This window comes from Micromonospora sp. WMMD710, from assembly GCF_029626045.1.
Lineage (GTDB): Bacteria > Actinomycetota > Actinomycetes > Mycobacteriales > Micromonosporaceae > Micromonospora.
Genome location: NZ_JARUBD010000001.1, coordinates 4,688,568 through 4,746,238 on the forward strand (window position 1 = coordinate 4,688,568; position 57,671 = coordinate 4,746,238).

The following is a 57,671-nucleotide window of genomic DNA, read 5'->3' on the forward strand; positions in this document are numbered from 1 at the left end:
CCCGGCGGACAAGTTCCACAGCCGGGGATAGACCTCCGGGGCGGCGGTCTCACACTCCGGATCGATGAGCGGCCCGAAGTCCTCGTCGCCCAACTGGTCGGACTCGCCGGTCATGGTCATGTCCGTTACCTCGATGTCGTTGTTGTTGTCCACGGTCTACCTCACGACGCTCACTTGTAGTTCCGTTCCAACAACTTTCCGACGGTAGCCGTCCGGGGGCCGGGGCGATTCCCAGAACTACCGACCGCCCGGTCAGCAGTTCCGCCCGCCATCCACCAAGCGCGGGCGTCCGCCGCCATAACGGTGGGGAAACAGGATGAGGCCCCTCGGCGGGGCGAGGATCGCCAGCGCGATCGTCAGGGGCGGTAGCAAATGTTGTGCTGCTGCCGGGTTGTCGCCGGCGACCCACCGATAATCGCCCCCAGGCGGTCTCATCCTGCGGCACCCGCAGGTGCGTCAGGTGCTTGCTGCCCGCCACGAGTAAGAGAGACCGGCGCGGCGGTCGGACTCAACCCTTCTCGTCGCCCAAGGCACAGCCCGCTTATCAGGAGCGGAGACGTCTGGACCGACCGCAAACAGATGGATTCGCTAGGGCGGTCAGACCGGCCGCAGTTGGACTCACGTTGGCAGGCGAAGACCTGTGATTTCGCGTGACTGGGCCAGCCACTGTCCGGCCAGCAGGCGCGCCTCTTCCCGGGTTATCCGTGCACTGCGGCGGATCACCTTCGCTAGGCGCCGCACCACGACGTCCTCCCACCGTTCCCGGAAGTCGTCATCGGGCACTTCGATGAGGATCTTCGGCCGGTGTGGGTCGTGCTTGAGACGGTCACCCGGCCGGCCAGGCTGGAGGTAGATAGCGCGGCTATTGAGGGCGTTGTCGACGATGATGCCCTCACGCTCGATGCTGAACATCAGGACCGCTGGGGCTTCGATCGGGCGAACGAACCACAGCGACAGAGAGACTAGGTCCTTATCGCGCTCAGCCTGTCCCCACCGATACGTGACGTCGCCGGGTGGAAGATGGCGGTGCAGGCGGACTAGTTCGTCGAGGTCAGGCCGACTGGTGGTGTCGATGATGACCAACGGCACCATCCGGCCGTCAGCGGCCGGACCCGCAATCGACCCGTCCGTGACGACGGGCACGATGTCAGCGGGATCTACCGCCCGTCTCATCGGCCGCTTGGCCGTCCGAGGCTTGATCATGATCCACCTCCCGCAGGACTGATGCGCTGACTGTCACGGTGATACCTCGACTGTCCTGCAGCACTGCGTCGTAGCGCTGGATACCGGCACCGCGTGGAAAAAGGTCGACGGGTAGCTCGAAGGTCAGCCACCCGGCGACCGCACCGTTGGACGGCAGTCGCACGGGAAGGTCCAGCGCCGCCACGTCGACCGGGAACCCATCTCCGGTAGTCCGATGACCGACCTTGACCGTCATCGCGTAACCGGTCGGCAAGGTGTAAGCAACGTGCATCTCAGCGCCGACGATAGTCGCATCGCGGTCGGTAGGGTTGACTGCGAGGATCTTGATACCGACCCAGCGTGAGGCGCCTGAACGGCGCCACGATGCCGAGTCGGCAAGAGTGACGTCTAGTCGGGCCGCCCGGCGCTCCTCTTGCTGCAGCGATAACGCCAGGGCGCGCCGCGAGGTGTTGCGGTTGGACAGTGTGACCAGCAACGCGAGAAGTGCCACGGCCGCCGACGCCACGGGTACCCACTCTGTCCAGCCCGGATCCGAGGACACGGGCGGCTGTGCCACAACCAAAAGCATGTGGCACAGAATGCCCGGCGGAACACACCAGTGACACCGGGTGAACGGCCTAGGTCACGACAGTGATGGCGTGTGCGGCGCCAGGAGCCGGCGGATTTCACCGCAGCTATTTTGGACCGTCAGCAGCGTAGTGCCGGGAGCTGGGGTCCCCGGCGTCGACATAGTTCATCGCGCCATCGGCACTCTGAGCAGGCTAGACGCCGCACCCGCAAATCTTCAGCAAGCGATCACAGCAGTACCGCCCTGCGATCGGTTGTTGATCTTGAGAAGCAGGAAACTGCAGGTCAGCAGCGTGCGGTTGAAGGATATACACGGTTTAGGAGTCCCCATGTGACTCCGGATGATCTCGATGGGCAGGGTGCAGCGGCCGACGCGGTCGTAGCGTCGGCGGTGGGCGGGGTCGGTCAGGCGGGGATGCTGGCGGGTGTGGTGGGTGTGCCGGGTCGGGTGAAGGTTTTGCCGTCGCGGACGAGGGCCCAGAGGACGTCGACGCGTCGTCTTGCGAGGGCGAGCATTGCTTGGCGGTGGGGTTTGCCTTCGGCGCGTTTTTTCTCGTAGTAGGCGCGGGATGTGGGGCATTCTCTGAGGGCGGTAAACGCGGCCATCCAGAGGATGTGTCGTAGTTTCCGGTGGAAGCGGCGGGGTCCGCGGTGGTTGCCGGAGGTGGTGCCGGAGTCGCGGCTGATGGGTGCCAGGCCGGCGTGGGCGGCGAGTTTCGCGGCGGTGGGGTATGCGGTCATGCCGGCGGTGTGGACGAGGAGTTCGGCGGTGAGCAGGGTGCCCATGCCGGGCAGGCTGGTCACGATCGGTGCGAGTGGGTGTTGGTCGAGGTGTTCGGCGATGAGGTCGTCGACGCTGGCGATGCGTTGCTCGATGGCGAGGATTTCGGTGGCCATCTGCCCGACGACGACCGCGGCGGTGCGGTGTCCGGGTGTGGTGACGGTTTGCTGCCTGGCGGCGGTGACCATGGCGTCGGCGACGTCGGTGGCGTTGCGGACGTGGCCTCGGCGCAGGAGCGCGGTGATTCGGTCGACGCCGGCGTGGCGGATCGCGGCGGGGGTTTGCCAGCACGCGAGGACCATCATGGGGCCTTTCCGGTTTAGGTCAACCGCTCGTTCCAGGGCTGGGCTGATGCCGGTAAGGAGTTCCTGGAGCCGGAAGAGGGTCGCGACGCGTTGACCAACGAGGTCGGCGCGGTAGCCGGTCAGGACGGTCAGTTCGGCGATGAGCCGGTCGGTGGGTTCGAGGACTGGGATGTCGGGGCGCATGCGGATGGTCTGGGCGATGACCAGGGCGTCACGGGCGTCGGTCTTGTTCTCTCCGGCGAACGCTGCCGCCATGTGGAACGCGACGGTGCCGGAGACGTAGCGGACCTGGACCTGGCGCCGCCACAGCAGGGTCAGCAGCAGCGCAGACAGGCCAGTGGTGATGTCCACCGCCCAGCACACCGGCCGACCGACGGCCGACACCTCGGCCATGACGGTCAGCAGCGCGGTCTCGTCGTTGGCCACGCGCTGGGAGTAGACCAGGCGGCCGTCACCGTCGACGGCGGCCACATGATGGTGGGCCTTGCCGATGTCCACACCGATCCACAATTTCGCCACCGGATGCTCCTCTTCAGGGGATGGTTTTGCCTGGGGGTCGCCCTGGTCTGCGGATTCGGATTGCCGGCACCTTCTCAGCTGCAAACTGTGTCGCGAGTCTCCATCAGCGGTCTACCGGATCTACAGACGAACGAAGCAGCGGGTGGCATCTCCTACCGTCAGCCAACGTCTCGGCGAAACCTGTGCGGCCATGCCCACCGCTTCCTGGGCATGAGCTTTCTACCGGCCCGCCAGCTCGTTGCGTTCACCGGTGCGTAGGCGCGGGCGGGGAGCGGTTGGCACATCGTTCGTCAGCCACAATTCCGGCGGACCACACACAGCCATGACCGCTCCCCCGCTGAGCCAGTGTCCTGGCAGGCGTAGCACCGAGAGCGGACTCCGTGTGTGGCTCATTCGTGTCTCAGCCGGATGGGCCCTCGGTGGTCAGCGCGACTGTGGCGCCCTGTTGGTGGTTCGTGCGACCCGGCTGCTGCTACGCCGGCATGCTCCACCGGTTGCCGGGGAATCCGTGGGTGCCCGAGGTACTAACGGGTGGTGCGGCTGCGGTCGTGGATGAGGTTGGCCTGCAGCAGGAGGTCGCGGTCGGCGAGGACATCGGTGGGGCTTGCGCTGCGGGCAATGGTGTGGTCTTCGGCGAAGACGAGGCAGCGGCCGGCGATGGTGTCGAGGCCGTCCAGGTCGTGGGTGGCCAGGACGATGGTCTTGCCGGCGGCACCGAGTTCGACGATCAGGTCGATGAGCCATTGCTGGGTGCGGGGGTCCAGGGCTGCGGTGGGTTCGTCGAAGAGCAACACGTCGGGGTTCATCACCAAAACCGAGGCGATAGCGACCCGTTTCTTCTGCCCGCCGGAGAGTTGGAAGGGTGCCCGGTCGGCGAGATCGGTGATGTCGAGCATGCGCAGCACGTCCTCGACCCTGGTGCGCGTTTCGTCCTCGGAGAGACCCAGTTGCAGGCAGCCGAACGCGACCTCGTCGCGGACGGTCGGGGAGAACACCTGGGTGTCGGAGTTTTGGAACACGAATCCGACGCGGGAGCGGAAGGCGGTGGAGAACTGTTCGTCTTCCAGGACGTCCTCGGTGACCGGGTGGCCGAACGCGGTGAAGGTGCCGGAGTCCGGGAAGATCAGGCCGTCGAGGAGCTTGAGGAGGGTGGATTTGCCGCAGCCGTTTGGGCCGAGCAGGGCGACTCGCTCCCCCGGCCGCACGTCGAGGGAGACCCCGGCCAGGGCCGGGAACCGGTCGAGGTAGGTGTAGCGCAGGTCGCGGCAGGAAAAGACAGCGCCGTCGTGATCGCGGGGACCGGTGCCAGCGTGGAGGTTCGCGGCGGTGGGTTGTTCAGCGGCCAAGGAACACATCTCCTGCATAGATCGTGACGGCGGCGGCGAGCACCAGCGCAGCGGCGATGCCGTCGGCGGCGCGCAGCCGGAAGCCGCTAAGCGTGCGGGCCTCTCCCCGGTAGCCCCTGGCGACCATCGCCTGGTGCACTTCCTCGGAGAGGTGGTGGGCCTTGCCGAACAGGGCGCCGGCGGTAGCGCCGAGGAACCGGCGGGCCTGGCCGTCGTGGCTGGCGACGGTGATCGTGCGGGCCTTTCGGGCCTCGTACATGTCGATGACCGTGGCCAGGAGCAGGAATATGTACCGGTAGGCCATCCCGATGATGAGGATGAAGATCCGGGGTACGCCCAGCGCCCGCAGGCCGGCGAGGAGTCGGGTCCACGGGGTGGTCAGAGTGAGTAGGACGACCAGTGACACCGAGGTCGCGACCCGGGTGATGACCAGCCCGGCGGAGGTGAGGCCCTGGGTGGTGAACCCCTGGGCGGTGCCGTGCCAGTGCCACAGGGGTAGCAGCACGTGGCCGGGGGTGACGATCGACAGGGTGGCGGGCAACACGATGATGCCGGTGAAGATCGGCACGAACAGCCAGACCCGCTTGACGAAGAACCCCACCGGGAGCTTCGAGGCAGCGGCCAGCACCAGGGTGGCCGCGTATGCGGCGACGAGCATCGCGATGTGGTGCACGAGCCCGACCGCCACGAGCAGGATCAGCAGTCCGAGAGTTTTGACCCGGGGGTCGAGGCGTTGCAGCAGCCCGCGCTGGGCGGCGACGTCCTCGCTGAACATGACCTGCCGCAGCAGGCCCGCGCCGCTGGTCAGGGTCTTCTCGACGAAGGATCCCTTGCGGCGTACGCCGACGCAGCCGCATGGGCAGAGACCGACCTCGCCCTGCAACAGCCATGCCGGGGTCTGGCTGGCGGTTGCGGGGTCGACGGTGGCCTTCATGCCCGGGTCGCCTCTTCGGCGTGCAGCTCGTGCCCTGAGGTGCGGCGGCGCAGCAGCAGTTCGATTCCCTTGCCGACGGCGAAGATCAGGGCCGCGGTGACCGCGATACCGACGACTGCCGAGAGGATGTAGCCCAGGTTGGCGTGCTGGCCGTCGGTGAACCCGTACCCGCCGAGCAGGGTGTGGCTCCAGAAGCCGTTGTATTGGGCCAGACCGGCCGGGACGGCGTTGAGGTCGAGTTCGCCGAGGTTCAGGTCGGTCGGGGCGTCTTCGCCGAACGCGCCGCCGGGGGCGAGCAGGCCCAGCGGGGTGAGCAGCACCATGATCGCGATGAAGCCGACCGCGACCCGGGCCGGGGTCAACGCCCGACCGGCGCGCGCTGGGGCGGTGTCACCGGCGGTGCGGGGGATGCCGGGGTGGTTGGCGGCCAGCCGGGTCGGGTCGGTGCGGGCCAGGTAGGCGAACACGCCGCCGGTGAGGATGGCCTCGGCCGCGCCGGCGATCGTCAGGTGGGCCAGCATCATCGCCGGGATGGTCTGCGACAGGTGGTACGGCGAGTACAGCGGGGCGCCGGAGGCGGTGTGGAACAGGTCCGGCTGGATGCCGAACTCGATGGCCGCGGCGAACGCGGCGGCGTTGATCCCGACGTATCCGCCGATGGCGGCGGCGACGGTGCGGCGTCCCGCGTTCAGCGGGGCTCGGCCGGCGATCAGCCGGTACACGCCGTATCCGACGAACGGCAGGATGATCGCCATGTTCACCACGTTGGCCCCGTAGGCCAGCACGCCGCCGTCGCCGAAGAGCAGCGCCTGGAACAGCAGGGCGACCGATACGGCTATCACCGCCGCCCAGGGCCCGAGCGTCAGGGCGATGATCACGCCGCCGACGGCGTGCGCGGTCGTGCCGTCCGGGATCGGGATGTTGAACATCATCACGAGGAAGCTCAGGGCGGACAGAACGGCCAGCAGGGGCACGTTGCGGGTCTTCACCACTCGGGTCACCCGTTTCGCGGCGACCGCCCACGTCGGCACCGCCGCGACGAACGCCGCCGCGCAGGTCTGCGGACTCAGATACCCGTCTGGAATGTGCACTTCCCGCTCCCCCACACCACTGCTGACCTGGACTATCGCTCAGATTACGCAAATGCCAATGCTGTGCAACATCAGATGTGAGCAAGATTCAAATGTTCACCGGAGGGCCGGTGCCCGGCCACCACCGCGCCAACGCCCCGCCCGCAGTCCGGCTCACGGATGGGTCGCACGGTGGGCATCGGGGCTGACGCAGACACGAGTTACCGCCGCCGTCACTGGACCCAAGCCCGGGAACTGACCGGGAACCGCATCGTCGCCGACACCGTCTCACGGGTGCACGGATTGGGTGCATTCTGTCGCCAAGGAGCGATATGCGAGTAATCGTCAATGGGTTCGTCGTCACGATGACCTTGGCCGGACTGACCGCGTGCGCTGGCGCGCCCACGGCTGCTGAGGCACCCTCTGGTGGGCGGGAGGTGCGCCCATCGGCTGCGGTGACCGGCACACCGGCCATGCGCGGCGGGTGGACGTCGTGCGCGGTCGACGCGCCGGTCGGAGACGACGGGCGCCCGCTCGACGCCCTCGCCATGCCCCGCCTGGGCACCGACTTCACCGTCTCGGCCGCAATTCACTGCCAGCGTGAGCCGAAACGGCGCGTTGACGGCGGTGAGGACTTGGTCCTCACCGAGGGCCGGGCCACCGACGTGACAGCGCTCCTTGCCGCACTGCGCCTACCCGACGATACGACCACCGTCGAAGCCTGTACTGCGGACATGCCCTGGGTGCCGAACCTGCTGTTACTCGACGCGCTGGGCCGATGGATCCGACCGGGCCTGCCGGTCGACGACTGCGGCAAGGCACGCCCCGAGGTCGCGGCGGCGGTGCGGGGCCTGCGGCTGACCACTGTCTCGGAGACGGTCGTCCGGGAACTCGTCTCGGCTGGAGCCGCCGCTTCCGGATGCCACCAGGATTGGTCAGACATGGTGGCCACCGAGACCAGGGACCCGAGGTACCGCCCACGGCCGGGCCGGGTGTCGCTTCCGTCCCAGGTGCGGCTGTGCGTGTACCGGGTGCCTGCGCAGCAGCAGGGCGAGCCCCAGCCCGCCGGGACCTTCGAGTACGGACTCCTCCTGCCACCACAGCGACGCGCGGCCATCGAACGGACTCTGGCGGTGCCGCGCCCCGCCAAGCAGTGCGCAGACGCCGCAGACCGGTTCGCCGTGTTGCTCGACGCCACCATCACCGGCGACGCGATCTACGTCGAACTCGACCACTGCCGACGAGCCCTGGCCACACCGCTCTACGGCCCATCGGTCCTGGTCCAGGCCGATACCGCGCTGATCACACTGCTCAAGAGGTAGCCGCCGGTCGTCGACGTTGCGCGCGACGCGAGGACCAGCGTCTGCCGGGACTACCGCCCAGAGATGGGTCAGGCCACGACCAAATCCGCGGCTTCACCCCAGGCAGCCCCGCGGCCAGCCCAGGGTGATTGTGGGCGGTCAATGCGCTAGGCGAGTGTGACGAGGTGAAACGCCGCGACCGTGACGAGGCCGGCGCCGAACAGCGTGATGCCGCTAGCGGCCAGCACGGGAGCCACACGGGTAGCCAGTCGCAGCACGGCGCGCGACTGGGCGCCTCGGGTGACCAGGGAACTACCGGCGACCGCGAGGACACCGACGCCGAAGAGCACGACGGCCATCCCGAGGCCGAAGGTGAGAACGAGCAGCAGCGCGAAGCCGGCGCGGCCGAGGAACAGCCCGGTCGCCAGCACGAGGAACGCGGCCGGCGACGGGGTCAACCCGCCGGAGATGCCGAGTAGAAACAGACCCGGCCGTTTGCCGTGCTCGTGATCGTGATCGTGGTCATGACTGTGCCCATGGGAATGGTCATGACCATGGCTGTGCCCGTGACCATGGCTGTGACCGTGGCCGGCGGCGTGCAGGTGCCGCCGCACCATCCACCCACCGGTGGCCAGGACAATCAGGCCGGCCCCAAGCTGCAGCCAGCTCGTGAGCTCCTGCATCTGGATAACCTTGGACAGGGACAGGAACGTCCACGCCACGCCGATCACCAGCACCGAGAGCGTGTGCATGACGGCCACCGAGCCGCCCAGCCAGGCGGCGTCGCGGATCCGACCACGTGAGCCGGCGAGGTAGGCTGCGGCAAGGCTCTTGCCATGCCCGGGGGCCACGGCGTGCCCCGCGCCGGCGGCGAACGCGAGCACGAACGCCAGCGGCGGCACACCCGGCGAGTGGATGAGATCCTGCAACCGGTCCGACACGGACGCGGAGAAGATGGTGGTCGCGCTCATGCTCCGGCCTTCCGTCGCCGCAGTCGCCTCGCCGCCACCAGCGCTGCGCCCGTGACCAGCAGCGCCCCGCCCGCGAGGGCGGTGATCTGGACGGCGGCGCTGCGGCCGAGGTGGGTGCTGCCCGCGGCGGGCGCGCCGACGAGGGTCCAGTCGTGGGTGTCCTCACCTGAGCCGTACACGGCGCGTTGTCCGCCGGGGCCGGTGGCCATGGCCCGGTAGGCGGGGTTCAGGTCGGTCAGCATCCGCACCGCGACGGTGACCCGCTCGACCGGGCCCGGGCAGGTGTAGTCGATGCTCGCGCCGACCCTGGCCAGAGCTTTCGGCGGCGCGACGGTGCCCGCGCAGGGCTGGGCGCCGTCGGCGACGGTGATCCGCTGGAGCAGATAGGTGGGAAACTGCTTCGACGAGGCGATCACCGCGGGATCGGTGATGCGGTAGTCGACCGCGCCGTCGAGCAGGATTCGGTCGTGCGGCAGCAGGCCGAGGGAGACTCCGAGCACGGTCAGGTCGTCGGGACCGCCGACGCGCCAGCGCACGTGTACGGCCTCGGGCCGCTGGTCATCGGCGGTGACTTCTACGGTCTGCGGATCGCCGAACGGATGCGCCGCCGCCGGGGCCGGGAAGGCCGCGACGGACGCCGTGACGGCGAGTGCCGCCAACGGGAGGGCGGCCACCGCGCTGCGTCGTCGGTGACGACGTCCGTGCAGGGACAAGGGGATGCTCCGGATCTTGCGGTGAGCTGAGGATTCCCCACCGTGCCTGGGTGGAGGAAACACGCAGGTCCAGGCCGGTGTGCGGCACGGAACACCCACATGAACAGCACGTTGATCACACATGTGGGTGCGTCAATGAAGGGCCGACGGCGCCGGGCCGAGGGGTGCCGGCATTCATCGCGGCGGCGGTCGGATGGCCGAGCACCCCTCGCCCCACGAAGCCACCCCGTGTGAGCGCTCGGAGGCGAGGCGTAAGGGCCGCTGCGGGGTGCGGAAGCCTCGGCGTGCAAGGGCGCGTCTGTTCATGATGCGTAAGTCTGGCAATTGCCAAGGAGTGGCAACTATGCCACCGTGATCATCAACGGTTGCGGCTGCGGACGGCACTGTGCCTCCGCGCCCACACTCCACTTCCCAGCTCAGGAGCGTTCTGTGTTCCGGTTGCGTCCGACCTTCCGGCGCCTCGTGGTGACGACCGCGGCGGCCGGGATGCTCGCCCTGGCCGCCTGCTCGGCCCCGGCCACCCCCGACGATGCGGCCGGTGCAGCGACGCTTGTCGTCGCCACCGCCGACGAGCCGGAGGCGCTGAACCCCGTGCTCAACTACGGTGTCGACGGCGCGTCATTGATCTTCGACGGGCTCGTCGCCCGGGACGCCGACAACCGGCTGATCCCGGGCCTGGCCACTGCCCTACCTGCGGTGTCGCCGGACGGCCGCACCGTGACCGCGAAACTCCGCGACGGCGTGCTGTTCCACGACGGCACCGTGCTGAACGCGCAGGACGTCGTGTTCACCTACCAGGCCGTGCTGGATCCGAAGGTGGACTCGACGCTGCGCTCCGATCTGGACATGGTCGAGTCGGTAACCGCTCCCGATCCCGCGACTGTCGTGTTCCGGCTGCGCTACCCGTACGCGCCGTTCCTGCAACGGCTCACCCTCGGCATCGTGCCGGCCAAGCTGCTCACCGGGCAGGACATCAACACCGCCGGGTTCAACCGCAAGCCGATCGGAACCGGCCCGTACACAGTCGAGTCCTGGACGCCGGGCGACCGGCTGGTGCTCACGGCGAACGAGCGCTACTTCGGCGGTCGGCCGACGAACAATCGGGTGGTGGTCGCGTTCGTCGCCGACGACAACGTCCGCGCCCAGCGGATGCGCGCCGGCGAGTTCGACGCGGCCGAGTTGCCGCCGAAGCTCGCCGCCGGCTTCGACCCGGACGCCACGTACCAGGTGCAGCGGGTGCCGACCGCCGACTACCGCGGCGTGATGCTGCCGATGGGTAATCCGGTCCTCGCCGACCCGGCGGTCCGCCGGGCCCTCAACCTGGGCGTTGACCGGTCCGCGATGGTGACCGGCATCCTCGGCGGCGCCGGTGATCCGGCGTACGGTCCGATCCCGCCGACCTCCGAGTTCGCGGAGCCCTCGACCAACGGCACACCGACCGCGGACCCGGCCGCCGCCGCGGCGCTGCTCGACGCGGCCGGCTGGACGCCCGGCCCGGGCGGGGTACGCGCCAAGGACGGCCGGCCGGCTCGGTTCACGCTGATGTACCCGGCGACCGACACGCTCCGCAAGGACCTGGCCCTCGCGGTCACCGCGGACGCGAAGAAGATCGGCATCGAGGTGACCCCGGCGGGGCTGACCTGGGATGCCATCGACCCGCGGATGAAGTCCGACGCCCTGCTCATGGGGTACGGCACGCCGTACGACCCGGACTTCATCTCCTACAAGCTGTTCGGCTCGCAGTTCGCGGGGCAGGGCTACTTCAACCCCGGCTCGTACCGTTCCGCCGCTACCGACCGGGCGCTGCAGGACGGTCGGGATCAGACCGACCCGACCCGCCGCAAGACCGCGTACGCGCAGTTGCAGAAGGAACTCGCCGCCGACGCACCCTGGCTGTTCCTCACTTACCTGCGGCACACCTACGTGCTGAAGTCCTCGGTCCAAGGGGTGGCCCCCCGGGTCGAGGCGCACGAGCACGGGGTGGCGAACAGCCTCTGGTGGAACATCAACACCTGGACCCGCGCGTGATCGGCCGGACATCGTCGCCGCGCCGTCGCTCGGGTCGTCTGGCCGGAGCGGGGGCGGTGGTTCGGCGTCGGCTCCTGGTCGCCCTGCCGGTGCTCGGCGTGACAAGCGTCGGGATGTTCGCCCTCGGCGCGGCGTCGCCGGTCGACCCGGCGAAGCAGTACGCCGGGGCGGCGGCGTTCACCGCCAGCGAGGAGAACCTGGCGCAGATCCGCGCCAACTGGGGTGTCGACGACCCGCTGCCGGTGCAGTACCTGCGCTGGATCAGCAACCTCGTCCAGGGCGACCTGGGCTGGTCGACCAGCCGACACGAGCCGGTCGCCTCGGTGCTCGCCGCCCGGGCCGGCTGGACGCTGCTGCTGATCGGCGTCGCCCTCGCCGTGGTCCTGGTCGCGAGCCTGCTGCTGGGCGCGCTGGCCGCGTACCGCAGGGGTGGGCTTTTCGACCGCGCGTTGCGGGCCTGCGCCTACGCGGTCGAGTCGATGCCGGTCTTCTGGCTGGGCCTGGCCGCGATCGCCGTGTTCGCGCTGGCCCTGGGCTGGCTGCCGGCCGGCGGCCTGACCGACGTCACCGCGACCGGCACCTCCTGGTCTGACGTGGCGCACCACCTGATCCTGCCGGTCGGGGTGCTGGCGGTGTCGCAGGCGCCGTGGTTCGTGCTGTTCGTGCGGGACGCGGTGGCGGACAGCCTGCGCGACGACCATGTGCTCGCGGCGCGGGCCCGTGGTCTGCCCGGGCGGACGGTGCTGTTCGGGCATGCGCTGCGGACCGCGCTGCTGCCGTTCCTCACCCTGATCGGCACGCACCTGCCCGAATTGGTTGGCGGGGCGGTGCTGGTCGAGACCGTTTTCTCGCTGCCGGGCCTCGGCGCCGTCACCGTCGCCGCCGCGCTGGGCAGCGACTTCCCGCTGCTGGCGGCGATCACGCTGGTCACCACCGCGGTGGTGCTGGCCGCGAACCTCGCCGCCGACCTCGCCTACACCGCCGCCGATCCGAGGGTACGACTCGATGGCTGACCTCGCCGCCCGGCCTCGGCTGCTGCGGCCAGTCCGATACCGGCTGCGGCCGGGCCACATCGGCGCCATGACGGCCGGCCTCATCCTGGTCGTCGCCATCGTCGGTTCGCTGCTCGCTCCGTTCGTCTGGCCGCTCGACCAGAGCGCTGTCGCCCTGGATCAGACCCGGCTGGCACCGTCCTTGACCCACCTCGCCGGCACCGACGACCTCGGCCGGGACGTGGCTCAGCGCGCCGTCTACGGGCTGCGGGTCTCGCTGCTCGTCGGCGCCGTCGCCGCCCTGGTCGCCACAGTCCTCGGTGGGCTGGTCGGCGCGATCGCCGGCACGATCGGCGGCCGGGTCGACCGGATCCTGATGCGGATCGTGGACACCATCGCCGCGATGCCGCACCTGCTGCTGGGCATCTTCATTGTCGCCATGCTGCGTCCCAGCCTCGGCGCGGTGATCGCCTCCATCGGGCTCACTCACTGGCTATCCACCGCCCGCATCGTCCGATCCGAACTGCTCAGCCTCCGCACTCGGCCGTTCATCGACGCCGCCATCAACGGCGGAGCGAGCCGGAGCCGGGTCCTGACGCGGCACCTGCTGCCACACGTCCTGCCCCGACTGGCGCTGGCCACCACCCTGATGATCCCGCACGCGGTGTGGCACGAGACCGCCCTGTCGTTCCTCGGCCTCGGCCTGCCACCGCACCTCGCCTCACTCGGCAACATGATCAACGACGGTCAGGGGTCGCTGCTGACCGGCGCCTGGTGGGCCAGCCTGGCACCCGGCGCGGTCATCGTCGTCGTCACCCTCGCCATCGCGGTCCTCGCCTCCCACTGGCGCGACCGCCTCGATCCCCGGATCCGAGCGGAGCTGCACCTGTGACCGCCACCGCGCCCACCACCGCCCCGGCGCTCTCCGCCGCAGCCGGCCGCCGACCGCTGCTCGCCATCGACAGCCTCAGTGTTCAATTTCGGCTGCCCGACGCGAGCGTGCACGCCGTCACCGACCTCAGCCTCACCGTCCGGACCGGCGAACTGCTGGCCGTCGTCGGTGAGTCCGGCTGCGGCAAGTCCGTCCTGGCCCACGCGCTGCTCGGCCTCCTGCCCGGCAACGCCACCATCACCGGCCACGCCGTGCTGCACCACCCCGACACCAAACCGGTCGACCTGGTCACCTGCGGGCAGCGCCACCTGGCCCGCACCGTACGTGGTCGCCGCGTCGGACTCGTACCGCAGAGCCCCGCCACCGCCCTGAACCCGGTCCGCACCGGACGGCGACTGCTCGCCGAAACGCTGCGCGTGCACGGCCGAGACCGCGCGGACGCCGACCGGCTCGCGGTCGACGTCGGGCTCAACCCGGCCGACCTGGACCGCTACCCCCACGAACTCTCCGGCGGCATGGCCCAACGCCTGGTCACCGCCCTCGCCCTGGCACCGGACCCGTCACTGCTGATCGCCGACGAACCGACCACCGGCCTGGACCGACCCCTGGTGGACCACACCCTCGACCTGCTGCGCCGCCGCTGCGACACCGGCGCCGCCGTCGTGCTCATCACCCACGACCTCGCCGCCGCCCGCCGGGTCGCCGACACCGTCGCCGTCATGTACGCCAGCCGCATCGTCGAACACCAAGCGGCTGACCGACTCTTCGCCGCGCCCACCCACCCGTACGGCGCGGCGCTGCTCGACGCCCTCCCGGACCGGGCATTCCGGCCGGTCCCCGGCCACCCGCCGATGCTCACCGCGCTGCCCACCGGCTGCGCCTTCGCGCCCCGCTGCCCCCGCCGCACCGACACCTGCGCCACCCAGCCGCCGCTGGCCCAGACCGGTGACGGCGCGACCGTGGCCTGCCACCACCCGATCCCCGCCGGAGCAAACACGTGACCACCCCGCAGCTGCTCGCCGACGAGGTGACCGTCCGGTACGGCCGCCACGTCGTGCTCGACCGCGTCACCCTGCGCATCGGCCGCGGCGAAACGGTCGGTCTCCGTGGGCCGTCCGGCTGCGGCAAATCCACCCTGGCCCGGGTACTCGCCCTCCTGCACCGCCCCGACCACGGCCAGGTCAGCATCGACGCCACTCCGGTCACCGACGTTCGCTATGCCGTACCGGTCGACCTACGAACCCGCGTCGCCGTCCTCTTCCAGAGCCCCCGCGCCGCCGCCGATCCCCGGCTGAGCCTCACCGACCTGATCGCCGAACCGCTGCGCGCCACCCGCACACCCGAGGCGACAGTCCGCGAGCGGGTGACCGAACTCGCCGACCTCGTCGGCCTCACCCCGGACCTGCGCACCCGACGGCCACACGCCGTGTCCGACGGGCAACTACAACGCGCCTGCCTCGCCCGGGCCCTCGTGCACCGCCCCGACTACCTGCTCTGCGACGAAGCCACCGCGATGCTCGACGCCTCCACCCAAGCCCACGTCGCCGCGATCATCAGCGACTACCAGCGGGCACAGCACGCCGGTGTCCTGGTCATCACCCACGACCAGATCCTGATGGACCGCTGGGCCGACCGGATCGTCGACCTCGACCCCGCCACCGTCCAGGTGGGAGCTTGATCGAGGTTGGGGCACCGGAGCTGCCCCGTTGGCGACATCTGTGGAGCAACTCGAAGTGGGGGATCTGAGTCTCCCGCCGCTGTTGTTTGTCCGGGGGCGCGGCGAGAAGACCCTCCCGATGGGCGATGCGGGAGCTGACCTCGTCCGTCGGGTCCCGCGTGGTCCGCGGGACCCGACAGACCTCAGGCCGGTGGTGTCTGGGCGGTGTCGGCCAGGAGCAGGGACAGCTCCCGGACCAGGTCGTCCATCGTCTGGCCGCTCTGCGCCTTCACCAGGCCGAGCGCGAGATCGGCCAGTAGGTAGAAGCCGAGAGTACGGGCCTGCTCGGAGCTGAACGCCGACATCAGCGCCTCGGCGCCAGCGAGGTCACCGCGGTGTTTGGCCGCGATGACTCCGGCGGCGCGCTGCACGATCTCGGCCGCCTCGGGGGTGTACCCGCTCACGCTGGATCAGATTTTCGGGGTCGCGGCGCGGGCGGCGTCGAAACGGGCGGTGACGTCGGTCCAGTTGACCAGGTTCCACAGCCGATCCACATAGTCCGGACGCACATTGCGGTACTGCAGGTAGTAGGCGTGCTCCCACGCGTCGAAGACCAGGACCGGAGTGGAACCCTGCCCGACGTTGCCGTGGTGGTCGTAGACCTGCTCCACGATCAACCGCTGGCTCAACGGCTCCCACGCCAGCACACCCCACCCGGAGCCCTGCACACCCTTCGTCGCCGCCGACAACTGCCCGGCGAAGCCGTCGAAGGAACCGAAGTGCTCCTCGATCGCCGCCGCCAACTCACCATCGGGACGGTCACCGCCGTCCGGGGACAGGTTGTTCCAGAAGATCGAGTGCAGCACATGCCCGGACAGGTTGAACGCGAACGTCTTCTCCAACCCGACAAGCGTCGCGTAGTCGCCCTTGTCCCGTGCCTCGGCAAGCCGGTCGAGCCCATCGTTGGCGCCCTTGACGTACGCCGCGTGGTGCTTGTCGTGGTGCAACTCCAGGATCTCCCCGGACATGGCGGGTTCGAGTGCCCCGTAGTCGTAGGGCAGGTCGGGCAGGTTGTACACGGCCATCAGGTACGTCCTCTCATTGCTGCCTCAGTCTGGCTGTTGCCATTATCTTGCAACAAGGGCTCGGATGTCGTTAGCGGACGTGATTGATCACAGAAGCATCGGATCGGGTGGTGGCGCACCTGGGCACCGTGCGGGTCCACGAACGAGTCCGGGCGAACGCGCTGCGGATCGACCTGACGACGGTGCACCTCGCCCGCACCCATACCCAGCGGGGCCGACCTCAGCGCCCGTCTTCTGTCCTGGGAGTGCACCAATCACGGTCGCCGGGTGACTAGCGTCAGCCGGCGCCCGTGAGGCGCGCATTCCGGTAGAGCGCGATGCCGTGGCCGGTCCCGCACCTCTGCCAGCCGACGGCGTCGTAGAAGCCCGTCGTACCGGGGATCGTCGGTACGGTGATCAGCCACGCCGGGCGGTCTTCGACCAGAGCGTCGAGCATCCGCCGGCCGAGACCACCTCGCCGGGCGATCGGATCGACGGCAAGTTCGAGGACCTCCATCCGACCACTCAACTCGGTCACCGCCACAGGCCCGAGGATCGAGCGGACCTGGCCTATAGGGCGGTCACAGTCCGAGCCCGGTTGATTGCCTACTGCAGATTGCACTGTCGTGCTTTTCCTGACAGCGAACTCGGAGCCCGTAGCGCAACCCACCTTCTGGGACAACGTCGCATGCATCATGTTCGGCTCGGCGAGTCTCCTTCTGTATCTGTGCTACTACTTCGGCTTCAGCATCAACGCCCAGTGCCTCGTCTTGACCAAGACCACCAGGAAGCCGCGTACGAAGGACGGAAAAATTCTCGTCAGCTGCCGGCAACACGGGCGACAGAAGGTGGTGGCGTGGGTTCGCCATCTAGGTGCGGCTAGCTGGCTCGATCCGTGGCTCCACCGGTTGCATATTGTGCTGCCGTCGTTCGCGCCCCTTCCGCTGTACCCAGCGCAGGCAACTGCTCCCAGCGTCGCGCCGCCAGTAACATCCGAGACGCCTGGCAAGCGCATGACGCTCGAAGCCCGGATCGCGTTGTGCGCGTTGACCCTCGGCGTCCTCCAAACGATCACAGCCCTGCTCGCCCTCGCCGTTGACGTCGCCGCTGGCACGTAGGACCGGCTAGACCCTGAGAACCTTCCCGGTGTCAAAGGGGTTAGCCGAGCAAAACGGGTCGCCTGCCAGTCCTGCCGTCCGCGGGCTCACTCCAGGCGCCACTCGGCCCGCTACCGCCCAGAGCATGGGCGAGCGTCGCCACGAGCGCCTCGCCCCACGTTGGTGCGCTCCCTAGGCTACGTATGCAATGCTGCTGACAGCGAATCAATGACGCATCGAAAGGGGGCAGAAATGGATGATGTCCGCTTTACGGAAGGAATTCTCAATCTGGCCCAAGCCGGGCGTCATCTCCGGGTCCCGCAACAGACTTTCCACCGCTGGGCGCGCGGCTACCAGCGCGGCGGTCCGCTGCTGCACGTCGCCGATGGCCATCCGGACGTCCTGCCGGTCACGTTCATCGCCCTAGCCGAGGCACACGTGCTGGAGGCGCTGCGGAACGCTGGCGTGCGTCCGCAGAAGATCCGCCCAGCTCTGACGGAGCTCCAGCGGCAGTTTGGCCGTGAGTACGTCCTCATCGCACCCGAGCTGGCTACTGACGGCATCGACGTGCTCTGGGACTTCAACACAACCCGCCCCGGCGAGGGCCTTATCGTCGGTGGCACCAACCAACATGTGATCAAGGAAATCGTGGCCGATCACATGGAGTACATCGCCTTCGACAGCGACGGAATCCCCGAGCAGCTGACGCTGTCCAACTGGCAGCCAGCCAAGGTGATCGTCAACATGCGGCGCTCGTTCGGGCAGCCGATCTTTGCCGCCACGGGAACCCGGGTGGCGGACGTCGCCGGCATGATGAAGGCGGGTGAGAGCGCTGAAACAGTCGCGGACGAGTTCGGAATCGACATCCACGACGCCCGAGCCGCCGCACGCGTCCTCCTGGGCCGCGCCGCCTGAGTTCTACATCGACGAGAACATGCACGGCCGGTCGCTGCGCCGATGCATCACCGACCTCGGCTACCAGGTCCACAGCCCCGCGTCCGTCTTCACCCGAGAGCGCCTGGAGCAGGGCGTCAGGGACGAGGACTGGCTGCCGGTGATCGGCGAGAAGGGCTGGGTCGTGTTCGGCCGCGACCAGTACATCCTCAAGCGGGACCTGGAGCTGCAAGCCTTCCTCAAAGCCAAAGTGCACATGTTCCTTTTTCCCGGCGACGCCGCCCGCGACCACATCATCGAACTGGTGCGGCTGAACCTAGCCCGGATCTGCGCGCTGGCGTCAGCCCGCCAGCCAAACGTCTACTGGCTCCGGCGAGACAGCGTGACGAACTACGAAGAGCGCCTCGCCGAGATCCGCCGCCGCCGGTAAAATCCCCCCGTCAATCAGGGCAGCGCCCAGGGCCTGAGCGTGTTCCTGTCGACCCAGCCTTGAGCCACGCTGCCCCTTGGTGAACGCCGGAGCGGCAGCGCCGGCGCTCGATCCGATGGGTGTCGCGCGCGTGCCCGGATCAATCCGCACACCCACCACCACGGGGTCTACCCCCAGCGTCTGAGCTGGGGGTAGACCGAGGCACTACCGCGGGCAGGTGAATCAGTGGCGATCAGAAGGCTGGCGGCGGCGCCACGGCGACTTCGTCGAGCGCTGGGCTTGCATCCGGTACCCAAGTACAGGCTTACCGTCATAGAAATGAGCAGCGATGACCAGGCATGGGTGCCCGAGGAGTGCACCCTACCGAGCATTCAACGGCCGCTACGGCTGGCCGAGTTCGACGACATGTTCACCACCGCCCTGCTAACACAGCAGCGACAGTCCCCCACCCACCTGCGGTGGCGCCTCGACCCCGCCGCCGAAATGACCGCCCGCGATCTGACCGGCCGGGAAATTGCCTGCTGCTCGTACTTCACCTTCACCATCACCATCGACGCCGGCACTCTGCGCCTCGACGTGCAGGTGCCGCCTGGGCACGTCGACGTCCTCGACGCCCTCGCGCAACGTGCCGCCGCCGGAATGGCGGCGTGAGCGGGCTCCGCAGCAGCCAGGTCGCCGCCGCGGCGGGGGTGAACCCGCAGACGCTGCGCTATTACGAGCGCCGAGGCCTACTGGCCGAACCAGAGCGCACCCTGGGCGGACACCGCCTCTACCCCGCCGAAGCGGTCATCGTGCTGAGAGTGATCAAGGCGGCGCAGGGGCTCGGGTTCACCCTCGACGAGGTGGCCGACCTGCTCGACGCGGGCCAACACCGCCACGGCCCTGACTCCGGCCTACGGGTCCGCGCTCACGCCAAGCTCGCCGAGGTCGAGGCGAAAATCGCCGACCTGCACGTCATCGCCGACACCCTCCGCGCCGCGGTGGACGCCGGCTGCGACGACCTCGTCGAATGCGCCGGGCAACCGTGCTGCCCCATCCCGTTCGCCATCGCCGTCAGAGGAGTCCCCAATGCCGAAGACCGTTGACCAGAATGCTGGCCGAACCCGCTGCGGGCTCCCCTTCGGCCTGACCGGCTTGGCTGTGTTGGCCTGCGCGGCGTGCTGCGCCATCCCGTTGCTGCTCACCGCCGGGATCCTGTCCGACGCCGGCTGGGCCGCCGCCGACTCGTGGATGCCCGGCATCGCCGTGACTCTCGCCGCCCTCGCCGGCGGTGCCTGGTGGTGGGTGATGCGCCGCTCCCACCGCGGCGGCTGCGTTGGCGGGAGCGGCTGCGGCTGCTCAACCGGGTCGCCGGCATGATCGCGGGCCACCGCCAGGCGTCTACGGTGCACCGATGACCGTCGTCTGCTCCATCCTGCTATTCATCGTCGCCGCCCTGTCCAAGATCGGCGGGGCGTGGCTCATCCGGCAGGGCTGGCGGGAACACCGCGGGCTGTGGTGGATCGCGGCCGGAATCATCGCCCTCGGCGCGTACGGATTCGTCGCCACCTTCCAGCCCGACCCGAACTTCGGGCGCATCCTCGCCGCCTACGGCGGCGTGTTCGTCGCCTGGGGCGTGATCGTCGACAAGTTCCGACCCGACCGGTGGGACGTCATCGGCTCCGGCATCTGCCTGATCGGCGTCGCCCTGATCATGTACGTCCCGATCCGCGAGCGACTCCTGACCAGGGCAAATGCCCACCCCGCAATCGTTCAGCAGGCGACCACAGCGACGCGCCCGTGCGACCCATTCCTGGGCCTCAGAAGAGAGAAGCCGCAGGTCATCAGCCTGCGGCATAGATAAGAACACGGTTTAGGAAACCGATGCTCTATCCCCTGAGCTACGAGGGCGCGAGGGCCTAGTCTAGCGACCTGGGGGTTCACCTGGGGTGGCAGGGAGTGGCCCACGTTCACCCACGTCACCCGGACCGCCGTTGTCGCAGCCCAGGACCACACACCGAGCACACAAACCCCCGTTTGCGACTGGCGGTCGGCCATGGTGACCCACGTTGGCACCGGTTCACCCCGGTTGGCATCCGCTGGAGAGCACACACCGCGCACATCATCGAAGATCACGGAGGGCTAGCCGCTTCCCCGGCTGGGCACCGCCTTACACGGGGGATTCCGGAAGGGTCGCGATCAGCCGCGCGGCGGCCCGGGTCGTCGATGTCGCGAGTCAGGTCCGCCGGGTCGAGGAAGACGACATCGACGTCGCCCACGGACGACGGGTCGAAGCCGCGTCGTCCGCGAGCGGGTCACCCGCGCTCGGCTGGTTCATTGGGTGATGGGGTCGTCTATGCCGTAGTGGCTCCACCAGGTAGGCCGGTGTCTGCGGAGTGTGCCCCCGACGCGGGTCAGCAGGAGCCAGTTGCCGTTCTGGACCAGCGCCGCGTCCTCCTGCCGGACGGCCAACACACGGGCCACGGCCCTCATCATGTTCGGGATCCCCTTGTCGAGCAGGTCGTCTGCCCGCATGGAGAAGTCGATGTCGACGTACGTCTCCGGCTCCCATTCCCAGCGGGCACCGTCGTCGCACTCGGCATCGAAATAGCCCTGGCTGCCTGAGGAGACGGTCAGCGCGTACCCGCGGGTGTCGTAGAGGCGGGCACCGAGCAGCCGTGGGTTGGTGCCACTCGGCCTCGGCTTCTCGGCGGGTTCGGCTGCCACGAGATCAGCCACGTGGTCCAGGGACAGATTACCCGCCAGGGTCAACCTGAACTCGACAGCTATCTCCGCGCCTCTCCTCAGTCTCGACGGACGATCTGCACGATCGCGCCAGCCCGCAACATGACCAGGCCATTCACCATCCTCGACCGTACGTATTCAGCTTGAGGGAGCGGCGGGCATCCACGGGCCGGTGGTGAACAGCTGTTTGAGTACGTCGAGTGCGTCCAGGCCCTGTTTCGCGGCGGTGGACAGGTAGGACCGGACGGCGGCGAAGTCGGATAGTCCTTGCAGGTTGCGCCAGGTGCCGGAGATCTTCTCTTGGAGCTTGACCGGGCGAAGATCACGTTCGGCCTGGTTGTTCGTGAACGGCACGGCCAGGTCGACGACGAACTGCAGGATCATGGCGCGGCGGGTGTGGAAGCGTTCGGCCAACTTCCCGGCCCGGGACAGTTCCCCGTGGCGGTTGGGCGGGTTCTGCTGCCGGCCGTAGGCGACCGCGCCGGCGTAGCAGGCCCGGATATGGCTGATCTCGGCGTCGGTCAACGTGTCCTGGCCGGCGTCGATTGCCTACTCGGTCGACTTGGCCATGAGCAGCGTGTCGGCCATCACCTCCGCCCCACTGCTGGCCGGCGGGGTCGGCCTCGTGCACGGCGCGTAGGTCACGGATCAGATGCGCGCCGCACCAGGCGTGCTCGGCGTCAGTGAGGTGTTGGTAGGCGGCATGGCCGTCACGCACGATGGTGCCGTCGAAGTCGGGCACTACCCCACCGGCGTCGATGTCGGCCTTGCTGCGGCCCCCGACGTGAAACGACGTCAGCATCGGGGTGCAGGCGACGTGCACGTACTTGAACCCACCATCGAGGCGGGCCGGGGTTTCATCGACGTGCAGCACCTTCTCCGCGTGCAGCAACGCCGCGACATGCGAGGTGAACGGCCCCAACCGGCGGGCCGCCTCAGCCACCACCGCGTGGACGAACCCGGTCGACACCGACACGCCGCACAGATCAGCCAGCAGCTTGGCCACCCGCGCGAACGGCAGGAACTGCGCCCCACGCCCATACACCGCCGCGGCCTTGACCCCCGGCCCGTACTGCGCACGGCCGGTCACCCCCCGCCGGGGCCTCACCGTCGCCGACCTGACCACACCCGCACACCAGCGCCACCACCTGATGCTCAGCGACCACCAGCATCGGCTCGGGCAACTCGAAGACCTGCCGGCGCTGACGCCCGAACTCCGCCGCGTCACCAAGGTCCGCACCACACGCCGGATTCACACACCGATCCGGCCGGTGCACCAGCGTGTGATCCGGATCCGCGACCAGCTCCAGCGTCGACCCCGACGAACCCGGCTGCTTACCCCGACGCTGCCCAGACCCCCACCCATCGGCTACGGCCTCGGCCTACCCAACCCATCCGGCGACGGAGGCTTCGACGAGTTCGTTGAGTTCAACCCCAACCGACGCGTCAACTCGGCGTTCTCCACCCGCAGCCACTCGTTGTCCTCACGCCGCCGCTCCACCTCAACCCGCAGCTCAGCAAGCATCCCCACCAGGTCCTCATACGAGGGAAGCTGCGACGCGGCCGGCACACCAAGATCATGCCAGCCCAGCCCAGCCACAGTGGACAGCAGGTCCGAATCAGCGATTCACCTCAGGCTGAACACGTGCGAGCGACGGTCTCGATCCGCTGACCCGTTGGCTCCACAACCAGCCGCACAATCCGCAACCACCTACCCATAGGCAGCCCGGCCTACGGTTTGCGTTCTACGGCCGGATGTCGACCGTCGAGCACCAGGACCGGGTGACCTCCCGGCACTGGCAACGGGACTGCGCCGCCGAGCTCATCGCCGGTCACGGGGCGATCGTTGCCGAATACTTCGATGTCGCTGCTCTCGCCGCCGCGGTTGGCGGCAGCGTCCGCAGGCCGCTGCGCTGCTGGCCGCGCTCGACGATCCGGATCGCGGGTTCGACGCGATCGTGGTCGGGAAGTACGAGCGGGCGTTTTCCGCCAATCAGCTGCAGATCACCGGGCGCCCGCGTTCTTAACCGACGCGAGCGCCCGGCGACCCTCCCACCAGAATCATTTCATTATGGATAAATTGCGCGAAGGAATAACTTCGGAGGATTCGACTTCAAAATGTATAGATCAACTTGCATTTCTGGGCGAGCGTTCGTTTTCGGCAGAACCGTGGTTGCACCCACCACCTCACTCCGCGCTACCTCCCCCCTCGCTGAACCCACCCACCAAGGCAGCACTTCATGCGGCAGCAGTTCACCCGGATCTAGATTCACGTTCGGCAAAATTTGGTCCAAGCAAGACCCATCCAGGTCAGCCTCATAAACGAGGCTTCTATCCATTTCGTCCGGACTGTCCCAAAAGCTGGCCGCTCGTTGAGCACACGCTGGAAGCGAGAGGTCGTAGTCGGCCAAAACTTCTGTGATTGTCTCACCGGTCCGGCCACCTCCATGCGACTCGCATCCAGTACAGGCGGAAAGTATCAATGCATTTATGATAGCCGCCACAAGCCACGCGTGTCGCGCCATATCAACCCGTCCAACCGTAGGTCCTCGACCCAGTAAGAAAATACTCCCGAGCGTATCCGTACTTCGGGAGAACTCTCATTGGCTCCAAGCTAATTTCATGGCCCCTAATATTTGGCTTCTTATTCTTGTCAAAATTCCAGTCTTTCCCAACCTCCAGCGAATATGACCCGCTGTACGAGTATTGTCCGCCGGAGCCGCGGGTAAGAACTGCATTTCCACTGAGACGCATTCGAGCGCGGCCGATACCCCAGGCGAAGTCCTGCTTCACTGGCGCATCCTCACTCGTAGCGAGCGTTTCGCGCCATTGCGTGTCAAACTGGACCGAGCACACCTCTACCCCACCACACGCTTGTTTCGATGCGGCCAGGATATCACCCTTGGCTTGATCGACGTCTGCGACAAAGTTATCTTCCGAGAAGAGCATCGCCGGATCGATTTCATAGTCGCCCCCTGCAGCGCTGAGATAGTAGCCCCACATCGCGCAAGCTGTCCTCAAACCACGTAGGCAGAGATAGTCAGCAATAGCTTCCGTCTCGATAAGGCTACTCACGCCCGTCAGTGAAATTGGTGCTCGCTCATACCAGGCCGCCGAATTGAAAGCGGGACTGTCGCTCCCGGCGTGAGGGGTGGTGAATCCTTTGAGTTTGACAGTCACACTCTTGCTCGAGCCTGCCCCCGCCTTGGTAGACGACTTGCCGTTCTCATTTCCCCAATTCACGTTGTCGGTGCTGCCACAACCGGAAGGGCACCCATTTTCGACGCTGTAGCCGTAACAGTCAAACTCCCGGCAGTCAGCCGGAATCTGACCACTCGGATCACTAGAGGTGACGGGAGTGTTGTTGGCATAGGAATAACCATTCCATTGTTGCGGCCGGCCCACATCTTGCAGCGAGTCCACAGAGACAAAGCGGCCGAGGGTGGGGTCGTAGGAGCGGGCACCAACGGTGGTGAGTCCGGTTGGGCTCATTGGCTTGTTGAGGAAGCCGTGGTTGTCGGGTGCGGTGACGGCGGCACCTCGGGGAGCGCCGTATGGGGTGTATTGCCGCCAAGTCGGGTTTTGAGCCGTGTAGTCGAGGTAGAGGCTCGGTGTGCCCTGGTGGTCGGTGATGGCGAAGGTGTAGGCGGTGCCGGTGCCGGTGCGGATGCAGCTGCCGCCGCCGGGGAGTGCGTAGTAGCGGCTGCCGCTGATGGCTGCGGTGGAGGTGTTGAGGGTGAGTTGCTGTCCGGGGAGGTAGAGGGTGTTGTTGCCGGGTTCCTTCTGTAGGAGCAGGTTGCCGTCGGCGTCGTAGATGAAGGTGTTCGTGCCGCTGGTGCCGCCGGTGACTTCGGTGAGTTTGCCGGCGTCGTCCCAGGTGAGGTTTTGGTTTCCTTGGGCGGCGTTGCGTCCGGTGGTGTTGCCGGCGTTGTCGTAGGCGTATGACGTGGTGCCGGTCGAGCCGCCGGTCGTGGTGGTGGAGGTCAGGGTGTGGGGCTTGTTCTGACCATTGCCGTTATAGGCGTAGGTGGTCTTGGTGTCGGTGCCGCCGGTGAGGTTGTGCTCGGTTTGCTGGGTGCGGTTGCCGATGAGGTCGATCTGCCAGCTGGTCCAGTAGGCGCTGCCGGCGCCGATGGTGTTGCCCACCATGGACTTGTTCGCGTCGGTCGGGGTAGTGGCGCAGGCGTCGGTGGCGGTCCAGGCTTCGGTGAGTCGGGCGAGGCCGTCGTATCCGTAGCACTGGGTTTCAGCCGGGGTGACGGCGCCGTATCGCTTGCTGATTTTTTGGGTGATGTTGCCGGCGGGGTCGTACTCGTATTCCTGCGTGTCCACGGTTGCTGGTGTTGCGGTGGATCGGGTGATGGTTTGGTTCTTCAGTCGGCTGTTGTGGGTGTCGTAAATGTTGGTGACGTTGGCGAAGCTGGTGGAGGATCCGATTTGTTGCTGGGTCACCCGGCCCCAGGCGTCGTAGCTGACGTTTTGGGTGTATCCGGCGAGGCCGCCGATTCTGTTGGGGAGGTCGAACGCGCCGGTGGTGCCGTGCACCACGGTTTCGTAGGGGAGGCTGCCCTTCGATGGGTAGGTGTCGGTCAGGGGTAGGCCCAGTACGGAGGTGTAGGTGTGTCCGAAGACGTACGATCCGGCGAGTGCGCCTTCGCTGGCGGGGATGGTGATGGTGACGCCGAGGCTGTTGCCGAAGACGTCGAATCCCTTGTGTTGGGTGGTGTAGGCCTGGCCGTCGCGGTAGGCGATGGTGGTGGTCAACTGGCCGATCGGGTTGGTGACGCCGGAGACGGTGTTGCTGTTGTCGTAGAGCCACGTGTTGCGTTGGTTCGCCGCCGACTGGTTCTCGACGGAGGCGGCGTACTCCCCAGTCTTACGGTTCAGCGCGTCGTAGGTGTAGGACAGCGTCTTGCCTCGCCCGTCGGTGGACTGGGTGAGGTTGCCGTTGGCGTCGTAGCGCATGGTGCTGTCGCCCGCGTCGGGGTCGGACTTGGCGACGACCTGTCCGAGCAGGTTGTAGGTGGAGGTCCAGACGTTGCTCGTGGCGCCGGGGGTGGCTTGGCTTCCCGCGTCGGTGAGGGTGGCTTGGTTGCCGTGGCTGTCGTAGCCGTACTTGCTCACGGCGGCCGTGCCGCCGGTCACGGTGAAGGCGCCGCTGAAGGTGTCCGCTGGCGTGGTCAGCGTGGGCGTGCTGCTGTATTCGTGCAGTTCGCTCTTGCGGCCCAGAGGGTCAGTCACCGTGGCGGTCACGACGCCGCCCTGGGGTGGGATCACGGTGGTGCGGTCACCGCCGTGGGCGGTGGTGGTCGTCGAGACGGTCACACCGTTCTTCGCGGCGACGACGATGACCGGCCGGCCGAGCCCGTCGTAGGTGGTGAAGGTCTGGTTCGGTACCTGCTTGCCCAGGTCCCTGGCTGACACCGGGGTGGTGACCTGTGGCAGGTTGGCGTCGTCCCACCAGCCGTTGTTCGAGGCGCGGACCCAGCCGTGGGTGTCGTAGAACGTGTCGGTGACCATTCGTCCGCCTTGCGCGGTCGGGGTCATCGTTTGGGTTTGGCGGCTGCGCAGCAGGGCGTCGTAGATCGTGACCGAGCGCGTGTACTGCTCGGAGTTGTTCATCGTCTGGCTGAGCACGGCGGTCACACCGGTCTTGGACACGGTGTAGCTGAACTTGTGGTTGGCCGTTTTGCTGGTGGGCCGGGAGTTCAGCCACACCGCGGTGTTTCGGCCTACCGCGTCGTACTGCTGTCGGGTCGTGACCTGGTTGGCGTCCGTACTGGTCAGCACGCTTCCCCGGCGTGGGTTGACGGTGGTGGACACCGACTGGTTCAACGCGTTCGTCGTCGACGTGCCGACGACGAGATTCGCCGCGTTCATGGTGAAGCCGCTCGCGGTCTTGTTGCCCCTGCCGTCGTAGCTGTCGGCGACTCGACCGAAGGAGTCGTAGGTCGACCTGCTGGCGGTCTGCCACTGGTAGGTGCTGGAGGTCCAGTCCGCCGCGATTTGGGTCATGGTGGGGTTGCCCGCGGTGGGCGCGGTGGGCTGGGGGAAAGTGGTGGAGAAGGTGGTGTCGTCGTAGAAGGTACGTTGCGCCTTCACCACCTGGGCCGGTCGGTTGACCGTTGTCGGGGCGGACAGGGTGTTGACGCTTCCGGGCTCACTGGCCGGGCTGCCCTGCTGGAAACCCGCGCAGGCGACGGCGACGGTTTCGGTTTCGGCGACCAAGCCGACCAGGTTCTTACCGGTGTTGACCGGCGCGTAGGTGTAGGTGCTGCACTGGTCGTAGGCCGCATTCGCGGGCACGGTGTAGGTGTAGGTGTGCTTCAGCTCGCCGAGAGTCGCACTGGTGATGTTCGCGTCGTAGCTGCTATCGGTGGCGGTGTACCGCCAGGTTGTCGACGTCCCGCTGGTGATCGCCTGCCGGCTGTAGGTCTTGACCGGCTGTACCCACTGGGCGCTCAAGGCTGGCAGGCCCGTCCGGCTGCGGGTGGCGGTCGCCCCGGACACCCAGTACGAGGTGATCGTCGACGAGTCGACCCGCCCGTTCTCGCCGAGGTACTGGGTTGACTCGAGTTCCTTACCGGCGAGTTCGTCGATGTCTTCGTGGGTGCCGCCGGCGGAGTCGGTGAGGGTGACCGTCGTGGTGGTGTTGTTCTTGGACATGCCGCGGTAGTAGGCGGTGTCGGATTGGGTGCGTCGGTCGTTGACGCCGTCGCCGGTGAACGTCCGCACCTTGGCGTAGCCGCGGAACTGACCGTAGGTGCGGTACTTGGCCTTGACGACCTCGTTCTCGTCATAGTGCCAGGCCGCGCCGCCCAGATACTGGTAGCTCGTCGACAGGCCGGTCGAGCCGCCGGTCGGGTCGGTGGAGGTCACCCGGGTGACGGCGTACTTGTGGAACCAGTCCTTCTTTGGCTCGGTCACGCCATCCGGAGTCCAGTAAGCCGGGTAGCACGACCTCGTGTTGTTGGCCGGATCGGTCGTGACCGGGGCCGCGCAGGGCACGGGAAGCTCGTAGCTGGGATTGATGACCGAGCCAGTCTCCGTGGTGATGGTGGCGATACGTCGCCGGTAGAACGCCGACAGCCCACCGGCGACGTCGACTCTGTTGGCCAGCTTGATGTCTGTGAAGGACACCGATGGCAAGGTGATCGCATCGGCCGACCCGCCGGCGCTGAGGTCGTGCCCGGTACGGGTGATCGAGGTCAGCCACAGCGTCGGGGAGGTGGCATCGCCCGTGGCGGGCATGGTTTGGGTCAGCGCGTAGGAGTCGACCTTCTCGTACTTGGCGCTCGCCGTGTCGTACTGCTGCGTCTCGATGGACGTCAGGCGAACGGTGGAGAAGAACGACGGGCTCCAGTCGTCGCAGTCGGCCCCGGAGTCACAGACCAGGTCGTACGGTACGTCCGGCCAGTTTGCCTTCGTGGAGGCGTTCAACGGCTTACACGTTCCGGACACGCACCGGGCGTCGGAGTTGAACACGACCCGGTTCGGCACGGTGCCGTAGGCGCCGCCCGCGGTGAAGCCGTAGTCGATGCGCGCGAGGTGGCTGTCGCGGATGTACGACACGTCGCTGGCACCCATGTTGCGGCCGTAGAAGTTGGTGTCCTGGTCGTAGTAGTAGGCCATCGCGTTGCCGTGCACGTCGGTGACGTAGTCGAGATTCCACCGATAGGCCATCGTGCACACCGACGCGGCAAAGCCTGATGACTGGTAGCAGGGATCACCGGAATGTGGGGAGTACACGGGCGTGTGATCGACGGAGTTCGTCGCGGTCTTGCCGGAAGTCCAGCCCGGCAACCGGTTGCGCCCGAACTCGTACACGGTGCCGTCGCGCAGCGTCACCCGCCAGTAGTCGGTGTTGTAGGTGCCGGACCCGTTGCCGGAGTTCTCGACGTGGGTGACGACCTCACCGTTGTCCGACTCAGGCTTCCACACCTTTTTGGTCGCATCCCACACCAACGCCGTCGACGACCCGTTCAACGACAGGGTGAGGATCGGCCCGTCGTAGCAGCGGTCGGATGTCTTCACCGGTGACGCCGACCCGCCTGGGTCATCCATGCACGAGGCGAACGTCTGCTCGACGTACGAGTGTGGGGTCGACCAGCCGTCACCCACCCACGAGGACTGCGCGTTGGTGGAGGCCGTCTGCCCGTCCACGCTGGCCGAGTCGTACGACAGCGCCACCGTCGGCGTCAGGTCCGACGCTGCCGGAGGGACCGTGATCGGATACGAGTAGGTGAAGGACCCGGTGTTCCCGCCGCCGCTCCACGACCCGGACGGCTTCAGGTCCGTCGCGGCGTAGGTGCCCCCGTCGCCGCCGTTGTCGGCCGCGCTCGCCACCACCGCCAGCACCGTGGAACCGCTGGCCTTCTGGACGTCGGTAGCCGCGACCGGGATTTCCGCAGACACCGTTCGCGCGGCGATGTCGTTGCGCGACCGCAGCGCAGTCGCGGTTCGACACTGCGGCACCGTCGGTGTCGTCAACGCGCAGGCGGGTAGCCGCACCAGCGTCAACCGTGAGCCGTAGTTGCCGCCGAAGACCTCCGCGAACGCGCCGTAGTCCACGCCGACACGAACCGGGCCAGAACCAGAAACCCCCGCCGGGCGCACCGACAGCAGCACGCCATCGACCCCGGCGGCCTTGGCCGCGGTCGGCTCGGCGACCTGCACGTCCACGCTCGACGGAGCCGCGTACCGACCGGCGACCGCCACGGGCTGCGCCCAGACGGGCGTGCCCGCCGCACGCGCTTTCACCGGAGCCGCCGACCGATCAGTCGGCGGCGTCAACGCCAGCCGCGCGGAAGACGCCTTCGGCCACGAGGTCCGCGTCGGCGTGTAGGAGTGCTTCGCCCCGTCCGGTGGCTTCACGAACCTCGTCGGTAGCGGCTTGACCCCCTTGACGGACGGTCCGGGCGACGTCGCCGGAGGCTTCGCCGGCTGGTCGTCTCGCGGTTTGGCCGCCGCCGGTGAACCCGACAGCAGACCCGCAATCAACGATGCGCCCACCACCATCGCGACCAGTCGTCTGCGCCGAGTCAGCAGACGCGTACCCCCGTGCCCGACCATCAGAACCCACCCCTGCGACATAGAAGAAAGGCCACGCAGAGTGGCTGTTCGCACACGCTCGCGGCGCGGAACAATCTTTCACGTCCCACGACCCAGATGGTCACGGGCAGGTAACGATTGATCATGCTTGGGGGAGCAAAGCGCTCCAGTGACTTCGAAAAGGACAGCCCGCGTGAGGCGGCCGTTCCTCGAAGACGGGACGCGGTGCTTCACTGTGGCCGCATCGGACGCGGACCTCGCGCTCCGGACAACAGCCATGGGGGAGGCACCTCTTCATGCCCGGGAAACGGCATACCTACGGGGCGAGAAGCCACAGGACGGTCACCGCCGCAGGCGTGGCCGCCAGCGTTCTCGCCGCCAGCACCATCATGACCTTGACCGCCACACCCGTAGCCGCCTCGGCCTCCACCTCGGCGAAACCTGCGGCTCCGACGAGCGCGTCACTCGGCGTCGACCAGGCCATGGCGCAGGCCAAAAACTCCGGCAAGCCGGTCGAGGCCACCGCCGCGGGCTCACCCACCACGACGGTCACCGCCAACCCCGACGGCGTGGTCGAGTTGACCCAGAGCGCCGTGCCAACCCGCAAACGCGTCGATGGCCAGTGGAAGAACCTCGACCCAACGCTGGTTCGGCACCCCGACGGCAGCATCACCGCGGCCGTCACGACAACACCGGTCCGCGTGTCTGCCGGCGGAGCCGGACCCTTCGCCGAGATGACCAGCGGCGACCGACACTTCGCCATGGCCGTCGCTCCGGCGCTGCCGGCACCGATCCTTTCCGGCCCGACCGCGACGTACACCGAGGTGTTTCCCGGCGTGGACCTCGTCATTCGGGTTACTGGCGAGGGCTCCTTCTCCCACGTCTTCGTCGTCAAGAACTCCGCCGCGGCGGCCAACCCCCAGCTCGCCAGCATCGAGCTGACCACCACCACCACGGGCGTCACCCTCACCTCGGACGAGGTCGGAAATATCACCGGCCGGGACCGGGCGAACCAGCCCGTCCTCACCGCGCCGGCGCCAGCCATGTGGGACTCCACCGGCACCGCCCCGGCCGCTCGTGCACCCGTCTCCACCGTTGTCGCCCCGGGTCCGGGTGCCCAGACCGCCGCGGTAGACGTGACGGTCACGCCCGGGAAGTTGAACCTGACGCCGAACAACAAATTGCTGGCCGACCCGAAGACGGTCTACCCGGTCTACATCGACCCAACATTCAATTGGACGCCAGTTGGGCAGAGCATGTCCGGCTGGGCGACGATTTCCTATCAGCACCAGTCGATCAATTACTGGAAGAACACTCCCGACCCTGATGGGCATATGCAGGTCGGCAACACCGGCAGCCAACGCCGCAACACGCTGATCAACTTCCCCGTGCCCTACGGGACGTTGAAGGGTGCGGAAATCCTCGACGCACAATTTAAGATCACTAATACGTGGTCGTGGAGTTGCACCGCCAAGACCGTCAACATCTACGGCCCCAGCACGACATTGGCCCAGTCCAACGCCACCTGGGGTTACTGGGAAGGCGTCAGCAAGGGCAACGCCATCGCCTCGAAGAGCTTTGCCTACGGCTACAGCGGCTGCCCCGCCGACGGTGTCTCCTTCGACATCAGCGGCCAAATCAGAACCGACGTCGCCAACCAAAAGGCGGTCCGCACATTGTGGATGGTGGCTGAAAACGAAGCCACCGACATCGAGAGCTGGAAAAAGTTCCTCGCGACCAGCCCTACCCTCACCATCCGCTACAACCACACGCCCAACACCCCGACCGGAATGAAGACTGCTCCCACCACGGCATGCGCGGCTGCCACCCCCACGGTCGTCGGTGATACCGAAGTCACGCTCTACGCCCCGGTGTCCGACCCCAACGGTGGCACGCTCGGCGTGAGCTTCAAGCTGTGGAAAGACAGCGACCCCGCCCAGAAGGCCATTGTCACCAGCGACCCGAACCTGCTCACCTACCCGTCGGGCAGCACTGCGGTCCGCATCGCTCCTCTGGACAAACTCAGGGAGAATTCACAGGACGCCGCCGGCAAGCCAGTGGTCACGACCTTCGCCTGGGCAGTGCAGGTCACCGACTTCCACAAGCCCAGCGCCTGGTCGGTGACATGCCGGTTCACCTTCGACGCCACACGTGCGGCACCGCCGACGGTGATCCCGCCGGAAACGAGCAAAGTAGGCGAGGCCGCCACATTCCAAGTCAAGGCTCCCCTGAACGGCCCCAAACCAACCAGCTACGCCTACCAGCTCAACGAGATGCCCCCACTCACCAGGCAAGCCGACGCCAACGGCGACGCCACCATCACCATCACCCCGACCCGCTTCACCAACACCCTGAGCGTCACCAGCGTCACCGCGAACGGAGCGAACTTCGGCGACACCACACCCTGGATATTCAACTCTGTGCGGCCGACCATGCGCGCGGTTGACGCAGACCTCACCGGCGACGGCAGACCAGACCTCGTCACCGTCGGCTCCGTCAACAACCTCAAGCCAGGTATCTGGCTCGCCGAGAACAACGGCACCACCGGTGTCAATCCGCGGATCACCAACATCGGCGCCCGCGGCAACGGCTTCAGCGACACCAACTCGCCCGCAGAGTTCGACGGAGCACAAGTAATCACCGGACGTTTCACCGGAACCGGCCTTCAAGACGTCCTGGCCTACTACCCCACCAACGGCACCGGCAGCGTCACCGCCGGCAACGGCGACGGATCCGCACCGACACCGGTCCTGAGCGTCAGCCAGTTCAACCTCCTGACCGACCAGCTAGCGGACGAATATGGGCAGCTGCCGATCCAACTCGCCAACGCGGGAGACAGCCGCCGAGGTGCCTTCGAGTTTCCCGACCTGATCGGCACCAGCGGCGACCCGTCCACCGGGTATCGACTGACCTACTACCCGAGCCTCGGCGAGATTTCCGCGAGCTTTATGTCGCGTTCGACCGGAGCCCTCACGCCCGCGGGTGACACCGCGTGGAACAACTGGACGCTGGCCACCACACAAATGAGCACCGGCACCGCGATGTTCCTGTGGAACAAGACGACCGGCGCACTACACCTGTGGTCCGACCTCACCTTCAGCGAGGAAACCGGACAGCTGACGTACACGCCGCGAATCCTCGCCAACTCCGGCTGGAACACCGGCGCCTCACTCGTGCTGCGCAGCGCCGATTTCGACCTCAACGGCACCCCCGACCTCGCGACCATCGGCGCGGGCGCGACAACGACGATGTGGTTGGTGAGCAACCTGCAAGCCAGCAGCGCCACCATCACCGCGCAGCCGCCACAGACCCTCATCACCTCGCAACACACCTGGCAACTCGACGATAACAAGGACGCCCAGGTCACCACCGCCGAAGACGTGTCGGGCGGCAAGGCACTGAGCCTCGAGGACCCCGACCAGGCCGAGGTATCGATCGACGCCAGATGGCGCAGCGACGAACTCTTCAGCCCCGCCCTGTTCCTCAACGTCGACGCCACCGGAACCCAGGTCAAATCCGCAGGCAACAGCGCGCTCTACAACGCCGCACCGCTGATCGACACCACCAAATCGTTCAGCATCTCGGTATGGGCGAAACCGACCGGCGCCGGCGGCGTCATCGCCAGCGAGGACGGCGCCAACGCCTCACGCTTCCTGCTCTGGAACAACGCCAGCGACAACACCTGGCGCTTCGGCCTGGGCAACACCGACAGCAGCTGGTCCTACACCCAAGTCGTGACCCCGGCCGGCACCGCACTCGGCGTCTGGACGCACCTCGTCGCCACCTACAACGCCGACACCCGAACCATCTCCCTCTACGTCAACAACCAACTCAAGGGCAGCGCCCAGTTCACCGCCACGCCGACCTGGCCCAGCACCGGCAAATTCGTCGTCGGCCGCTACAAGTATTTGGGCGCGCCCACCGCCTACTACGCCGGCATGCTCAGCAACCTTGAGGTGTGGAACCGGGCCCTCACGCCGCAGCAAGCGCAGGCAAGCGCCGCCGCGACCGGACCTTTCACCTCGTTCGGCGCGACGACCTGGACGCCGCCCGGCACCGGCACCCCGCAGACCGACGTCTACACCGCCGACACCAGCGGCAACCTGTGGAAATACCACCGACAAGACAATCAGCTCAGTACCGCTCCCAGCCTCGTGTCGACGGGATGGAACCAATTCACCAGCCTCGGCATCGCCGACATGGACCACGACGGATACCAAGACCTCGTCGTTCGCGATAACACCTCCTGCAACCTCCAGGTCTTCCTCGGCACCACGAACGACCTGAGCCCCACGCCCACATTCCTCGGCAGCGGCTGGTGCAGCTACCGCCCATTCGGGGTAGCCGACTGGAACAGAGACGGCTACCAGGACGTCATCGCTGCCGACTCCACCGGCCAAATGTGGAACTACCCCGGGGACCTCAAGGGCGGCAAGACGGCCCGGGTAGGGCTCGGCGGAGGCTGGACGACCGATTTCACCCCGTTCGGAATTGCCAACGTCGTCGGTGACACCACCCCGGACATCTACACCCGACTCGCGAGCATCAGCATCCTGCGCCTCTACGACGTCCCGGTGACAGGCGTGACGCAGGTAGGAGTCGGCTGGGGCGGCTACACCTCGTTCGGACTGACCGACTTCAACCACGACGGCAAACCGGACATCGTCGCCCGAGACAACTCCACCGGAATCCTCTGGATGTACCCCGGCGCCGCCAACGGCCTGCTGGGCACCCGCACACAAATCGCTAGCGGCTGGTGAACCCACCGGGCGTGGGCCGGGCACTGCGGTGACCGGCCCACCCCACGTTCAGCGCAACCAGCGAGAGGCAAGGGCAGCACTAGCACTCCGGCCGCACCTGGTGGAGTCGGTGTCCTCGCTGGTGTTGGGCTGTTTGCCGCGGTACTGGTGTCGTCGTCGCCATCGTGGCCGGGTCTGGCAGAATTTTATCGGGCAGGCCGAAGATGGCTTCCTGGGCCGCTCGGGCGAGGATGGCCTGGGTGATGGCGGGCAGTCCGAGCCTGTTCCAGTGGAAGATCACGTGCAAGGCGATTACTGCCCGCAGACCACGGGTGAGGGTGCCCCTTTCCCGTTGGCGGTGTAGAGCTGCGCCGGCGCGTGCGAATGCGGTGTGGCAGTCGCCGGGGGTGCGAGGTGCGCCGAGCAACAGGCTTCGAACGTCTCCGGTGAACCTCTCCCACCTTGGGGCATCGGTTGTGGGTGACTGGATGAGGTGTGCTGCGCGGTGCTCGACGACTTGGGACCAGACGTCGCCTTGCTCGTTGAGGTCCAGCCCTGCTGCGCGCATCAGGGCGGTGCACAAGATCAGCGAGTGTTCGCGCCGGGTGGTGGGGTGCTCGTGGAGGTAGGTGAGGAGGTGCCGGCTGTCGTGGTGGAACAGCGTATGGGCGGTGGTCATGGCGTCGTGGCCGCCGAAGGCGTGGGTTTCGGGTTCGTAGATGTCGCCGGTCCAGGTGGCCCCTTCGGTGAGTAGCCGGCGGGCCTGCTCTCCGCTGTCTGGGCTGTTTGTGGGGAGGTAGCGGATGCGCCAGGCGCCTTTGCGGATGAACCACCAGGAGGTGATCAGGCCGGCGGTCTCGGCGGCGGGAAGCACTCGGCTGAGGTGGGTGACCGCCTGTTGCTCTCGCTCTCGGGCGGTGTGGCCGGGCAAGGTGATGTTGACCTGGTGCCAGGGGGTGTGGTTCACGGTGGCTCTTTCGTCAGGTGAGGAGGAGACAGGCGTCCCAGGCGGTGGTGGCGGCGGTGACGAGGTCGGCTCCTGCCTTGCCGATGAGAAGCCCTTCAGGCTCGTTGGGGGTGGGGGCGGTCTGCCGGTGGAGATCTTCTACGGCCGCCAGGGGTATCGAGGTCAGGGCGTCGGAAGCGACCCGGCGGGCGGTGGCCACCAGTCCGGCGGTGCCGTGGCACAGGCTTCGGTCGGTGAGCCGTCGGAGTTGTTCGGGGTCGGTGACGCAGGTGGTGAAGGCGGCCTCGGCGAGGCGCTGCCGTGTGATGTCGTGCAGGGCTTGTGCGGCGAGTTGCTGGGCTCGGGCGATGCCGGGGGTGCCGTAGCACCAGGACGGCCGCAGTGGGGTTACTTGGGTCGGTGTTGCGCGGTGTAGGTCGGTGAGGGTGATGGTTTGCGGCCACCAGATCGTGCCGTCGGTGTGCTGCTGCCAGGCGTCCAGCCATCGGCTGATGCGGTTGATCGCCGTGGTGTGTCCGGCGACGGTGATGCCGTCGCGGAGGGTGAGGGCGAGCAGGGTCAGCGGACCCGTGATGCCGTGGGCCATACCGAGGTTCACGTGACCGCCGGGGGGCGGTGGCTGGCGGCGTTCGGGGCCGTTCCAGCACCACCAGCCGGGTAGCTCGCCTTGCGGTTCGGTGAGCCGGACGAGGTAGTCCAGGACCTGGCGGAGCAGTTCGTTATCGCCGAGCCTGCGCAGGACGACGCCGAGCCCGGTCAGCCCGCGGATGAGGTCGTACTCGGCGTAGTGCGGCTGCTCGTGGCGGTCGATGCGTCGGTGGGCAGTGTCGAGTCGTCGGCGTGTCACTGTGGCGGTGCCGTCGGCGGTGACCGCTCGTGCCGGGGCGAGCCCCGGATGGTCAGTGCCGGCGAGGACGAAGGCGAGCGCGGGAGCGCCGTAGAAGAGGCTGGCTCCGTCGCTGATACTCACGCCACCGGCGGTGGCATGGCGCAGTGCCTCGTACGCTGCCGGCCGGTTGCCGGTTTCCAGGTGCAGCAGGGCGATGCCGGCCGCGCCGTCGGCGAGGGACTGTCCCGTGGTCACGGCTTGAGCCTGGCGAGGCTCGTGCGGGCGATGGTGCGGGCCAGCCGCAGGCAGTGCCGTTCGGAGGCGGGGTCGACGCCGATCATGCGGGCGTGGTGCAGGTGCAGCAGGTCACCGAGCACCTCGTCGGGGTCGAGCCCGTCATCGGCGACCAAGGAGCGGTAGGCGACCAGCGCTGCGGCGAGCCGGTCGTCATGGACTGGGCGTCGGGCGTGTTCGAGCTGGGCGGGGTCGAGGCGGGGGCCGGTCCGGTGGGCGACGTGGGTGGCGAGCCAGCGCGGCCCGTCGCCGGTGAAGCTGTCAGCGATAGCGATCATCCCGGCGGCGGTGGCGGCCTGTCGGTCGCCGGTGAGCCGGTGCAGGGCGGCGCGGGAGTCGGCGGCGAACACCCGCTCGGCGGCGGCGAGGGTCGCTGCGGCGCCGTGGCGGGTTTCGGGGCGGTACGGGTGCAGGCTGTAGTCGTGGACGAGCGCGTCATCGTGCAGCTTCTGCACCCAGCCGGCGAGGTGGCGGGCGATGTCGGCGAACCGGCCGGTGTCCGGTAGTGGGATGCGTAGCCGCAGGTGCGGCTCGGGGTGGTGATACCGCAGGAACCACCAGCCGGCCGGTAGGTGGTCGGCCGAGCGGCCGGCGAGGTCGGCCAGGATGTCATCAAGCCGACCATGTAGGTGCGCCTCCAGCCACTGCGACCGCCCAGGCCAGTACTGCAGAGTGGTGGCTGGTCGGGCTGGTCGGGCTGCCGGCGCGGGGTGGGTGAGGGTTAGCAGAAGTTCGGCGGGGCGGTCGTCGATCCAGCCCGCTGGCCCTGGAGCCTCGGTGATCACGGTGCGGGGATGCCGGTCGAGGTGGTCGCGTAGGACCGCCAGGTGGGCGAGGTCGTCCAGGTCGAGGCGTAGGCGGATGTCGTCATCGCCGACCAGGACCTGCTCCGGGATGTGCCGTTGGAGGCGGTGTCGTCGCCAGGCGTCACACCACTGCGCCCATGCTGTCCCCTGAGCGGGAAGCGCGGTGTGGTCGACGATCCAGCGCGCGGGGTGCACGATGGTGCGTCCCCGCCGCAGGCGGGGTAGGAACGGCAGGCCGCTGGCGTGGCCCCAGTCGAACCGGCTGCACGGTGCCGTCCAGGCGGTCCAGATCTCAGCCAGGAACCGCATCAGCGGCTGCTGCAGCGTAGGCAGCAGGACGCTGTTGAACAGCAGCGGCTCGACGGGCTGACCGGTGGTCAGCGATACCAGCCACAACCGGCGGCCGTCGCCGGTCACCGCCAAGTCCTCGATCGTGTGCGGCGGTGCCGGGTGGAAGTCGCCGACAGGGAGGACTGGCAGCAGCTCGGGCGTCCGGGCTACTGCGGTGAGGCGGGCGTCAAGGGGTGGTCCGGACAGCTGCAGCGGGGCCGCGCCGGGCAGGGCAGTCGGCAGATGCCGGTAGACCTGCTGGAATCCGGCGAGTTCGGAGGGGGTGAGCAGGTGCAGAAACCGGGCCGCGGCGACCCCGGCGTGGCGGGACCCGCTGAGCACCGTCCGGGTGAACGCGCCGAGGTCCAGGTCGCGCGGGGTGTCGGCGGTGAGGGTGAACCGCAGTTCGCTGTGCGGGATCGGCGGCCGGTCGTCATTCCAGCGGAGCCGGTCGATCAGCTCGTCGTCCAGCACCACCTCGGCGCAGCCGTCGAGTGCGGCCTGCTGCGCGAGCTGGCCGAGCAGCCGGTCGCGGGCGGTGAACAGCGCTGGGGCGCGGCGAGTGGATCCCCGGTAGCCGGCCGGAAGACCCAGCACGTTCAGCACCTCACGGACGGGAACGGCCGCTCCTGGGCCCCATCGCTCGATAAATGCGTCGTGGTACTCGACCCATCCGGGGGTAGGTGGTGGCGCTACCGCCACGAGCGTGGACGCGGCCCGCTCCGCCTCCTGCAGTACCGGCGGAGGCAGGGTCACCGCGATGTCGGCGCGGAGATCGACGGCGGTCCGGCTGCCCGGCTCCGGAATGACGTAGTGGCGGGCGACGTATGCGGCCGGGTCGGTGGCGGTCATGGGTGGGCGTAGGGCCGATAGCAGCACCCCGGTGTGGACCAGGTCGGCCAGCAGCCGCTCGGCGTCGGCGATGCTGGGGGGCCCGGCGATCGTCGCGGCGAGTGCGGCGAACCTGACCGGGGACCGCGCCGCCTGGATCGCGGCCCGAATCGGGCTGGTCAGGCGGACCTCGACGTCCCACCGCCGATCGGCGCTGGCGTGGGCACAGGGCAGCACCCACCTGTCGCCGCGCCGGTATCCCAGCGAGTTCGTCACCACCGCGACGGTGCGCAGAGTTGCCAGGTTCTGCTCGGCCCGTGCGGTGTGCTCGGTGATGAACTGGCCGTCGGAGCGGGAGACCGCACGATGGGCGTCGTCCAGACGGACCGCCGCGCGAGCGCCGAATTGGACCGGGGCGACACCGGCGAACGTGCCGAACGGAGTCGCACGGGTGGTCCAGCGCAGTAGGTACCGGACCGCTGACTGCAACAGGCGCCGCAGCCGCTGCGGAGGCACCGGCTCCCCGCTCAGCGCGCGTTGGATCTGGTCGGCCAGCTGCGGCGCCGCGCCGGTAACGGCTGCCGCGAATCCGGGCAGCGTCCACGTCTTGTCCAGCCACTCGCGCCACTGATCTGGATGACCGTGGGCCATGTCGGGCCAGGGTGGCAGAACGAGATCCTTGGGGTAGGCGGCGATTCTGATCAGCGCCGCACTGCTTGCGGGAACCATGAGGCACCACCGAATCGTCGGGCCCGGCGTGCTCGACGCCGGGCCCGATCATGAGAGGAACGGATGGGTCAGTTGCCGCCGTCGCACCTGGTGGTGCAGGCGTTGGAGCCGGTGTTGCCGGAGCCGCACCCGTCGTCGGTGGCGGTGGCGTAGCCGTCGGCGGTGGGGCCGGCGTCGACCAGGCTGACGTCCAGGGCGAACTCCGAGGTGTCGGTGTCGGTGTCGTTCACGTGCTTTCCCTTCTATGCGGGGGTGAAGGTGAGGACGAAGCGGCTGTGCCGCTTGTCCAACACCGTCCCGGCCGGCAGGTCGCCGTCGGGAGTACCAGTGGGCAGGACGTGCAACACCGGTGAAGGGCTGCCCGAATCCAGCCACGCGCGCATCTGTCCGACCATCCGACCGGCCGCCGATGCGGCGTCGGGCCCATGTGCACAGGCGCCGAGGTCGAACATGTCGTCGTCGTTCCAGCGCAGCGTCGAGCGGTAGCAGAACGCGCCGTTGTTGAGGGCGGCCGGTGTGCCGAAGCGCCATGCCGGGGCGACGACGCCGGAATCCACGGCCTCCTGCTGAGCCGTGAGAACAACGAAAAGTTGTCCCGCATCGGTGATGCGGGACGCCAGCCACAGGTCGAGGTCAGCCAGGACAGTACGAGGGGGCAGGCTCACCCCGGCCCATGCCTGCGTCTGCGGCTGCGCCAACAGCTCTTTAACAGCGCGACGATCGACCTGCTGATCCTCGTCCAGCCGCAGGTGCACCCCGTCAGTGATGTCGACGTACCGCACGTCATGCGCCCCGGCGCCCTGCATCGACACGAACCCGCACAACCGCTGGCTGTGGCTGACCAGCCGATCGCCGGTCCGACGCATCGCCCATGAGCGGGTCATCCCGAACGTCCGTAGCGGCACGACGAGCGTTCCGTTCTCGGCGAGCTGCGCGGTCCAGGCCGGTGAGATGTCCCATGCGCCGACCGTGACGATGATCAGGTCGTATGAACGGCCCGGGTTGACCGGTTGCTCGGCGTCCGCGCACACCACGGCCACGTCGTCGTAACCCGCCGCGGTGAGGCAGGCAGCGGCCCGGCCGGTCACCTCGGGATCAATGTCTATGGTCGTGACGGAGCCCGACGGGCCGACCAGCTCGCGCAGCAGCGCGGCGTTGTATCCGCCGGAACCGATCTCCAGGACGTGCCGGCCGGCCAGCCCACCGTCGACGGCGTCGGCGGCCTGACCGAGCATCTCCGCGATGAGCCACGGCGCCGACACCGAACTGACCGCCTCGTCGCCGATCCGCTTCGTCACCACGGCCTGGTCGGCCCGGTACGCCTCCGCTAGCGCGGCATCCGGAGTGAACAGATGACGTGGCACGGACCGTAGTGCCGCCTCCACCTCGGGCCGCATGACCAGCCCTTTCTCCATGTGATCAGCGACGAGCTGATCGACCATCGCGGCATGGAGGTCCTCGCCGCTCGCCGTGTCGACACTCATTCCGGTGCTCTCCCTCTCCATCAGGACCTCCCGATCGGGTGGTCCGCCGTACCGCTCTTCTCGGGCTCAACAGAGCGTCAAGCCGCTGGACTCGCCAAGTCACACGGGTATCTCACGTCGATGTGGTGCCGGTCGAAGGTCGCCTCCTACTGGCGCTCATGGGTGCCCGGGTAAGCGCCCAGATGCCCATCGGCATGATCGTTCGTGCGGCGGGAAGGCCGGGGTGCCGCCGTTTATCAAGATCTCGGCGCGGAGCGGACTCCTCCTGCACTGCAGCCTCCCGTGCTAAGTCGGTGGCGTATCTGACGAGCAGCCAACGGGACGTCTCCACAATCGCCCGTCGAGTCGGTGGAGTGAATGCCGAGCATGCGGACGAAGCGGCTGTCCGCATGTGCGCCACCGGTGAGCGTCTCTCGTACCTGTGCATCTCGGTGTTCGTGGTTACGCCGCACTGAACACCGAGCGACCCTAGGTGCGCGACAGTCACGCTGATCATCGCCATAGTGGTGCGAACAGTCACGAGGAGGCGGTGTTATGGGCCAGACCCCGCGGATGCTCCAGCCGTCCCTGTCCGAGCGCCACTTCTTCGGAGCCGAGCTGCGTCGGCTGCGGGAGCGGACCAACCTCTCCCAGGCGCGACTCGGCGCGATGATCCGCTTCAGCGCCGACCTGGTGCGTCGAATCGAGACAGCGGACCGTTTCCCATCCCGGGAATTCGTCGAGGCCTGCGACAGGGCGTTGCAGGCCGGAGGGGCCTTGACCCGCCTGCTGCCCCTTCTCGAGGAAAGCCGCAACAGCGAGAGCAAGCGGGCAACTTCCCCGAACGGCTCTGGCAACGCAGACCCCCTGCTGCCCACCCAATTGGAGGAGAAACCCGGGGTGACGGGCATGGTCGTCCGTGTGCCCTTCCAGCCCGGCGTTCTCGACCGCGCCGCCCTCGACTGGCTGAACGCTGCGGCGGAACCCCGGCCGCCCGTGGCCGGACGACCCAATTCACCCGACCATGTTGACGAAGAGGATCTTCATGCGGCGGAGACCGCTCTGACGATGTTCCGGCAGTTGGACCACACCCACGGCGCCGGACGAGTCCACGCGCAGGTGCAGCGGTACGTCGAAGGCGAACTGAACCGGCTGTTGGCGAACACTCCCACCTCCGAGACTGTCGGCCGGCACCTCTACACGCTGGCGGCCGGATTCTTCGAGCTCTGCGGGTACCAGGCGGTCGACACCGGCGCCCACGGCCTCGCCCAGCGCCGCTACCTCCGCGCTCTACGTCTGACGGAAGCTGCCGACGACCGCCTGTACGGCAGCTATCTGCTCGCCGTGAACATCGGCCACCTCGCGCTGCACTGCGGCCAACCCGAGCCGGCACGCCGGATGGCGCTGACGGCCGTGAGAGGAAGCGAGACCCAGGCGACGCCCGCCGTGGCAGCCGCGCTGCACGCAGTGGTGGCGCGCACGCAGGCCCGCCTCGGACGCGAAGACGACTGCCTGACCCACCTCGACATCGCGGAAAGGCAACTGGACCGTGCCAAGCCCAAGGACGAGCCGGCGTGGATCGGGTACTTCGACGCGGCGTACCTCGCCGACGAGATCGCCCACTGCTTCCACGACCTGGGCCGACCGCAGCACACCCAACGGCACCTGGGCGACGCCCTCACCGCCCTGAGCCCCACCCACGTCCGGCGACTCGCCATCGACACCGCGCTCCTGGCCTCGTCGCTGGCCACCGCCGGCCGCATCGACGAAGCCTGCGCCACCGCACGCGAGGCAGTCGACCACGCCGCACGAACCACCTCACACCGCTGCCTGCAGCGCATCGTTGAGGTGCAGGCCGACCTCGAGCCCTACCGGTGCGAGCCGGAGGTCCGCGAGTTCGGCGAGTACGTGCGTCACCGACTACCGCTGGCGGCCGTGTAGCCCCCGTTAGTCGTTAACCGCATCCGCCATCACCGAGCGGTAGTGACCCAGCTCCGCCTCCAGCGCCGCGCCCGCTCGACGGGACGACGCCACATAGTGTCCGACATCGGCAAGAAGCAACACCTCAGGTGCCATGCCGAGAGACGTCAACTCGTCGGCGAGGTCGCGGACATCCTCGACCACGGCCACCTCGTCGACGGTGCCATGAATGAGCAGCACCGGCCGTTGGACAGCAGCGGCACGGACCCGGCCGGCACCACCCCGCAGCCGCATCGCGTGCGCCCGCTGGAACCGGGGCACCGTCTGCGCCCACTGGTCAGGATCCACGATCGCCGACACGGCGGTGGCAGCGGCGAACGGGCCGTCCTGGGCCACCGCGTGCAACGCGGTGTATCCGCCGGCGCTGGCACCACGGATGAACACCTGACCCGGCACCGCCCGTCCCGTCGATAGTAGGTGAACCACCACCGCCGCGCAGTCGCCGACATCGTCCAGACCCCACCGGCCGTACAACGACTCCCGGAACACCCGGCCGTACCCCGTGCTACCCAGATAGTCGACATCAACAACGGCGAACCCACGGCTGGTGAAGAACTGCGCCTGCCAGTCCAGGCGCAGCAGGCAGGACGCGGTCGGCCCGGGATGCGCCCGGACGATCACCGGCGCCCGCCAGTCCGCCGCCGAGCCCGTCGGCGGATACACCAGGGCAAGGACCTCCCGCCCACTGGCCACTCGAACGGGCAGCTCCGTCGGCGTCGATACCCGCGTGCGGTCGAGTCCGGCGTGCTCCGGCCTGGCAAGCACCTCCACCTGGGGGTCAGCGTCAGCCATGTCTACGAGCGCGATCTGCGGGGCTACGGTCGGCGATGATCCGATCAACGCCACCGTCGTCCCTCGAACGGCCAGGTACGGCTTGATCGACGTGTACGGAAGGTCGACCGGGCGAACAGTGCCATCGGGCTCGATGACGACAAGCCGGTGTCGCGGCCCCTCCTGCACCGCCATAACGATCCGACCGTCGTCGAGGAAGCCATACGACGCGTAACCCAATTCCCACGGCTCCGCAGCGCACTCACCCTCGATCGGCGCCACCGCCTCCGCCTGGAGGCCGTTCCACCGGTAGAGGTTCCACCAGCCATTGCGGTCCGACACGAAGTACAACGCCCCGCCGGGTCCCCACTGCGGCTCCAGCGCAGACTCATCCGGACCGCCGGCGAGCCTTACTGGGTCCTCGACCCCACCGTGCGGTGAGTAGGAGGCGGTCCACACCTCACACGCGTCCCAGGGCATGTCGTGCTCGCTCCAGGCGGTCCAGGCCAACGAGCCCGGACCCGGCCGAGGCGCGCCGAGGAACCCCCGGGACGAGACGAGAGTTCGCATCTGCGGAGCACCGGTGAGCGACACCGCGACGAGCTGGTCACCCTGCTCCGACTCCCGCACAGCCAGCAACTCGCCGTCGCCGATCGTCAGGTCACCGAAGCATCCATGGCTGACCAATTCGAGTTCATCGCCGTGACGACGGCTCCGGTAGAGGCCATCTCCGCCGACGCACCACAACGTCCCCTCGACGACAGCGAACGATCCGCCCCCATACGCGTGCACGCCGCTGGCGACATCGAAGCCCTTCGGACTGACATCATGCTTGCCCTCAACGGACCGCCACCGTGTCACCGTCGTACTCCCGCCGGCGTCGGGGCGAGTCTCCAGCCAGTACAGGCCGTCATCACCGGTACGCAGCTGGTCATAACTCACGGAGGCGCGGACGGCGTCGTCCACCGACACTTCAGCGATCCTGTCGCCCAGCCTCACAGGTCCTCCTCGAACAACTTCCACGCGGGCCGGACGACGGCGGGCTCGTCAACCGGTCGCGGGGACACCGGCGCGGCCACCGCCAGGGCTCGGATTTCCGGGCCGGTGTGTGTGCCCAGACGTCGCCGACTCTACGTCCGAGCTTCTTGTCCCTGCTCCCGGCTCACCCTGCAAACTGCGTCCGCTCGATCGCTCTCCCGGGGGGCAACGTCGATGCGAACAGAAGCTCTCGTCCAGCATCATTCCTGGTCATGCCTTGGGTCTAGGCAGGAGGCCGTAGTGGTCGGCGAAGGAGCGAACAAGGTCTTCGAGTACGGCTCTGCCCTTGGCCGCGGTGCCGTGGGACGGCAGACCAATGACGCCGCTGGTGGTGTAGCCACTCATGCCCCGCGTGAGGAGGTGACGTCGATCGTCCGCTAGGTGGTCTGCATGCTGGAAGCCATCACGCACCACTTCCGGCGCAACGTGCAGAAGCAGCGAAACCTCGAGCTCGCCAGCGTGCATGTCCTGGTGGGCTGTGCTGTGCAGGCCGGCGGCAACTCGAGCGTCGTCCCAGTCGGCCCGAGCGGGGAACAGGGTCATCCTCGGTCCGGCGACGTTGGCTTCCTGAACGATGTTGGCAAGCGCGTAGTTCCCGCCGTGGCCGTTGATCACAGCGAGCCGGTCGATGCCCGATTCACGCAGGGAGTCAGCGATGTCAACGACCACGGCGGCGAGGGTGGTGGCGCTGATACTGACCGTTCCACGCCACGAGGCGTGCTCGTGGGAGCAGGAGATCGTCACGGGCGGAAGCAGAAAGAGGCCGTAGCGCTCGGCGACTGCCTTCGCAATCGCGCATGCCACGATGGTGTCCGTCAGCAGCGGGAGGTGGGCGCCGTGCTGTTCGAAACTCCCGACTGGAAGGACCGCGACGGACGCTGCTCGTTCGGACTCGTCGGTGCTCGTCGCCGTGGTGATGAGATCCACGGGCTAATGGTTGCACGCTTCGAGGGTCGCCTGCCGATAGGCGAGCACGAAGGCCGCCGCCTCGGGAATGGCTGTATGCTGGCGCAGGGCCACCGCCGTCGGGTTCAACCAGCGCAGAGCCCGTGCGGAGGAGGTGCCAGTAAGGGATGTCTCGTAACCCTGGTGTCTGTCCGTTGGGGATGGTCGGGCAGGATGCCGGGGTGCAGGTGATCACGGCAGCTCGCCCGGAGTGGATCTTCCCGTTCACCGGGCTGCAGCCACCGCAGTTCCGCACGCTGGTCCGGTTGGTTGCCGAGCGTGGCGGTGACGGCATAGCTGACGGTCGGCCGGGCCGGCAGTGGGCTCTTGACCTCGCCGATCGGGTTTTGCTGGTGGCCGCGTACTGGCGGACGAACCTGACGATGCGCCAGATCGGTCCGCTGTTCGGGGTGTCGCACTCCGCGGCGCACCGGGTCATCGACACCCTCGCACCGCTGTTGGCCCTGGCGCCGGTGCGTAAACGGCCGGTCGAGCAGATCGCGATCGTTGACGGGACGCTGGTCCCGACCCGCGATCACCGGCTGGCCGCCCGGAGCAAGAACTACCGCTACTCCACAAACCTGCAGGTCGCCATCGACGCCTCCACCCGCCTGGTCATCGCCGTCGGCGACCCACAGCCCGGCAACCGCAACGACACCATCGTCTACCGCACCAGCGGCATCCAGGAGAAGCTCGACGGGCGGCCGGTGATGGCCGACGGCGGCTACCGGGGCAACCCTGAGGTGATCATGCCGTACCGCAAACCCGCCGACGGCAGCTCGCTGCCGGACTGGAAACAAGCCCTCAACGTCGAGCACCGCACCGTTCGAGCAGGGGTAGAACACGCCCTGGCCAGGATGAAGAACTTCAAGATCCTGCGCGACTACCGCCGCGCCGGCCACACATTGACCGACGCCGCTTCCGGCATCGCCAACCTCCACAACATCATCCTCACCGGCTGACCACCGGCCCGGCCCAGGGCAACGCCTTCACCCAGTTACGAGACATCCCTTAGCTTGATCTTTAACCCTCTGAGGTCCTGCGGGGACCCCGAACGATCACGGAAACAGCCCTTGGTTGATGATCTTCTTGTCTAGGGAAGAACATCAATAACCAAGGGCTGTTCTGGTGATCAGTGTGCATGACCGTGGTTCGGCTGATGCCGTTGGGGACCTGGACCGGTTCCGGCGGGAGTTCTACGACTGCTTGACCGCTCGGGCTGACGCGTTGTTCGACCTGACCGACGCGGTGTTGTGCGCCGACGGGCCGGTCCGGTCGCTGGTGGAGTTGTCGCTGGTGGGTGAGCACCGCCGGGGTCACGGGGCGTTGTATGACGCCCTCGCCTGCGGGAAGTTGGACATTGACCGGTTGCGCACCGCTCTCGCTGGGGTGCCGCTGCCCCGGGCAGCCGACGGCCGTCTCGTCCTGGCGGTGGACATCACCTGCTGGCTGCGGCCGGACGCGCACACCTCACCACAGCGGATCCTGTGTCACACCTACGGACGCGGCAAGGATCAGACCATCATGATCCCGGGCTGGCCGTATTCGATGGTCGTGGCCCTGGAGTCGGGCCGTAGTTCGTGGACCGCACCGTTGGACGCGGTGCGGCTGGCGCCTGGCGACGACGCGGCCACGGTCACCGCTGGGCAGCTGCGAGACATGGGGCGTCTGATCGCGGCCGGGCAGTGGCAGGCTGGGGACGCGGAGATCCTGGTCGTGGCCGACGCCGGCTACGACGCGCCCCGACTGGCGTTCCTCCTGCGTGACCTGCCCGTGCAGGTCCTCGCGCGAATGCGATCGGATCGGGTGCTGCGTCGGGCAGTGCCGCCTCGGCGGCCGGGAACGGTCGGCCGTCCGCCCCGCCACGGCGGCGAGTTCGTCTTCGGTGATCCCGCCACCTGGGGTGAGCCGGACGCGGCCACTGTCGCCGACACCCGTCTCTACGGCACGGCGTGGGCCCGCGCCTGGGACCGGTTGCACCCTCGGTTGACCCACCGATCCGCCTGGACCGCCGCGGCTAAAGTACTGCCGGTCATCGAGGGGACCGTCATCCGCCTGGAAGTCGACCACCTACCCAGCGGCGCTACACCGAAGCCGGTGTGGCTGTGGTGGTCCGGCGTCGACGCCACCTCGGATGACGTGAACCTGCTCTGGCAGACGTTCCTACGCCGCTTCGACATCGAACACACGTTCCGCCTGTTCAAACAGACCCTCGGCTGGACCTGCCCGAAGATCCGCACCCCGCAAGCCGCCGACCTATGGACCTGGCTGATCCTCGCCGCCTACACCCAGCTCCGTCTGGCCCGCGCCCTCGCCGCCGACCTGCGCCGCCCCTGGGAGCAACCCGCACCACCGCAGCGTCTGTCACCCGCCCGCGTCCGCCGAGGGTTTCGGCACCTCCGCGCGAAGGCGACCTGCCCGGCCGGTGCACCCAAACCCGCCCGGCCAGGCCCGGGGCGACCACCCGGCCGCCGCAACACCCACCCCACCCCGCGATACGACGTCCACATCGCGACCACCACGAACGCCAAAACATCGGCCACAAAGAAGACGAAGACTGTCAATCCCCGGCCACGCCGCACAGGTTAAAGATCAAGTTAGAACGGCGGTTCGTCGACCACCTCGACGGGGGCCGGCGGGGCCAGGCGCAGCAGCGCCTCGCCCATGGTGGGGCCGACGCCGACCGCGACGATGCGCTCGTCGTGGTCGAGCGCCGTGGCCAGGTAGCACTGGCCTCGCTGCGTATTTTGCCGCTCGGCCCTTGAACCTGTGTCCCGGGTTGATCCGTTGAACTGTTGGACACAACTGCGGCCGCGCCCGCTTGGAGGCACGATCGCCCCAGCCTCCCGACACAAGTCAACTCTTGCTGTGGAGCCGAACGGTTGAAAGGAATGTAAAATGTCACAACCGAATCCCAAACCCGCCACCTTGGGCCAACAGATAATTAGCCAAGTTAAACGTCCACCGACCGAAGATCTACAAAAAACAAAAAACGACGAATGGAACTCACTGAATGCGCATGGGTTAAATGAAGTCCAGCAGGCGATGAAAGAACGTGATCGCCGATTGAATGAATCTAGCGATCGTCGCGTGGCTCGGTTGCGGGAAGCTCCGGGCCTAGGCCCAATGCTCGCCGCAGAGCAGAGGGCTGAATGGAACACGACCGGATTGGAGGTCGATCGCCTGGAATCAAGGAATTATAGAGAATTAGTTGCTTCGGATAAGCACTGGGACGCCCAAATGAAGAAACGAGAAGCGGAACGGGATGAACTTGTCGATAGACTCCTGCCGAAAGTTGGAGCTCAGGTTGTTCGGGGCCTCTGGGCAGCCAGTGACGAGGCCCGACGTGCAGCGGGCATGACGTCGAGCGTCAGGCCGCCCGCTCCCAGTCCTCAAGCATCTCCCTCGTCCAGTTCGAATGCCGCACCTCCGCCGGCACCGCGACAGCACGTAGAGCGGCACCAGCAGCAACGCGGCAGGTAGCAATCGTTGCGGGCGAGGGGCTCTTCGCAGGGCCTCTGATCAAGTTCCGTGAGTGTCCGGGTGGCTGGTGATGATGTCCAGGATGGGGAAGCGCTCGTTGGGGTTCGTCGCGGATGCAGGGACGCAGGTCAGCGATCCGGCCAGCGTCCAGCGGGACCCCAGGGCCCCGGCAAAGTCGTTAGGTGGTGATGCCAAGCAGAGCCGGCGGTCGATGGCTGTCACGGGCGGCTCCCACGCGTCTCGAATCAGGGACCTATCCAGTTACAGTGAACCAACATCCCCACAGAATCCGTTACCTTAGCGACCGCACGCGGCGTCGCCCCCGGACGGAGCGCTCTTTCGGCCGATTTGACGGCCCACCTCGACCGACACCCTATCGACGCCAACCGTCTCTCAACTCATAGAAAGTGGCTAGTTAATGGTTGCACCAGGCGCAGCAGGCGACCCAAACGACACACAGGAAACGGTAAGTCTCGCTGATGCATTTTACCAAACGGCAAGGATGCTCCACTCTCAAGACCCCCATCGCAATTTTATCGTATTCATGGCTTTGCAAATTAGAAACACAGCCGAGCGACACCAAAGCCGAGAGGGTGAGATCCTGGGAGGAGCCTCGGTTAGACACGCGGACATCCTAAGCAGGTCGGGAGAAATACAAGACGAGCTTACAGTCGCGGGAAACTTCTTGACGGACGACTTAAATGGCCGGCAAGATCAAATCAGGGATGACCCATACGTGAATGCGATGTGGAGCAGCTTCGTACGCTACATGAATAGCGTGCAGCAGCCCTCCGTGGCGGTATCCCAATCCGCTGCGTTAGCGGGTGCGCAAAGCTCTGCACCCCGGGGCCGTGGTTTACCTCCGGCCGGCTTCCCATCGGGGGGTGGCCATATGCGGGGCGGCCCCAGCAACAGCACTCAGAGGGGAAGGTAGCCCCGTTACCTTTTTGATCGTCCCCCCCCGGCCGGGGACCCTCTAATTGTGCGCGTTGACGTGCTTACAGATCTTGAAAGGTCAGGTTTGTCCACTGTGGGTCGGCGTGTCGGCGTGATCTTCGCGGGTCGGGGGCGTAGGCCGGAGGGATGAGGTATCCCGACGGAGGTGGGCTGTCCGAGCGAGGGCGGGTGAAGCGTGAGGCGGTGCGGCGGCAAGCGGCCGGGTGGTTCGCGCAGGACGTGCCGGTTGCGGAGGTCGCCCGGCGGTTGCGGGTGTCGCAGACAGCGGTGTACGGCTGGCGGAAGCGGTGGCGTGCCGAAGGTGAGGCCGGGTTGGCGTCGAAAGGGCCGAGTGGTTCCCGCTGCCGCCTGGACGCCGGCCGGCTGCGGCGCCTGGCCGATGCCCTGGATGAGGGGCCGGCCGCGCACGGGTTCGGCGAGGACCAGCGGTGGACCCTGGCGCGGGTGTCGGATCTGATCGCTCGGATGTTCCGCACCCGGTACACGCTGCGCGGCACCTCGTATTTGCTGCATCGCATCGGCTGGTCGGTGCAGGTTCCGTCGCACCGGCCCGTCGAGCGTGACGAGGAGGCGGTCGCGACGTGGCGGCGGGAGGTGTGGCCGGCGGGAAAACGGTAGCGGCGCAGCGCGACGCGTGGATCTGCTTTGAGCTTCCCCCGCTTTGATGGAGGGGTGTTTACCTGCTGCCGGCCGGTGCAGGGGTGACGCTATCTGGCTCGGTCAGGTTGGTCTGTTGGTGGTGCCAGGTGGTCTCGTACTCGTCGGGGCTGAGGTCGCCCAGTTCTTTCTGGATGCGGCGGGTGTTATACCAGCCGTCGATGTAGGCGAAGATCGCGTTCTCGGCCTCGTCGCGGGTCCGCCAGCTTGTGCGGTAGACGAGTTCGATTTTCAGCGTTGACCAGAAGTTCTCCATCAGCGCGTTGTCGTAGGAGTCGCCGACGGAGCCCATCGAGGGCAGGATTCCGTTGTCCTGTAAGCGTTGCGTGAAGCGGAAAGACGTGTAGTTGGACCCGCGATCTGAGTGGTGGATCAGTTGCCCATCGCGGACATCGCGCGACCAGATGCCATATTCGAGGGCGGCGAGGATCAGGTCGGTGTCGCAGCGCTCAGACGTCTTCCACCCCACGATCCGGCGGGAGAACACGTCGCGGACCGCGGCGAGCCAGAACACGCCCTGACCGCAGGGGACGCGGGTGGCGTCGGCGACCCAGAGCCGGTTCGGCCCCGTCGCGGTGAACTGCCGGTTGACCAGGTCCGGTGCCGGCGTCGCCCGTAGGTCCTGTCGGGTGGAGCCGCCGCGCCAGCCTCGACGCAGGAACGCGCCCTGCCAACCCTGGGCGGCCATCAGCCGCTCGACGCGCTTGCGGCCGACGTGGATGCCATCACGGCGTAGCTGCCGGTGGACCCGGTCCACGCCATAGGTATGCCCGGACGTCGTCCAGATCTCGTAGATGTTCGACAGCAGGCCCAGGTCGACCACGTCGCGGTCGCAGGGCTGCTCGGCCTGCTTAACCCACGCGTAGTACGTCGAGGCGCCGATGTTCAGGACCCGTAGCAGGAGCGCGACCGCGAACTGGTCACGATGTTCATGGATGAACCTCATGACCGTCGCCGGGTCGGGTCGAGCTCCGCCGCGAAATACGCACTCGCGGCCTTCAAAATCTCATTCGCCCGGCGCAGCTCCGCGTTCTCCTTCAGCAGCCGGCGGTTCTCGGCCAGCATGTCGCTGCTGGGCCGATCGTCGCGCTCGCCCGCGTCGGCCTCGGCCTGCCGGATCCAGTTCCGCAACGCCTCGTGATGCACACCCAACTGCTCAGCCAGACGCCGGATCACGGGCTTCGGGTCCGACTCGCGGTACAAACGCACAGCGCGCTGACGCAGCTCATCGGGGTACTTCTTCGGTGCCGCCACAGAAACTTCCTCCCCATGGCCATCAGACCATGATTACGAAGCTCCATGAAAACGGGGGTAGCTCAGCTGCGGGACACGGCCAGGACATAACCCAACTGGTGGTGGCGCAGGTGGGCGCGGAAGACGCTGCTGTTGCCGTAGGCCTCGTCCGCGGCCGCCCACCTGGCCGGGACACCGGCGTCGAGAGCTGCGGTGATCATGTCGGCGGCCAAGTCGGGCTTGGTAGCAAAGACGACCGTGTCGGGGACCCCGGCGGCCTGGCAACGGTCCTGGTCACCGGTCCAGGACACCGGTAGGTAGACCCTGCGGTCGATCAGCGTGTGCCCGTGCCGGCTGGCATAGCCGCAGAACACCCCGACCTGCGCGTTCTCGATCCTGCCGGCGGTACCGGTCCCCGACCGAATGCACGCCCTTCTTCAGGTCGCCGGTCTCGTCGACGACCAGGACCGCGTCCGGGTCACCGAACCGTTCGACAATCACCCTTCGCAGGTCGTCGCGGACGGCATCGGCGTCCCACACCGCCCGATACAACAACTTCTGCATCGCATCCGGGCGAGCATGCCCAGCCTGCTCCGCCAACTGCCAACACGTCTTGACCTCGACATCCGAGAGCAGCCCCGACACGAACGCCACCGCCGTCCGACGCGGCTCGACCCGCCCGAACCGTCCCGCGAACGCGCCGCATACCCCGGTCAGGACCTGCCGCCATTGGGCAGGGTTTATGCTGTGGCACGCGGCCACCGCCAGATCTGAAAGTTTGTCCACAACATACAGACGATCACGCGGTGGCCGCACCTCGTCCACCCGGCCCCCCACCAGCAACATCTCAAACGGCGGCTGCCGTACTAACTTGATCTTTAACCTGTGCGGCGTGGCCGGGGATTGACAGTCTTCGTCTTCTTTGTGGCCGATGTTTTGGCGTTCGTGGTGGTCGCGATGTGGACGTCGTATCGCGGGGTGGGGTGGGTGTTGCGGCGGCCGGGTGGTCGCCCCGGGCCTGGCCGGGCGGGTTTGGGTGCACCGGCCGGGCAGGTCGCCTTCGCGCGGAGGTGCCGAAACCCTCGGCGGACGCGGGCGGGTGACAGACGCTGCGGTGGTGCGGGTTGCTCCCAGGGGCGGCGCAGGTCGGCGGCGAGGGCGCGGGCCAGACGGAGCTGGGTGTAGGCGGCGAGGATCAGCCAGGTCCATAGGTCGGCGGCTTGCGGGGTGCGGATCTTCGGGCAGGTCCAGCCGAGGGTCTGTTTGAACAGGCGGAACGTGTGTTCGATGTCGAAGCGGCGTAGGAACGTCTGCCAGAGCAGGTTCACGTCATCCGAGGTGGCGTCGACGCCGGACCACCACAGCCACACCGGCTTCGGTGTAGCGCCGCTGGGTAGGTGGTCGACTTCCAGGCGGATGACGGTCCCCTCGATGACCGGCAGTACTTTAGCCGCGGCGGTCCAGGCGGATCGGTGGGTCAACCGAGGGTGCAACCGGTCCCAGGCGCGGGCCCACGCCGTGCCGTAGAGACGGGTGTCGGCGACAGTGGCCGCGTCCGGCTCACCCCAGGTGGCGGGATCACCGAAGACGAACTCGCCGCCGTGGCGGGGCGGACGGCCGACCGTTCCCGGCCGCCGAGGCGGCACTGCCCGACGCAGCACCCGATCCGATCGCATTCGCGCGAGGACCTGCACGGGCAGGTCACGCAGGAGGAACGCCAGTCGGGGCGCGTCGTAGCCAGCGTCGGCCACGACCAGGATCTCCGCGTCCCCAGCCTGCCACTGCCCGGCCGCGATCAGACGCCCCATGTCTCGCAGCTGCCCAGCGGTGACCGTGGCCGCGTCGTCGCCAGGCGCCAGCCGCACCGCGTCCAACGGTGCGGTCCACGAACTACGGCCCGACTCCAGGGCCACGACCATCGAATACGGCCAGCCCGGGATCATGATGGTCTGATCCTTGCCGCGTCCGTAGGTGTGACACAGGATCCGCTGTGGTGAGGTGTGCGCGTCCGGCCGCAGCCAGCAGGTGATGTCCACCGCCAGGACGAGACGGCCGTCGGCTGCCCGGGGCAGCGGCACCCCAGCGAGAGCGGTGCGCAACCGGTCAATGTCCAACTTCCCGCAGGCGAGGGCGTCATACAACGCCCCGTGACCCCGGCGGTGCTCACCCACCAGCGACAACTCCACCAGCGACCGGACCGGCCCGTCGGCGCACAACACCGCGTCGGTCAGGTCGAACAACGCGTCAGCCCGAGCGGTCAAGCAGTCGTAGAACTCCCGCCGGAACCGGTCCAGGTCCCCAACGGCATCAGCCGAACCACGGTCATGCACACTGATCACCAGAACAGCCCTTGGTTATTGATGTTCTTCCCTAGACAAGAAGATCATCAACCAAGGGCTGCTTCCGTGATCGTTCGGGGTCCCCGCAGGACCTCAGAGGGTTAAAGATCAAGCTAAGGTGATCATGCCGTACCGCAAACCCGCCGACGGCAGCTCGCTGCCGGACTGGAAACAAGCCCTCAACGTCGAGCACCGCACCGTTCGAGCAGGGGTAGAACACGCCCTGGCCAGGATGAAGAACTTCAAGATCCTGCGCGACTACCGCCGCGCCGGCCACACATTGACCGACGCCGCTTCCGGCATCGCCAACCTCCACAACATCATCCTCACCGGCTGACCACCGGCCCGGCCCAGGGCAACGCCTTCACCCAGTTACGAGACATCCCTTACCCCCCGACCCGCGAAGATCACGCCGACCCACAGTGGACAAACCTGACCTTTTGCTCCCGGATCTCCGTCACCGTCGCTGTGATGGCGCAAGATCTGCAGCAGGGGGAAACATCGAGTACGCGTAGTGCGGATTCTGATTCGGGGCTGCCTGCTGCTGTCGGTGTGCCACTTGAATGTGGCTGCTCGTCGTCGCGGCTGCGACCGATAGCGAAGGAGCGGCCATAAGTGGGACTGGGTGCAACCAAGAAGATGATGGGGTCGGCTGCGACGTCTGGCGCAAAGTCTGTGCCATAGCGGCCTGTTGCCTCAGGTATTCCGAATACCTCTCCCTATATTCCACGCCTGGTGGTTCCAGGGCATGGGTAAGCGACGTGCTCGCCTGAATCCATTCCCGGTAGGCCTGCGGGGTGCGGGATAGGGCCGGCGACACGAAGCGGGGCGATGTAGGCGTCGTCACCTGTCTGTGGATCCACTGCTCGTAGGTCTCAGAGGGCGGTCTGAGGATGTTCGACTTGATCTATGGCTTGCGTCCAGTTGGCGATCTTTCAGCGGGTTTCGTCGTATGGCGATCGCTCGATGTTGTGAAAGGTGAATCCTGGTCGTGACCGTCGAGCGGTCGCGGCGTTAGGCCCGTCATGGGTGATCGAAAGCCGTATCCCAGTGACGTCAGTGACGAGCAGTGGGCGTTGATCGGGCCGTTCCTGCGGGCGTGGAAGGCCAGGCGTGTCTCGGTCTCGGGTCATCAGGGCGACTACGACCTGCGGGAGATCGTGAACGCGATCCTCTACCAGAACCGGACCGGCTGTCAGTGGGCGTACCTGCCGCACGACCTGCCCCCGAAGTCGGCGACCTACTACTACTTCGCCCTGTGGCGTGACGACGGCACCGACCAGACGATCCACGACCTCCTGCGCTGCCAGGCACGGGAGAAGGCCGGCCGGGCCGAGGACCCGACCGCGGTCGTACTGGACACCCAGTCGATCCGGGCCGCGAACCACGTCCCGGCCGCCACGACCGGCAAAGACGCCGCGAAGAAGGTACCCGGCCGCAAGCGGGGCCTGGCCGTGGACACGTTGGGCCTGATCATCGCGGTCGTGGTGACCGCCGCGTCGGCCACCGACAACGCCATCGGCATCCATCTGCTCGACAAGGTCGTCGAACACACACCGACGGTCACCCGCGCCTGGGTCGACGCCGGGTTCAAACAGGACTTCGCGCTGCACGGCGCCGTCCTGGGTGTCGATGTCGAGGTCGTCAAACGCGCCGACACCAGGCCCGGCTTCGTGCCGATCCGCAAACGGTGGATCGTGGAGCAGACCCACGGCACGCTCATGCTCCACCGCCGTCTCGTGCGCGAGTACGAGAGCCGACCGGAATCGGCCGTGTCCCGAACGTTGTGGGCATCCACGGCGAACATCATGCGTCGGCTGACCGGGACCAGCACACCCACCTGGCGGCACCGGTGAACCTGCCCGCGATCCTCGACCTGATCGCCGAACGCGAAACCACCGCGCGCCAGGCCGCCGACCAGCTCCGCGAGAAGATCACCACCCTCACCGCAGAACTCGCCCGCATCGACAGCGACCTGGCCGACCTGGCAACCACCCGCACCACCCTGCGCACCCTCGCCGCCACCGAGTTCACAGCCGAGGACCCGACGATAGCCAGCGCCCCCTACCAGCAGATCCTGCACGTCCTCACCACCGCGCCCACCGGCATGCGGGCAAAGGGCATCTGCCTCGCACTCGGCGTCGAACCCTCACCGAAACACGTCGAAGCCACCCGCGCGAAGCTGAAACGCATGGTCAACCACCAGGTCCTGACCGAAGACGAACCCGGAATGTTCACTCTCGCCCCGAAACGGACCTAATCTTTCGAACCACCCTCTCAGAGGGTGGTGTCGTCTGGAGCCGGCCTGGGGTGCTTGAGCTGGCACCGGCAGTTGATGACAAGGCGGCTGCAGCGGGGGTATACCCTGATCGACCGGAGGGCAGGGCAGACGACGAGGGCTGCGGGTGCTGAGACTGCGACGCCACTAAACCCTTCGGCTTACGATTTACAGGCTCGCGACCCAGCCGGCGCCGATAGTCCTCGTTCAACCTGTACCAGACATCAACCCCGTTACCCTTCGCCTTCGACGTACTGTTGGGATCGACAACACCCTTACCCCCCTTTAGGATTTGCCAAAAGGTGTTGTAGTTGATTTCTTTTTCCTCTACGAATGTTTGGATGGGGTACCCGGGGCCGCGGTCGAGATACTCCATTACAGCACGAACTTTATAATCATCGTTCACCCAACCGGCGATTGCATTTTGACGATCAGTCGAGAGACTGCCCAAAAGTTCGCCACG

General features: G+C 67.4%; 45 protein-coding genes and 4 pseudogenes (2 of these 49 cut by a window edge). 21 read left to right on the forward strand and 28 right to left on the reverse strand.

Translation table 11 applies throughout. The features are described from left to right. The 7 genes from O7620_RS21620 to cbiM all read right to left on the reverse strand — a co-directional run. Positions 1–153, reverse strand: the beginning of a protein-coding gene (locus tag O7620_RS21620) for a sigma-70 family RNA polymerase sigma factor (RefSeq protein ID WP_278124755.1). 1,113 nt of this gene lie to the left of the window's left edge; 153 of the gene's 1,266 nt are visible here — the first part of the coding sequence; its start codon is at positions 151–153; its stop codon lies beyond the left edge, outside the window. Positions 154–618: 465 nt separating this feature from the next. Continuing rightward, positions 619–1,143, reverse strand: a complete 525-nt coding sequence (locus O7620_RS21625; RefSeq protein WP_278124756.1) for a hypothetical protein — start codon at positions 1,141–1,143, stop codon at positions 619–621. Positions 1,144–1,147: 4 nt separating this feature from the next. Continuing rightward, positions 1,148–1,708, reverse strand: a complete 561-nt coding sequence (locus O7620_RS21630) for a hypothetical protein (protein WP_278124758.1) — start codon at positions 1,706–1,708, stop codon at positions 1,148–1,150. Positions 1,709–2,175: 467 nt separating this feature from the next. Then, the gene (locus O7620_RS21635; RefSeq protein WP_278124760.1) at positions 2,176–3,375 is read right to left on the reverse strand and encodes an IS110 family transposase; all 1,200 of its coding nucleotides are present in this window, start codon (positions 3,373–3,375) and stop codon (positions 2,176–2,178) included. 524 nt (positions 3,376–3,899) lie between these two features. Continuing rightward, positions 3,900–4,721, reverse strand: coding sequence for an ABC transporter ATP-binding protein (locus O7620_RS21640; RefSeq protein ID WP_278124761.1), 822 nt, complete (start codon positions 4,719–4,721; stop codon positions 3,900–3,902). Next, positions 4,711–5,655, reverse strand: a complete 945-nt coding sequence (gene cbiQ / locus O7620_RS21645) for a cobalt ECF transporter T component CbiQ (RefSeq protein WP_278124762.1) — start codon at positions 5,653–5,655, stop codon at positions 4,711–4,713. Before cbiQ ends, O7620_RS21640 begins: the two co-directional genes overlap by 11 nt. After that, a complete protein-coding gene (gene cbiM, locus O7620_RS21650; RefSeq protein ID WP_278124764.1) occupies positions 5,652–6,746 on the reverse strand; it encodes a cobalt transporter CbiM in 1,095 nt (364 codons plus the stop codon). The genes cbiQ and cbiM overlap by 4 nt, the downstream gene beginning before the upstream one ends. A gap of 434 nt (positions 6,747–7,180) precedes the next feature. On the opposite strand from cbiM, the gene O7620_RS21655 reads away from it, so the two are divergent. Then, a complete protein-coding gene (locus O7620_RS21655) occupies positions 7,181–8,047 on the forward strand; it encodes a hypothetical protein (RefSeq protein WP_278124765.1) in 867 nt (288 codons plus the stop codon). 146 nt (positions 8,048–8,193) lie between these two features. Here O7620_RS21655 and O7620_RS21660 read toward each other — a convergent pair whose 3' ends face one another. Continuing rightward, on the reverse strand, positions 8,194–8,997 hold the full coding sequence (locus O7620_RS21660; RefSeq protein WP_278124767.1) for a cobalt transporter: 804 nt from the start codon (positions 8,995–8,997) through the stop codon (positions 8,194–8,196). After that, a complete protein-coding gene (locus O7620_RS21665) occupies positions 8,994–9,671 on the reverse strand; it encodes a hypothetical protein (protein WP_278124768.1) in 678 nt (225 codons plus the stop codon). The genes O7620_RS21660 and O7620_RS21665 overlap by 4 nt, the downstream gene beginning before the upstream one ends. 468 nt (positions 9,672–10,139) lie before the next feature. Between O7620_RS21665 and O7620_RS21670 the strand changes: the two genes are divergently transcribed. From O7620_RS21670 to O7620_RS21690, 5 genes are read left to right on the forward strand one after another with little or no spacing between them, the layout of a single operon-like run. After that, a complete protein-coding gene (locus tag O7620_RS21670; RefSeq protein WP_278124769.1) occupies positions 10,140–11,738 on the forward strand; it encodes an ABC transporter substrate-binding protein in 1,599 nt (532 codons plus the stop codon). A gap of 56 nt (positions 11,739–11,794) precedes the next feature. Continuing rightward, positions 11,795–12,751 (forward strand): ABC transporter permease, encoded by a 957-nt coding sequence (locus tag O7620_RS21675; RefSeq protein WP_278124771.1) that lies wholly within the window; start codon positions 11,795–11,797, stop codon positions 12,749–12,751. Then, positions 12,744–13,622 carry an ABC transporter permease gene (locus tag O7620_RS21680; protein ID WP_278124772.1) on the forward strand — a complete coding sequence of 293 codons (879 nt, stop codon included), beginning with the start codon at positions 12,744–12,746 and terminating at the stop codon, positions 13,620–13,622. The genes O7620_RS21675 and O7620_RS21680 overlap by 8 nt, the downstream gene beginning before the upstream one ends. Then, entirely contained in the window at positions 13,619–14,623 is a 1,005-nt protein-coding gene (locus O7620_RS21685) for an ABC transporter ATP-binding protein (RefSeq protein ID WP_278124774.1), read from the forward strand. The genes O7620_RS21680 and O7620_RS21685 overlap by 4 nt, the downstream gene beginning before the upstream one ends. Next, positions 14,620–15,300, forward strand: a complete 681-nt coding sequence (locus tag O7620_RS21690; protein ID WP_278124775.1) for an ATP-binding cassette domain-containing protein — start codon at positions 14,620–14,622, stop codon at positions 15,298–15,300. Before O7620_RS21685 ends, O7620_RS21690 begins: the two co-directional genes overlap by 4 nt. A 182-nt stretch (positions 15,301–15,482) precedes the next feature. Here O7620_RS21690 and O7620_RS21695 read toward each other — a convergent pair whose 3' ends face one another. From O7620_RS21695 to O7620_RS21705, 3 genes are all read right to left on the reverse strand, one after another. Then, a complete protein-coding gene (locus O7620_RS21695) occupies positions 15,483–15,743 on the reverse strand; it encodes a superoxide dismutase (protein ID WP_278124776.1) in 261 nt (86 codons plus the stop codon). 6 nt (positions 15,744–15,749) lie between these two features. After that, the gene (locus O7620_RS21700; protein ID WP_278124777.1) at positions 15,750–16,364 is read right to left on the reverse strand and encodes a superoxide dismutase; all 615 of its coding nucleotides are present in this window, start codon (positions 16,362–16,364) and stop codon (positions 15,750–15,752) included. 277 nt (positions 16,365–16,641) lie between these two features. Then, on the reverse strand, positions 16,642–16,887 hold the full coding sequence (locus O7620_RS21705; RefSeq protein ID WP_278124778.1) for a hypothetical protein: 246 nt from the start codon (positions 16,885–16,887) through the stop codon (positions 16,642–16,644). Between the two features lie 82 nt (positions 16,888–16,969). Here O7620_RS21705 and O7620_RS21710 point away from each other — a divergent pair, with 82 nt between their 5' ends. The 7 genes and pseudogenes from O7620_RS21710 to O7620_RS21740 all read left to right on the forward strand — a co-directional run. Next, on the forward strand, positions 16,970–17,461 hold the full coding sequence (locus O7620_RS21710; RefSeq protein ID WP_278124780.1) for a hypothetical protein: 492 nt from the start codon (positions 16,970–16,972) through the stop codon (positions 17,459–17,461). Positions 17,462–17,692: 231 nt separating this feature from the next. After that, a complete protein-coding gene (locus O7620_RS21715; RefSeq protein WP_278124782.1) occupies positions 17,693–18,355 on the forward strand; it encodes a DUF433 domain-containing protein in 663 nt (220 codons plus the stop codon). 19 nt (positions 18,356–18,374) lie between these two features. After that, on the forward strand, positions 18,375–18,764 hold the full coding sequence (locus tag O7620_RS21720; RefSeq protein WP_278124783.1) for a hypothetical protein: 390 nt from the start codon (positions 18,375–18,377) through the stop codon (positions 18,762–18,764). A gap of 318 nt (positions 18,765–19,082) precedes the next feature. Beyond that, entirely contained in the window at positions 19,083–19,415 is a 333-nt protein-coding gene (locus O7620_RS21725; protein WP_278124785.1) for a hypothetical protein, read from the forward strand. Beyond that, a complete protein-coding gene (locus O7620_RS21730) occupies positions 19,412–19,849 on the forward strand; it encodes a MerR family transcriptional regulator (protein WP_278124787.1) in 438 nt (145 codons plus the stop codon). The genes O7620_RS21725 and O7620_RS21730 overlap by 4 nt, the downstream gene beginning before the upstream one ends. Next, complete coding sequence (locus O7620_RS21735; protein WP_278124789.1) at positions 19,833–20,123, forward strand: hypothetical protein; 291 nt, start codon at positions 19,833–19,835, stop codon at positions 20,121–20,123. Before O7620_RS21730 ends, O7620_RS21735 begins: the two co-directional genes overlap by 17 nt. Before the next feature lie 34 nt (positions 20,124–20,157). Next, positions 20,158–20,469 (forward strand): annotated as a pseudogene (locus O7620_RS21740) (YnfA family protein); the annotation flags it as partial. A gap of 608 nt (positions 20,470–21,077) precedes the next feature. Here the strand turns inward: O7620_RS21740 and O7620_RS21745 are convergent. The 3 genes and pseudogenes from O7620_RS21745 to O7620_RS21755 all read right to left on the reverse strand — a co-directional run bounded on the left by O7620_RS21745 (position 21,078) and on the right by O7620_RS21755 (position 30,581). Further along, positions 21,078–21,533, reverse strand: a complete 456-nt coding sequence (locus tag O7620_RS21745; protein WP_278127103.1) for a SitI3 family protein — start codon at positions 21,531–21,533, stop codon at positions 21,078–21,080. 231 nt (positions 21,534–21,764) lie between these two features. Beyond that, positions 21,765–22,013 (reverse strand): annotated as a pseudogene (locus O7620_RS21750) (transposase); the annotation flags it as partial. A gap of 2,001 nt (positions 22,014–24,014) precedes the next feature. Then, positions 24,015–30,581 (reverse strand): RHS repeat-associated core domain-containing protein, encoded by a 6,567-nt coding sequence (locus tag O7620_RS21755; RefSeq protein ID WP_278124792.1) that lies wholly within the window; start codon positions 30,579–30,581, stop codon positions 24,015–24,017. 314 nt (positions 30,582–30,895) lie between these two features. Between O7620_RS21755 and O7620_RS21760 the strand changes: the two genes are divergently transcribed. Further along, entirely contained in the window at positions 30,896–35,299 is a 4,404-nt protein-coding gene (locus tag O7620_RS21760) for a LamG-like jellyroll fold domain-containing protein (protein WP_278124793.1), read from the forward strand. 79 nt (positions 35,300–35,378) lie between these two features. Here O7620_RS21760 and O7620_RS21765 read toward each other — a convergent pair whose 3' ends face one another. The 5 genes from O7620_RS21765 to fxlM form a co-directional block, all read right to left on the reverse strand. Further along, a complete protein-coding gene (locus O7620_RS21765; RefSeq protein WP_278124794.1) occupies positions 35,379–36,245 on the reverse strand; it encodes a thiopeptide-type bacteriocin biosynthesis protein in 867 nt (288 codons plus the stop codon). Positions 36,246–36,258: 13 nt separating this feature from the next. Further along, positions 36,259–37,329, reverse strand: coding sequence for a lanthionine synthetase C family protein (locus O7620_RS21770; protein WP_278124795.1), 1,071 nt, complete (start codon positions 37,327–37,329; stop codon positions 36,259–36,261). Continuing rightward, a complete protein-coding gene (locus tag O7620_RS21775) occupies positions 37,326–40,064 on the reverse strand; it encodes a lantibiotic dehydratase (protein WP_278124797.1) in 2,739 nt (912 codons plus the stop codon). Before O7620_RS21775 ends, O7620_RS21770 begins: the two co-directional genes overlap by 4 nt. 68 nt (positions 40,065–40,132) lie before the next feature. Continuing rightward, positions 40,133–40,294, reverse strand: coding sequence for an FxLD family lanthipeptide (gene fxlA, locus O7620_RS21780; RefSeq protein WP_278124799.1), 162 nt, complete (start codon positions 40,292–40,294; stop codon positions 40,133–40,135). A 12-nt stretch (positions 40,295–40,306) separates the two neighbouring features. After that, positions 40,307–41,548 carry a methyltransferase, FxLD system gene (gene fxlM, locus O7620_RS21785; protein ID WP_347403801.1) on the reverse strand — a complete coding sequence of 414 codons (1,242 nt, stop codon included), beginning with the start codon at positions 41,546–41,548 and terminating at the stop codon, positions 40,307–40,309. A 534-nt stretch (positions 41,549–42,082) separates the two neighbouring features. On the opposite strand from fxlM, the gene O7620_RS21790 reads away from it, so the two are divergent. Continuing rightward, complete coding sequence (locus O7620_RS21790) at positions 42,083–43,468, forward strand: helix-turn-helix transcriptional regulator (protein ID WP_278124801.1); 1,386 nt, start codon at positions 42,083–42,085, stop codon at positions 43,466–43,468. A 6-nt stretch (positions 43,469–43,474) separates the two neighbouring features. On the opposite strand, the gene O7620_RS21795 is transcribed toward O7620_RS21790, so the two are convergent. Together O7620_RS21795 and O7620_RS21800 are read right to left on the reverse strand one after the other, a co-directional pair. Then, entirely contained in the window at positions 43,475–44,965 is a 1,491-nt protein-coding gene (locus O7620_RS21795) for a prolyl oligopeptidase family serine peptidase (RefSeq protein WP_278124802.1), read from the reverse strand. A 561-nt stretch (positions 44,966–45,526) separates the two neighbouring features. Further along, positions 45,527–46,243, reverse strand: coding sequence for a creatininase family protein (locus tag O7620_RS21800; protein WP_278124803.1), 717 nt, complete (start codon positions 46,241–46,243; stop codon positions 45,527–45,529). 200 nt (positions 46,244–46,443) lie between these two features. Between O7620_RS21800 and O7620_RS21805 the strand changes: the two genes are divergently transcribed. Both O7620_RS21805 and O7620_RS21810 read left to right on the forward strand, forming a co-directional pair. Beyond that, positions 46,444–47,223, forward strand: coding sequence for a transposase family protein (locus O7620_RS21805; RefSeq protein ID WP_278124804.1), 780 nt, complete (start codon positions 46,444–46,446; stop codon positions 47,221–47,223). A gap of 166 nt (positions 47,224–47,389) precedes the next feature. Then, complete coding sequence (locus tag O7620_RS21810; RefSeq protein WP_278124805.1) at positions 47,390–48,850, forward strand: NF041680 family putative transposase; 1,461 nt, start codon at positions 47,390–47,392, stop codon at positions 48,848–48,850. Positions 48,851–48,858: 8 nt separating this feature from the next. Here the strand turns inward: O7620_RS21810 and O7620_RS21815 are convergent, their stop codons facing one another. Then, positions 48,859–49,092: a hypothetical protein gene (locus tag O7620_RS21815; protein ID WP_278123553.1), complete on the reverse strand. Its 234-nt coding sequence runs from the start codon at positions 49,090–49,092 to the stop codon at positions 48,859–48,861. 1,735 nt (positions 49,093–50,827) lie between these two features. Here O7620_RS21815 and O7620_RS21820 point away from each other — a divergent pair. Further along, the gene (locus tag O7620_RS21820; protein WP_278122880.1) at positions 50,828–51,319 is read left to right on the forward strand and encodes a winged helix-turn-helix domain-containing protein; all 492 of its coding nucleotides are present in this window, start codon (positions 50,828–50,830) and stop codon (positions 51,317–51,319) included. Between the two features lie 58 nt (positions 51,320–51,377). Here O7620_RS21820 and O7620_RS21825 read toward each other — a convergent pair whose 3' ends face one another. The 4 genes and pseudogenes from O7620_RS21825 to O7620_RS21840 all read right to left on the reverse strand — a co-directional run bounded on the left by O7620_RS21825 (position 51,378) and on the right by O7620_RS21840 (position 54,930). Further along, positions 51,378–52,304: an IS3 family transposase gene (locus tag O7620_RS21825; RefSeq protein WP_278124806.1), complete on the reverse strand. Its 927-nt coding sequence runs from the start codon at positions 52,302–52,304 to the stop codon at positions 51,378–51,380. After that, positions 52,301–52,612: a transposase gene (locus O7620_RS21830; protein WP_278124533.1), complete on the reverse strand. Its 312-nt coding sequence runs from the start codon at positions 52,610–52,612 to the stop codon at positions 52,301–52,303. Before O7620_RS21830 ends, O7620_RS21825 begins: the two co-directional genes overlap by 4 nt. Positions 52,613–52,740: 128 nt before the next feature. Continuing rightward, positions 52,741–53,245: pseudogene (locus O7620_RS21835) on the reverse strand (IS701 family transposase); the annotation flags it as partial. A 224-nt stretch (positions 53,246–53,469) separates the two neighbouring features. Then, positions 53,470–54,930, reverse strand: coding sequence for an NF041680 family putative transposase (locus O7620_RS21840; protein WP_278124805.1), 1,461 nt, complete (start codon positions 54,928–54,930; stop codon positions 53,470–53,472). A 118-nt stretch (positions 54,931–55,048) separates the two neighbouring features. Between O7620_RS21840 and O7620_RS21845 the strand changes: the two are divergent. From O7620_RS21845 to O7620_RS21855, 3 genes and pseudogenes are all read left to right on the forward strand, one after another. Next, positions 55,049–55,267 (forward strand): annotated as a pseudogene (locus tag O7620_RS21845) (IS5/IS1182 family transposase); the annotation flags it as partial. 688 nt (positions 55,268–55,955) lie between these two features. After that, positions 55,956–56,786 (forward strand): IS5 family transposase, encoded by an 831-nt coding sequence (locus O7620_RS21850; RefSeq protein ID WP_278122041.1) that lies wholly within the window; start codon positions 55,956–55,958, stop codon positions 56,784–56,786. Beyond that, the gene (locus tag O7620_RS21855; protein ID WP_278122040.1) at positions 56,783–57,190 is read left to right on the forward strand and encodes a hypothetical protein; all 408 of its coding nucleotides are present in this window, start codon (positions 56,783–56,785) and stop codon (positions 57,188–57,190) included. Before O7620_RS21850 ends, O7620_RS21855 begins: the two co-directional genes overlap by 4 nt. Here O7620_RS21855 and O7620_RS21860 read toward each other — a convergent pair. Continuing rightward, positions 57,165–57,671: the 3' portion of a hypothetical protein gene (locus O7620_RS21860; RefSeq protein ID WP_278124807.1), read on the reverse strand. Its footprint extends 147 nt past the window's final position; the window shows 507 of its 654 coding nt (coding positions 148–654); its start codon lies off the right edge, out of view — the gene reads right to left on this strand; it ends in the stop codon at positions 57,165–57,167. The two genes, O7620_RS21855 and O7620_RS21860, sit on opposite strands and share 26 nt — an antisense overlap.

Excerpts from the sequence above, each read along its gene's own strand:
- O7620_RS21775 (WP_278124797.1), bottom strand. The coding sequence starts at position 40,064 with ATGGTTCCCGCAAGCAGTGCGGCGCTGATCAGAATCGCCGCCTACCCC.
- O7620_RS21735 (WP_278124789.1), top strand. The coding sequence starts at position 19,833 with ATGCCGAAGACCGTTGACCAGAATGCTGGCCGAACCCGCTGCGGGCTC.
- O7620_RS21700 (WP_278124777.1), bottom strand. The coding sequence starts at position 16,364 with ATGGCCGTGTACAACCTGCCCGACCTGCCCTACGACTACGGGGCACTC.
- O7620_RS21850 (WP_278122041.1), top strand. The coding sequence starts at position 55,956 with ATGGGTGATCGAAAGCCGTATCCCAGTGACGTCAGTGACGAGCAGTGG.
- O7620_RS21725 (WP_278124785.1), top strand. The coding sequence starts at position 19,083 with ATGAGCAGCGATGACCAGGCATGGGTGCCCGAGGAGTGCACCCTACCG.
- cbiQ (WP_278124762.1), bottom strand. The coding sequence starts at position 5,655 with ATGAAGGCCACCGTCGACCCCGCAACCGCCAGCCAGACCCCGGCATGG.
- O7620_RS21680 (WP_278124772.1), top strand. The coding sequence starts at position 12,744 with ATGGCTGACCTCGCCGCCCGGCCTCGGCTGCTGCGGCCAGTCCGATAC.
- O7620_RS21720 (WP_278124783.1), top strand. The coding sequence starts at position 18,375 with ATGCACGGCCGGTCGCTGCGCCGATGCATCACCGACCTCGGCTACCAG.
- O7620_RS21660 (WP_278124767.1), bottom strand. The coding sequence starts at position 8,997 with ATGAGCGCGACCACCATCTTCTCCGCGTCCGTGTCGGACCGGTTGCAG.
- O7620_RS21790 (WP_278124801.1), top strand. The coding sequence starts at position 42,083 with ATGGGCCAGACCCCGCGGATGCTCCAGCCGTCCCTGTCCGAGCGCCAC.
- O7620_RS21715 (WP_278124782.1), top strand. The coding sequence starts at position 17,693 with ATGGATGATGTCCGCTTTACGGAAGGAATTCTCAATCTGGCCCAAGCC.
- O7620_RS21820 (WP_278122880.1), top strand. The coding sequence starts at position 50,828 with ATGAGGTATCCCGACGGAGGTGGGCTGTCCGAGCGAGGGCGGGTGAAG.
- fxlM (WP_347403801.1), bottom strand. The coding sequence starts at position 41,548 with ATGAGTGTCGACACGGCGAGCGGCGAGGACCTCCATGCCGCGATGGTC.
- O7620_RS21755 (WP_278124792.1), bottom strand. The coding sequence starts at position 30,581 with ATGTCGCAGGGGTGGGTTCTGATGGTCGGGCACGGGGGTACGCGTCTG.
- O7620_RS21825 (WP_278124806.1), bottom strand. The coding sequence starts at position 52,304 with ATGAGGTTCATCCATGAACATCGTGACCAGTTCGCGGTCGCGCTCCTG.